Origin of the sequence: Notoacmeibacter marinus, assembly GCF_002238045.1 — a bacterium.
GTDB classification, from domain to species: domain Bacteria; phylum Pseudomonadota; class Alphaproteobacteria; order Rhizobiales; family Rhizobiaceae; genus Notoacmeibacter; species Notoacmeibacter marinus.
The window spans coordinates 115,344-171,978 of the sequence record NZ_NBYO01000003.1; the positions used below are offsets into that span (position 1 = coordinate 115,344).

Here is a 56,635-nt window from a genome sequence, read left to right on the forward strand (position 1 = left end):
CAAGCACGAGACACCGCGCGGTGTTGGTCAGTGCTGTCATGTTTTATCCCTCTGAAATCGAAACCGACGCTTCACTCGCTGCCTCATGCGCGACAAATCGGTACAGTCCCGTGTTTCCCGATCAAATTGGGCGATAGAATGACGTGGCGCCGCCCAATTTGTGCCGTGGCGATAGGCTGATAGTTTGGCGATACGCGAATCCCCGTGCCGGCAAGGTTTCCATGATCAACATCCGTAGAATACGCAAGCATTTTCGTTTTTCGACCATCGGTCCTTGGGGTTTGGCGGCCGCCATGGGTCTATGCTCCATGCTACTTGCCACGACGGTCCGGGCCGAACCCTCCCATGCCATCGCCATGCATGGCGAGCCTGCCCTGCCCTCGGATTTTACGCACTTCCCCTATGCCAATCCCGATGCGCCGAAGGGTGGCCGTATCACCTACGGCCTGCCGGGCACGTTCAATTCCGTCAATCCCTTCATTATTCAGGGCGATGGCGTACGCGGGCTTAACGATCTCGAAGTCGGTATGAACGTGTTCGAACCGCTCATGGCGCGTTCCTTCGACGAGCCGTTCACGCTTTATCCACTGGTCGCCGAATCGGTGGAGACCGATGCGGAACGGACATTCGTGGAGTTTCAACTCGATCCGCGTGCCGCCTTCTCCGATGGCAGGCCGGTGCGGCCCGAAGACGTGATCTTCACCTTCGACCTTCTCGCCGAAAAGGCCAATCCGCGCTACAAGCGCCTGCGCGACAAGATCGAAAAGATCGAGAAGACCGGCGAGCGGGGCGTCCGCTTCACGCTCGACCCGGAACTGGGCGACCGTGAACTGCCCCTCATCATCGCTATGGTACCGGTTCTGCCGGAACATGCGATCGACCGCGAAAGCTTCGACAAATCGACGCTCGAGCCGATCATCGGCACTGGCCCCTATACGCTGAGCGACGTGCGACCGGGCGAGCGAATCACGCTGATCAAAAACCCCAATTACTGGGGAGCTGACGTTCCGTCCAAAAAGGGTTTCGATAATTTTGACGAGATCCGCATCGTCTATTTCCGCGATCAGACGGCGCGCTTCGAATCGTTCAAGAAGGGGGAGATCGATGTCCAGATCGAGGCAAGCCCGTTCGCCAACGCCGATCCGGCGCGCTGGACCAAGCGCTACGACTTTCCCCGTGTCCAGTCCGGCGAGGTGAAGAAATCGACATTCCAGTCTGCCCTGCCCTCCGGTATGCGCGGTGTTGTCCTCAATACGCGGCGGCCGCCTTTCGACGACCCGAAGGTGCGGCGGGCGATTACCAATCTGTTCGACTTCGACTGGATCAATCGCAACATTTTCGATAACGCCTATACGCGGATCGGAAGCTATTTCGACAATTCCGTGCTGAACTCGCAGACAGCGCCGCCGACCGACGCCGAGCGCGCCCTGCTCGGCTCCTATGCCGATCAAATCCTCCCAGACATTCTGGCCGGCCAGTGGACGCCGCCCACCTCGGACGGAACGGGCCGCGATCGCAATTTCGTCCGCAACGCGCTGACACTGTTTCAGGAGGCCGGCTACAAGTTGGAAGGGCGGCAACTGACCGGGCCGGACGGCAATCCCCTCTCGTTCGAGCTGATGATCGACGGCAGCGATGGCGAAATGATCGCGCTATCCTGGCAGAAGACGCTTGCGCTACTCGGTATACGACTCGATCTGCGCAAGGTGGATACAGCCCAATATTTCGAGCGGCGCAAGCGCTTCGACTATGACGCTATTATTCACTTCTACTCCTCATCGCTTTCGCCTGGCGCTGAGCAGATTGGCCGCTGGTCTTCGCTGGCAGCGGACGCGGAAGGCTCGTTCAATTTTGCCGGAGCCAAGGATCCAGCGGTCGATGCCATGATCGATGCGATGCTGGCGGCCAGCACGCGAGACGAATTCGAAGCGGCGGTGCGGGCCTATGACCGGGTCCTGCTCTCTGGATTCTATGTCGTTCCGTTCTATTTCATGGGCGAACAGCGCGTCGCGCACGATGCCGATCTCGCCTATCCGGAGCAGACCGCTCTTTACGGATTTCAACTGCCGACATGGTGGCGGCAAACTGCGGCGGACCAGTAAATTCGCAAGGAACCCGATCTTGGATCAGAGCCCACCCAGCTCCATCAATCCACTCATTCTCGACATCGTCTCGGATGTGGTCTGTCCATGGTGCTACATTCACTTCCGCTATCTGGAAAAAGCACGGCAGTCGCTGCCCGATCTGCCGCTGGCCATACGCTGGCGGCCGTTTCAGCTTGATTCGACGATCCCCAGCGGAGGCATTGCCCGTTCGGACTATCTCATCAACAAGTTCGGCAGCCAGGAGCGGATCGAGCAACTCTACGATACTGTTGCCAAGGAGGGTGAAAGCGCCGGTATCGATTTCGCGTTCGACAAGATCGAAATCTCGCCGAATACGCTGGACGCGCACCGTGTGTTGCATTGGGCCGGCACCGAGAATCTCGACATTCAGCACCGGTTGGTCGAACGGCTCTTCGTGATTTTCTTCGAGGAAGGCGGCAATTTGGCCGATCATCAAACGCTCGCCGCAGCGGCCGAAGAGGCCGGGATGCAAAAGGATGTCGTGCTGACGCTTCTGGCTGGCGATGCCGATCGGGATCTCGTTCTGGAAGAGATCGTGCAGGCCAATGAAATGGGTGTGCAGGGGGTTCCGTTCACGCTGATCGAACAACGTTACGGTCTGTCTGGCGCGCAACCGCCCGAAACGCTGACGGCAGCCCTTCGAAACGTCGCGGCGTCCCTTAAGAATAACAGCCCGAGCCTGAATTAGCCGGAGCGCGAGCTGCCATTGGCAAGAGTTTGAGCGCTCATTACGCTGCCTCGGCGTCGCCATCCGCCATCTTGGCCAGTTGCGCCATGATGACGGCGCTCCCGGACAAACGCTTATCCGGCGTCGGCAGATCGCGAACGAAGACGATCGACTGGTCGGGGCGCAGTTTGGCCATCGCGCCCTGCCGACCAATATGCTGGACCAGCGCCGCCGGGTTGGCGAATTCCTGGTTGCGGAACGCGATGACCACGCCTTTCGGCCCCGCCTCAAGTTTCTCGACATTGGCCTTGCGGCAAAGCGCCTTGATGTAGACGACCTTTAGCAGATGCTGAACTTCTTCGGGCAGCGGTCCGAAACGGTCGATCAGCTCGGCGCCGAACCCATCAATCTCGTGAGGCTCGGTCAGGTCCGCCAGACGGCGATAGAGGCTGAGGCGCAGATTGAGATCGGGAACGTAGCTTTCGGGAATCAGCACTGCCGTGCCGATGGTAATCTGCGGCGACCAGCTGCCGGAATCGGCGTCATCCTCGCCCTTGATCTCCGCAACCGCCTCTTCCAGCATCTGCTGGTAGAGCTCATAGCCGACCTCGCGAATATGGCCGGACTGCTCTTCGCCGAGCAGATTGCCAGCACCGCGTAGATCGAGATCGTGGCTTGCCAGTTGGAATCCCGCGCCAAGCGTGTCGAGGCTCTGCAGCACTTTCAGCCGCCGCTCGGCCTGCACTGTCAGCTTCTTGCGCACCGGCAAAGTGAGCAGCGCATAGGCCCGCTGCTTGGAGCGGCCGACACGGCCGCGTATCTGGTAGAGCTGCGCAAGGCCGAACATATCCGCCCGATGGACCACAAGCGTGTTGGCCGTCGGCACGTCGAGACCACTTTCGACGATGGTGGTCGACAGCAGAACGTCATACTGGCCGTCATAGAAGGCGTTCATGACGTCATCGAGTTCGGTCGGCGGCATCTGTCCATGCGCCACGGCAACTTTAAGTTCCGGCACATGCTCGTCGAGAAACTGCTTGACCTCGTCAAGGTCAGAGATGCGCGGCACGACGTAAAAGCTCTGGCCGCCGCGGTAACGCTCGCGCAGCAACGTCTCGCGTACCACCATCGCGTCGAAGGGCGAAATGAAGGTGCGAACGGCCATGCGGTCCACCGGCGCCGTGGTGATCAGCGACAATTCGCGAACGCCCGACAGCGCCAGTTGCAGCGTGCGCGGAATCGGCGTCGCCGAAAGCGTCAGAACATGGACGTCCGAGCGCAGCTCCTTCAGACGCTCCTTGTGCTTGACGCCGAAATGTTGCTCCTCGTCGATGATCAGCAGGCCCAGACGCTTGAACGTCACGCTCGAGCCGAGCAGCGCGTGCGTGCCGACGACAATGTCGACACTGCCGTCGGTAAGACTCTTCTTCGTGGCCGCCAGTTCCTTGCCGCCAACCAGACGGCTCGCCTGGCGGACCGTGACGGGCAGGCCGGCAAAACGCTGACTGAAGGTGCGGAAATGCTGCCGCGCGAGCAATGTCGTCGGTACAACCACCGCGACCTGAAACCCTTCCAGAACGGCCGCGAACGCGCCGCGCAGAGCGACTTCCGTCTTGCCGAATCCGACATCGCCGCAGATCAACCGATCCATGGCCCGGCCGGAGGACAGATCGTCCAACACGGCGTCGATGGCCATCTGCTGGTCCTCAGTCTCCTCGTAGGGAAAGCGGGCGGCGAATTCGCCGTAGAGACCTTCGGGAGGCGTCAGGCGAGGCGCCGCCTTCATCTCGCGTTCGGCAGCAATTCGGATCAGCTTGTGGGCCATGTCCAGAAGGCGTTTTTTCAGCTTGGCTTTGCGCGCCTGCCACGCGCCGCCGCCCAGCCGGTCGAGAGCCGCATCGGTCCCCTCCCCGCCATAACGCGACAGAAGCTCGATATTCTCGACCGGCAGGAACAGCCGGCCATCGCCGGCGTAATGCAGCTCCAGGCAGTCGTGCGGAGCGCCAGCCGCCTCGATGGTCTTCAGCCCGATGAAGCGGCCGATGCCGTGCTCGGAATGGACGACCAAGTCGCCGGTCGAAAGCGAAGACAGTTCCGATATGAAATCGGCCGCCTTGCCTTTGCGCCGGCTTTTGCGAACCAGCCGATCGCCCAAAAGATCCTGCTCGGCGACGATTGAAAGATCGTCGCTTTCGAAGCCGTTCTCGATCGGCAAAACAGTCAAACCGATCGTCTGACCGTCCAGCCCCATAGCACGGTCGAGAGCATCGACCGGTTTCGTGCCGCCAAGCCCGTGCTCTGTCAGAATGCCCGACAGGCGATCGAGCGACCCATCCGTCCATGCGGCGACGAGAACGCGCTTCGACTGACCGCGGAGCGACGCCAGGTGCCTGACCGCGGCATCGAACACGTTCGCGTCCGGTTGAGCTCGCTCTTCAGCGAAGTTGCGACCGCGTTTCACACCGGCATGAGCGACTCGCCGTCCTTCCGTGAAGGGTTGATCGAAGGGTGTCAGGTCGATCCGTTCGCGCGCCGAACATCGTTCCTCGATTTCGGCCAAGGTCATGTAAAGACGCTCCGGCGGGAGCGGGTGATAGGGCGTCGACTGGCCGGAGGTTTCCATGCCTCCCGACTTGCGACTCTCGAAATGATCCGCCACCTGCTTTTCGCGCTCTTCCAAGGCTTCGACAGCCAGATGATCGAAGACGACCATCGCCTCCGCCAACAGATCGAACACTGTTTCCAGCTCGTCGTAGAAGAGCGGCAGCCAATGCTCCATGCCGGCGAACCGACGACCTTCCGAGATCGACTGATAAAGCGCATCGTCGCGCCGCGGCGCACCGAACGCTTCGATATAGCCGCGCCGGAACCGGGCGATGGAATCGGGCGTCAGGGTCACTTCCGAGACCGGCTGCATGGTGAAGCTGTCGAGCTGTTTCGAGGTTCGCTGCGTCGCGGGGTCGAAACTGCGCACCGTTTCCAGTTCATCGCCGAAGAAGTCGAGCCGGACCGGCTCTTCCGCGCCCGGTACGAAGAGATCGAGAATGCCGCCGCGCACAGCGTATTCGCCCACTTCGCGCACTGTGACCACCCGCTCGAAACCATCCGATTCGAGGCGGCGGATCAGACTGTTCATGTCGAGCGTCGAGCCCGGCCGGGCTTGAAAAATCTGCTCGGCCAGAACCTTGCTAGGCGGTATCCGTTGAAGAATTGCGTTGGCGGAGGCAAGAACGATCGCAGGACTGCCATCGTTTGCGATGTTGGTGATAGCGCCCAGTGCGTCCAGCCGCCGCGCTGCAGCATCGGCGCCCGGCGATACTCGATCGTAAGGCAGACAGTCCCAGGCCGGCAACGTGACGATCCGCGCCTCCGGCGCGGCGAACCGCAACGTGTTCTCCAGATCCGGCAGACGGTTGCCGTCCCGCGCGACAAATAGGATCGGGCGCGTACCCGCCGCAGCGACCAGTCGAGCCAGCGCAAAGGGTTCGTAACCGTCTGGAACACCGTCCAGAATAACGCGCGCGGTGCCGGCAGGCAGGGCTATATCGGAAAGAAAGGCCATGCGCTCAGCCAATTCTCTGGCGGCGGTGGGCGATGATGGAAGCGAGAAGCGGTCCGCCCCATTGCGGCGGGATGGCGCGCTCTCCCATCACCCAGCGGTAGAGATCCTGGTCGTTTTCGCTCATGAGCGCCTCGAACTGATCGAGCCTCTCGTCGTCGAGATCGGCTATCCGCTCATCGGCGAACGGCCCCAAAATGAGATCCATTTCGCGCATACCGCGGTGCCACGCACGGAACAGGAGCTTCTTGCGGCGCGGATCGTCGATCGACGCACTGCTGATCTTTGTGCCACTCATTGTCCGTACCCTCTGGAAATCGAAGTCTGCCATATAGGCCCCGCAACGGGCTCTGTCAGCCACCGCGATCGTCTCTGGCAATGTCCCCAAAGAAAAATCCTTCGGCGCTTTTTCAGTTGGACGCGACGGTTATATTGCCGTCATGCGCCCTTCCCTGCTCGATCCTCTTTTTGCGCCTGCCACGAGCCTACCCGGTGTCGGTCCGAAAGTGGCCGAAGGCATTGCCAGGATCGTACCATCGACCGGCTTGGACGACGAAGCGCGGATCGTCGATCTGCTGTTCTGTCTTCCGAGCCGCGTGATCGACCGGCGCGATGTCACCACCATTGCCGACGCCATTCCCGGCACCATCGCGACGCTGCGCCTTCGCGTCGATCGCCACCAACCAGCGCCCCGGGCTGCAAAGAACGCGCCTTACCGGGTGTTCTGCCAGGACGAAACGGGTGAGATCGCTCTGACCTTCTTCCGTGCCCATGGCGACTGGCTGGTGAAACAGTTGCCGGAGGGCGAGATGGTGATGGTGTCAGGCAAGCTCGACTGGTTCAATGGACGCGCCTCCATGGTTCATCCCGACGCCATGGCGCGGGAGGATGCCGGCGGCCTTCCGCCCATCGAAACAGTCTATCCGGGAACGGCAGGGCTCGCTCCCAAAACGTTACGCAAGGCCATCGGCGCGGCGCTGGAGCGGCTGCCGGATTTGCCCGAATGGCGCGACCGGTCCGTCAATCGGGACGACCTTTCCGAAGCGCCGCCTACCTTTCGGAATGTGCTGGAACGGCTCCACGACCCCGAAGAGCCCGACGATATTCTGCCAGAAAGCCGCGCTTGGCGTCGTCTGGCACGCGATGAGTTTCTGGCGGGACAATTGGCCATTGCGCTGGTCCGGGCCCGTCTCAAGCGGCATGGCGGGCGATCCTTCATCAGCAAAGGCGCTGGCCCCGACGCCATCGAATCGGTTCTACCCTTCAGGTTGACCGAAGGCCAGAAGACCTCGATTTCCGAAATTTCGACCGATCTGGCCAAGCCGGAAAAGATGTTGCGGCTTTTGCAGGGCGACGTCGGTAGCGGCAAGACCGTGGTCGCGCTGATGGCGATGGCCCATGTGGCCGAGGCAGGCGCGCAATCGGTTCTCATGGCGCCGACGGAAATTCTGGCGCGCCAGCATCACGCGACCATCGCCCCCATCGCCGAGGCAGCCGGACTGACCGTCGCCATCCTGACCGGACGCGACAGCGCCAGCGCGCGGCAACCGGTTCTCGACGGGCTTGCCAGCGGTTCCATCGACATTTGCGTCGGAACGCATGCGCTCTTCCAGCAGGGCGTGACGTTCCACGATCTGGGCCTTGCCGTCGTCGACGAACAGCACCGGTTCGGCGTTCACCAGCGGCTGGCGTTGTCGGCAAAGGGTCTCAATCCGGACCTGCTGGTGATGACCGCGACACCCATCCCCCGAACGCTGGTTCTGACTGCTTTCGGCGACATGGATGTCTCGCGGCTTACGGAAAAGCCGGCAGGCCGCCAACCCATCCAGACCGCCAGCCTGCCCGTGGAACGGCTGTCGGAGCTGGCGGGACGATTGGAAAAGGCCGTCGCAGACGGTCGGAAGATCTACTGGATCTGTCCGCTGGTGGAAGAATCGGAGCAAAGCGATCTCGTCAGCGCAACCGAGCGGCATGAGTGGTTGAGCGAACGGATGGGCAGCGCCAATGTGGGTCTCATTCACGGGCGAATGAGCGGCCCGGAGAAGGACGCGGCGATGGCGGCGTTCAAATCCGGACAGACGCGCCTTCTCGTCGGAACGACCGTCATCGAGGTCGGCGTCGATGTGCCCGACGCTTCCATCATCGTCATCGAGCATGCCGAACGGTTCGGATTGTCGCAGCTCCATCAGCTGCGGGGACGGGTCGGCCGCGGCGCCGAGGCATCGTCCTGCGTGCTTCTGTTTCGTGGACCGCTCAACGAAGTGGCGGAGGCCCGCCTGAAGGTCATGCGCGAGACCGAAGACGGCTTTCGCATCGCCGAAGAGGATCTACGGCTGCGCGGCGAAGGCGACCTTCTCGGCACCAAGCAATCCGGCACGCCCGGATTCCGCGTGGCGCGACTGGACGCTCACGCCGATCTTCTTGCCGAGGCGCGCGAGGAAGCCCGGCTGATCCTGGCTACCGACCCGGAACTGTCGGGACCACGAGGCGAAGCCCTGCGTATTCTGCTTTACCTCTTCGGTCGGGACGAAGCGGTGCGGCTGCTCCGTTCGGGTTGAAATATCAGGCTGCGTCCGCATCGGAGCGCGGCTTTTCGGACAATTCGGCCAGCGCCTCGAGCGCCGGCGTCGTCTCCATCTCATCGGGCGAAACGAGGCCCCCTGAAATAATCAGTTTGGCAGCGTCTTCCACTGACATGTTGAGGATGTGGACATCCTCATGCGGCACCAGAAGCAGAAAGCCGGATGTCGGATTGGGCGTCGTCGGTACGAAGACTGCAAGTGACCCCTCGGGACCGCCCGTCACCTCCCTCACTTCACCGCGCGATTCGGTCGAGACGAAGCAGAGCGCCCACATGCCCGGACGGGGATATTCGATCAGCGCCGCCTGCTGAAACGAATTGGTCTTGTCGCTCAGCACGGTCTCGAGAATCTGCTTCAACGCCTTGTAGATGTTGCGGACGAGGGGCATTCGATTGACGAAGTGCTCGCCGAAGCGAAGGATCGCCTTGCCGATGAAGTTCGCAGTGAGAAACCCGATCAACGTAATGCCGACAAGCGCCAGTATCAGCCCAATTCCAGGAACGGGAAACGGCAGATAGGTGTCCGGGTTGTAAACGCTGGGAATGAGCGGTTTGATCAGCCCGTCGACCCATTCGACGAAGCTAAGCGCAATCCAGGCGGTGATCGCAATCGGCGCCAGAACGACGAAGCCTGTCAGGAAGTAGGTACGGAGCCGGCTCATGGGGACTGACGACAGGCCTTTTGTTCAGGGTGCAGCGCAGAATTTAGGATGGTTCGGCCATCCGTTCCAGTGCTGTGGCTATTCCACGGTGACGCTTTTTGCCAGATTTCGAGGCTGATCGACATCTGTGCCCATAAAAACGGCCGTGTGATAGGCCAGGAGCTGGATCGGCAGAGCGTAGATGATCGGCGCGATGAAGTTCGGCACATCCGGCATGACGATCGTCTTGAGCGTATCGACGCTGGAAGCAGCCGCGCCCCTGACATCGGTTATCAGAATAATCTTTCCACCTCGCGCCGCGACCTCCTGCATGTTCGAGACCGTCTTTTCGTATACTGCATCGAACGGCGCGATCACGATCACCGGCAGATCCTCGTCGATCAGGGCGATGGGACCGTGTTTGAGTTCGCCGGCGGCATAGCCTTCCGCGTGGATATAGCTGATTTCCTTCAGCTTGAGGGCGCCCTCCATCGCCAAGGGAAAGGCAGTATCGCGACCGAGATAAAGGACGTCCGAAGCATGGGCGAGATCGCGAGACAGGCCGACGATCTCCTGCTCGACCTTCAGCGCCTCGGTCATCAGACGCGGCAGCTCCATCAGATCGTGGACCATTTCGGCGATGGCCTCATCCGACAGGGTGGCCCGGGCCTTTGCGGCATGAACGGTCAGTGAGGCGAGCGACGCCAGCTGACAGGTGAAGGCCTTCGTCGAAGCTACGCCGATTTCCGGGCCTGCGAGAATAGGAAAGATCGTGTCGGCCTCGCGGGCGATGGTCGACTCGCGAACATTGACAACCGCGCCGATCGTCAGCCCCTCGCCCTTGCAGTAACGGAGCGACGCCAGCGTGTCGGCTGTTTCGCCGGACTGCGAAATGAAGAGCGCGGCGTCGCCCTTGTCGAGCGGCATCTCCCGATAGCGAAACTCCGAAGCAATATCGATATCGACCGGCAGGCGCGCATAGCGCTCGAACCAGTATTTCCCGATCAATCCCGCGTAATAGGCGGTGCCGCAGGCGCTGATGGACAGGCGGCTTATCGAAGCGAAATCGATGGCCGAGTCGATCTGTTTTGGCGCGCCATTCGCCAGATCGAGATAATAAGCGAGCGTATGAGCCACGACTTCCGGTTGCTCGATAATCTCTTTCTGCATGAAATGGCGATAATTGCCCCGGTCGACGACGACGGCGCCGGTCGTGCTCTTCTGCGCCTGTCGCGCGACGGTCTGGCCGTTCCCGTCGAAGATCTCGGCCCCGGATGAACGGATCACGGCCCAGTCGCCATCTTCGAGATAAGTAATGGAATCGGTGAAAGGCGAAAGCGCGATGGCGTCGGAGCCAATATACATCTCGCCCTCGCCATGGCCGATCGCCAGGGGCGGGCCGTTGCGCGCCGCGATCAGAAGATCGTCCTCATCCTCGAACAGCATCGCGATGGCGAAGGCACCGCGTAACCGGCCGATCGCTTCGTGGGCGGCTTCGGTCGGGGTTCTACCCGCCGCAACCAGGGACGAGACGAGATGGGCGACGACTTCCGTGTCTGTCTGCGAGGCGAATGCGTAGCCGGCACCCTTCAGCTCGTCGCGGAGTTCGGCGAAGTTCTCGATGATACCATTGTGCACAATGGCGATCTTTGCCGAGAAATGGGGGTGGGCGTTGGTCTCGTTCGGCACGCCATGCGTCGCCCAGCGCGTATGGCCAATGCCGATATGGCCCGCAAGGGGCTCTTCGTTCAGTTTCGCTTCGAGGTTTGCCAGTTTTCCTTCGGCGCGGCGGCGGTCCAGCCTCCCCTCTTCCAAGGTGGCGACCCCGGCAGAATCATAGCCCCGATATTCCAGGCGCTTCAGCGCATCGACAAGAAGCGGCGCAACGGGCCGCTTACCGATAATTCCAACAATGCCGCACATGGCGCCTCTCAAACTGCTTGTCCACGTCGCCTATCAGGCCGATCGCGAAGGGCGAAATAAATTTGCGTATCGGTTTGGTAATGCACTGCAATATCGACCTTGCCCAGAGGGCGGGCGACCGTACTACGATTTCTGCTGTTTCTGCGCCTGAAGTCGCTCGCGCAAAATCTTGCCGCGACCATCCTTGTTCACCTGCCGGCCTCTCGCAATCGCCAAAGCATCGCCCGGCACGTCCTCGGTCAGGACGGACCCCGTCGCCACATAAGCGCCCGGTCCAATAGTCACGGGGGCGACAAGCGACGTATGGGTGCCGACGAAGACGTCCTCGCCGATCGTCGTCCGGTGCTTGGCGTAGCCATCGTAGTTGCACGTCACCGTGCCGGCACCGATATTGCTCCGCGCACCGATCTCGGCATCGCCGATATAGGTCAGGTGGTTGACCTTCGCGCCCTCGCCGATCCGCGATTTCTTCACCTCGCAGAAATTTCCCACCTTGGCCTTGTCGGCCAGTTCCGCGCCCGGACGCAACCGCGCGAAAGGACCGATTTCCGCACTGTCGGCAACCGTCGCGCCCTCGATATGACTGAATGCCCGGATCGTGACACTCCGACCGATCGACACCGCAGGACCGAATACGACATTGGGTTCCACGAGCGTATCCTGGCCAATGGCGGTGTCCCACGAAAAATGAACGCTTGCCGGCTGCATGAGCGTCACGCCATCGACCATCATGCGATGGCGAGTCCGGCGTTGCCAAATGGCTTCCGCTTCGGCCAGTTCGACGCGATTGTTGATACCGAGAACGGATTCGAAGGCGATCTCGCGGGCAACGACCTTATGTCCTTCCGCGCGCGCCAAGGCGACGATATCGGTCAGGTAATATTCGCCCTTGGCGTTGTCGTTACCGATGCCGCGCAGCAGTTCCAGCGCATGTTCGCCAGCAATCGCCATCAGCCCGCCATTGCAAAACTGGATCTGCTTTTCGAGAAAGGAGGCGTCCTTCTCCTCGCGAATATCGACCAGTTGCCCATCTTCTTCGATCAGCCGCCCGTAGCCGAAGGGGTTTTCCGTATAGAACCCCATGACGGCGACGGCCGCGCCCTCGGAAAGCGCCATTCGCGCCGCCGCCAGGTCGTCGGGCCGGACCAACGGCGTGTCGCCGAACAGGACGAGAATGTCGTCAGCCGGCTCTTCGATGGCCTCCTGCGCCGCCAGCACGGCGTGAGCCGTGCCGAGCCGTTCCTTCTGCAGATAGGTTGTGACATTTGCCGTGTGCGGCGTGGCGACGGCCTCGACGGTCTCGGCGTCCCGGCCGACAACAAGCGCCACGCGGTCACTGCCCGCCGCAGCAGCCGCACGCACCACATGCGCCACCATCGGCAGGCCCGCAACTTCGTGAAGGACCTTCGACCGGTCGCTCTTCATGCGGGTGCCCTCGCCGGCGGCGAGGACGATCGAAAGACAGCTACGTTCGGTCATGAAGGGCTCTTCTAGCGTGAGGGATCGACGCGGCACCGTGTGACCGCGTGAAAGGCCGGTCTATCAAAAGGCCCACGCCACGCCAAGCGAACCGGTAGGATCAACCGATCGTGGCGAAGCCCGGAAAGGTCTCCAAAAGCCAGTTCGCGGTGAACTGGATACCGCCGGTAAGAAAAGCGATGCCGGCAAGAACGAGTAAGCCGCCCATTACTTTTTCGACGCGGCCCATCTGAAGGCGGAAGCGCTGAAGAAACCGCATGAAAGCGCCGGAGAAGAAGGCGGCGATCAGAAACGGGATGCCAAGGCCCGCGGAATAGACAGCCAGCATGAGCGCGCCTTCACCGACCGTGCCGCGCCCTGCCGCCATGGTCAGGATCGATCCGAGTACAGGGCCGATGCACGGTGTCCAACCGAAAGCGAAGGCAAGTCCCATCAGGTAAGCGGCAAGGGAGCTGGCGGGGCGACCGGAATGGTTCAGCCGCGCCTCACGGGACAGAAAGGGAATACGGATGACGCCCAGAAAGTTCAGCCCCATCAGAATAATGAGCAGACCTGCGACGATGGCGAGCGGTTCCTGCCATGTCCGCAGAAAGCGGCCGATGGTCGATGCGCCGACGCCAAGTAGAATGAAGACGGTGGAAAAGCCCAGAACGAAGGCGAGCGCGGCAAGAAACAGCGCGCGACGCGGCGCAACCCGGTGCGCCGTCTCGCCATTTGCATTCGCTGCCGCTGGATTACCGCGGAACTCCTCCACCGAAACGCCGGCCATATAACACAGATAGGGCGGCACGAGCGGCAGGACGCATGGCGACAGAAAGGAGAGAGCCCCTGCGCCGAGAGCTGTCGCATATCCGACATCGATTGCCATCTGCGCCGTCCATTTCGATATGTTTACCGGCTACCGTCCGTGTCAGAAGATCGGCACGCACCCGGCAGACGTTACAATGGTGAGCGCGCAGGGGGTCGAACCCTGGACCTACTGATTAAAAGTTCTCTTTTGCATGAACAAATAGAGAAATACTTTCAACAGTTTGATCCCCGCAACGCTCTGGTATTGCTACGGAAAATCCGTATCATAATGTACATACTGTTTCAGGGTGTTTCAGCTTTCTGGAACCCCCTGAGAACCCCGCCCTACTCAACATGGAATGATCAGTAGGTCGAATCGATGGCAAAAAAATCACTGACGGCTCGCTTTGTCGAGTCCGTTTCGGTCGAAAAAAGAACGGATTTTTGGGACGAGACGATACGCGGCTTGGTCCTACGAGTGTCACCGGCCGGCGCGAAGAGCTGGACGGTCGTCTATACAAATGGGAATGGCGAAAAGCGCCGGCTCACTCTTGGACAGTTTCCTGCGATCGGCCTCGAGAAGGCGCGCCAAATTGCTCTCAAGGCCCTTGCGGCCGTCGCTGAAGGAGCCGACCCTGCGGGTGATAAAAAAGCCAGACGCGAAGCCGTGACGCTTTCCGAGCTGGCTGATCTCTATGTTGAGAGCTACGCCAAGCGTCACAAAAAAACCTGGGCGGAAGACGAACGCATTCTTCGCGTCGACGTACTTCCGGCGATTGGACAGATCAAGGCGAAGGAGCTTCGGAAGCGCGACGTCCTCGATGTCGTCAACGCAAAGATAGATGCCGGCAAGGGCCAGACGTCTCGCAGTGTATTCGCTGTCGTCAGGAAGATGCTGAATTGGGCGGCCGATGAAGACCATATCGACACTTCGCCGATCGCTGGTCTCCGGCCTCGCGTCAAACAGACGCGGCGCGAACGAGTACTGACGCATTCGGAGATTCAAGCGCTTTGGGCGGCACTACCATCGGCCAAAATCTCTCCGGTCACCGCCGACGTGATCCGGCTACTGATCCTCACCGGACAGAGGTCGGGCGAGGTCTGCGGCATGAATCGTGCAGAGATCGATCTCCAGAACGGCCTATGGGCGATTCCAGCCATCCGCACGAAAAACGGCCTCGCCCACACCGTGCCACTCTCTACCGCGGCGCTAGAGATTGTCAGTCGTCGACTCGAGCTTACCAAAGAACAGGCGTCGGACTGCCCGCTCTTTGCGCGGATCGGCAAGCCGATTGAATCGAACGCGATCGCTCAGGCAACCAGGAAATCCCTCCAGATTTTCGAAGAGCAATGGCGCCCGCACGATTTGCGCCGGACAGCTGCTACCGGAATGGCCGACGTTGGGGTTTTGCCTCATGTGGTCGAGGCAGTACTCAATCACGTGAGCGGTTTCAGGGCCGGGGTAGCGGGCGTGTACAACCGCGCGGCATATGATCGAGAAAAGCGCACAGCGCTGGAATTATGGGCCGAACATGTGATCCGCCCACCGGGCGAACGACGGATTGTTTCTCTGCATTCAGTCCAAAATTGACATTATGTCCGCTATGAGCCTAATTTTCGCTAGGCACGGTGACGAGTTCCGGGCCTGACTTCAGTCGAAGCACCTGCCGCTCATGGCACTCGTCGCGACATCTCCTGACATGACAACGCATGGAGAATGCTGTGAGCGAAGCTGTGCCTACTGAAACCGTCTCGTTCTGCTCGATAGCCGAGACCTGCGAAATAACCTCTCTTTCGAGACCTACAATCTGGCGCCTCGTTCGTGATGGGACGTTTCCTCGTCCTGTCGCACTGACAGATCGCCGAAACGCATTTGTCCGTTCGGAGGTTAACGCATGGCTTCGAGAGCGCATCGAAAGCCGATCCGCGCCTGTGGACGCATGACATGGTCGGCTCAAAAAAGAGAGCCCCACCGGCTGGCGGGCCGGAGGGGCTTGTCGGCGAAAAGTTCTGGTGGCTCTCTCAAGTAGCGTCGGACCATACGCTACCGCCGCGCTGCTCGCAATTGGCCGTCATGGTTTGCGAGCACTACGGATCGGCGGGATGTGTGAATTTGAGCATGGGCTCGATGGCTACCATGCTCGGTTGTTCCGCCGCGAATGTGCGCGCTCTGCTTTTAAAGATGGAGAGCGCTGGACATGTCCTCGTCGATTGGAAGGACGGCGGTGGTCGAGGGGTCACTCACAGAATTCATCCGCATCTGCTCGAGGGAAAGCCTCCGATGCTGCGCGGATATCTCAGGAGAAAACCCCTAGAAAAATCCGGGACTTTTCGGGGATCAAAACTCCCAAATATTTCTGGCGGTTTAGACGATAAAAACTCCCAAATTTTTGAACGCAAAAGTCCCAAGAATTTTGACGGTAAAGTCCCAAAGAAACTTGGGAGGAAGACCGTAGATGAAGACCGTGAAGAAGACCTACCACCCGACAGCCCTCCAGGCTGTCAGGGTGGAGGAGATCATGTTCAACAAGGAGAAACAGAGGAAGAGTTTTTTCCAAGCGATTGGGCTGATGAGGAAGGTGAAGAGGAATTCTACGATGAAATCCCATTCTGAGCCGTTCTCTCGGACAGGCTTTGCGGCCTGTCCAGAGAACTGAAGGTCGGCGAACATGATCTGCAAAGTTCCAACCTCGATCGAAGAACTCAGACGGGACTGGGAAAAGCTGTCGTACACACCTGCTGGCGAAGAGCCTGCATGCTGGCTGTATCGATTGAGACGCACAGAGAGTTGTCATCTCTGGATCAGGTTCGAACTCGACCGTTCTTTTCGCGTCGAGGTTACAGGATGCGGGCCAGACTGGCACGACGATGCAAAGATGCTCGAGGAAATCATTGTCGACGCTATTGATAAGGTTGAATGGGCGGAAGCGGTAGCGTGGGCACTTCGGGGGGCGACCAATTAGGTTCTTCTACCCCCTAGGGGGGTGGCCCGCGGGTGCGGCGCAGCGCAGAATATCGGCGATATTTCGCCGCCCAAATCGCCATGTCGCAGTCGCATCGGGCTCTTCGGTCTTGCCCGGATGCTCGCGCCAAAGCCTAGAATGAATGCGACACAGGGGAATCGGAATGCTTCAATCCCGCCTTATCGGCCGACAGCATTTGAAATCGATGATCCGAACCACTGCGAAGATGGCGGATGGCCGATCGAAGAAAGATGCGCAGCGGGGATTGATCGACGCGGCGCGGAGGACACGGACAGCCAGTGCCCGGGCCGTGAAGAAGCAGGCGGGTTTCAAGCGATACGGTGACGTTCGCGAAGCGATCTTCACTCGGAACGTCAGCCCGCTTGTTGTCGAAATCGGATCTGTGCAAGGCGGGCAGCCCGTCGAAGAATACAAGGGGCTGCGGTCGATGAAAGCGGGCGGTGCCGCTGCCCGCCGGATCGGCGGCGACGACACCGGCAATGTCCGATCAGGTGTCTGGAACAACCCCAGGGTATTCAAGCGATCCTTCGCAGCCAACGGCGGGTTCTTTGCGGTCCTGCCTGGACAGAGCAAGCGCGCCCCCCGCGTTCTGTGGACTTATGGGAGCAAGCCCGACCAGCCGCGCGATAGCGGTGGTCGGTTCGCTTCATCCGGTCGGACCTATGGCCCGGTCCGCCGACTACTCGGTCCCGCTGTGAACAAGGAACTGGTCAAAGATGACTCGTTGCGGACCTTTCGGAAGACCACCGGGCGCGAGCTCAAGTTACAGGTCGGCAAGCGCATGTCGAAGCTGATGCGCTTCTGATCGAGATCATCAAGCGTGAAGGTCGGCACATGGAAGCGGAACGGTCCGAGACCTACCAGCATGCCGACCTCCGTTTTTGTTCAGACCATTGGACGGCCTTGCATTGAGATTTGACGCGAGCGCGTCAGTTTCCGGCCCAACCGGTCGAAGGCGTTCTCCAGCTCGCGGCGTGCCGCTACCGCGGCGGCTTGTGGGTCGGAGACGCCGTGGATTGTAATCGGTGCATTGAGGCTGATGCCTATGCCCGAGACACCACCAGCGCTGCGCTGCTGTCCCCTGAGCCTGTGATTGGGCAGAACGTAACTGTTCCGACCGAAGACCGCGATCTCCGGACCCTTCTCACCGACCAGATAAGGCAGGCCGGCGCGCACTGGCCCCCCTGATGCACGCCGGCCCTCGACGCCACCCTGCCCCGTCGTGGCCGAGCCACTTCCGTTGAGGTAGCGCCATAGCTGTGCTGCCTTGGATAGGGCAGCATCGATGGAGGATGTGTTCACCTGGGGTGTCGCCTCAACCGAAAGCGAAGACTGCATCTTCGCGCCGGCGGAGACGGCTTCGGACTCGACGCGCTTTAGATCGCTCGTGTCGACTTCAGCTTTCGTCTTGTACTGCTCCCGCCATTCGGCTGCCGCCCGCTTGGCCCACGAATCGCCAGTGCTGGCATGACTTCCGCCATGCCGACGCTGATCGTCGCTCATGGAATAGCGAGCCGCGGATGCCTGCGCTGGCTGGTTGCCGGGGATCGCCGCGTGGATCCTTGCCAGCGATTCGTTCGACCTCTGAATCATCGCCACGAAATCGCTCATTGCCTCGTCTGCCGGCTTGACAGCTTTGGCAATCGGACTTGGTTCACGGGATTTTGCGGGAGCGACTATGCGAGCAATGTCCTTGACCGCCTTCGGATTGCGGGCCGGCAAGGGGATATTCACGATCGGGCCGGACGGTGCTGCCTGCCTGGCGCGGGGTCCGCCGTCGAGTGAGGCGGGATGTCCTTTCGCGATGCTGCGGCCTTCGATGGCTCTCGCTGAACGCATCTGCCCGCCATCCGGATCGCCGAAGACGAGCCGGCCGACCGGCGAGTTCCGCACCGTTTTCACGGCTGGCGCGTTCCAGAGCGTGTCGCCAGCCTGTCTGCCGGCTTCTTCAACGGCTACCCTGGCCTCAGAAAGAGTTCCTTCGCCGGTGGCGAAATCCTTGATTGCATCGATGGCGCCGATCGTCTTGGCCCAAGTATTCATGACATCCGCCAGTGTCCGGCCAACGTTTTCGAGGTCCGCGATTCCGCCCTTCCCGCCGGCCTCACCGATCAGATTTTTGATCTGTGCGCTGATCTCGCCGATCGCACTTCGCGCTTCTTCGAAGGCCGTCAGATCGATCTCCGCCTTGAAGGTAGACAGACCGCCATCAATCATGTCGACTAGGTTTTGCGCTTCACGCAAGCCGGCGTTGAGGGCTGGCAAACCCATCGAACCGACATCGATGACAAGGGCCGCCAACTGGCGTTTCAGGATGTCGAGTTGCGCTTGGGTCGATCGCAGCTTGAGCGCGGCCGTACGGTCCAGATTGCCGAGCCACGCGCCTTCGTTCTTTGCCAGGCGAAGCCGCTCGCGAACCTTGTCGAGACCTTCGACCAGGCGCTGAGCGATGTCGGCATGCTCGAGCCCGAAGAGATCGGAGGCCACGCCGGATCGGGTGGCCTTGTCCAGCTTGCCGAGCCTGTCGAGAAGATCGACCAGCGCTTCGTCCGCATCCTCAGAAACGAGCTTCTGCCATTCATCCGTCGATTTGTAGAGTTTGCTGAATGCATCCTGTGCCCTTTCGGAAAGACCGTCCGGGTTGGCGAGCTTCGTTAAGATCGCGTTCATCGCCGTGCCGGCTTCGGCCGATTTGACGCCGATATCCACGAGCGCGGTTCCGATCGCTGCGCTCTCTTCAGCGGCGAGCCCGAAGATTTTCCCCTGAGCGCCGGCGCGGAGCATGAAGTCGAGAATGTCGCGGGCAGAACTTGTGCCCGCATCCTCAAGAGCGTTGGTCAGATCTAGGAACCGCTCGGCATTCTTGAGAGCGACGAGGCCAGCGCCGTCGAGCTTGGACATGGTGTCGCCGAGTGCTTCGCCGGTCATGTCGAGCGCCGGCGCACCCTTCGACACAACGCGAACGAAAGCGGCCATCTCGTCGAGCGGAATGCCAGCGGCAGCGGCGCGCTCGAATCCACCGAGAATATCGCCCATGGACGAGCCGACCGTCCGGTCTTTCGCGATCGACATGATGCTGGCACGGACGGATTTCATCTGCTCGTCCGTCGCGCCTGCCTTCTGTTGAACCCCTGTCAATGCGGTTTCGAAATCTATCGCGGCGTTGGCGACCTTCACCACGCTGTAGCCGGTACCGAGTGCGCCCAGGGCCGGCCCGCTGATGCCGGTGATTGCCGCGGGCGAGGCAGAGCGCCAGGCGTTGCGCATCGAGGTCGCCCTGCGAGCGTCAGCCGCGACAATCTTTCTGGACGACGTTTCATAGGATCGGCTGAATCTGGCGACAGAGCGGGAGGCGTCGTGCGTGGGTCCTGTCACCATCCCGGCCGATCGCGCCACCCCGGCAAGTCCTCTCTGCGCTTTGCCCGCAGGTCCACGCCTGCCGCCGATATGACCAAGCTGTCGGTCGAGCCCTGTGAGGGACGCTTTCGTTTTGCCGGCTGGGCCGGAGACCAGGTCGACAAGCCGGAGGATCAATTTCATTTCCTGGGAGTTCACGGCCATGCGCTTGCCTTCCAATTTGAAGTGTGTATTTTCATGACCTACATTATATGCCTGTAGGTCATGAAATGCAGCAACAGTTTTCAGCACGCGAAGTCGAGTTGATCCTCCCTACCAACCGTGAATCTCTCAGGGAGCGGGCGAAGCAACTGCCGGTTACGAGAGCTTCCGCGAAGGGCAAGCGTACGACCTACACGCTCAAAGATTTGGCCGTGTTCTGGATCGCTCAGAAGCTCAGTGAACGTGGCCTCACGACGCCTGTCGCGATCGACATGGCAGTTTCTGCTGAGAAGCACTTCATCCAAGTTATGGTGGACGACGAGTCCGGCACACGCTGGTGGATGACGTGCGCGCTCCAGCCCGACAAGATGGGCAGATACGATGTTGCGATCACCAGCAACACTGTCGAAGCTCTCACCGTGGTCGAGCACCACCCCGGCGCGGCGGTGATCTCGCTTACCGATCTGCTGAAAGAGCTCTTCGCTCGAATCCTTGCCCACGAGGAGGCGAAGAATGCAAAGCGATAACAGCAACAGCAATCTCTTCTTGCTCGCGGACGGGACAATGGTCATCGTGGTCGATGGCGAAACAGCCAGCTGCGACATGGACGCCGATGGCATGCGCCGGCTTGCCGGCGCTCTCGCCTTCGGTGCCGACTTCATCGAACGCGGCGAGAAAATCCCCGGCCTACCCGATATCCCGAAAATCGGAGGAGCCGGCGATGGCTGACCCTCAAGGCCTCATCATCTGCGCCGACGGCGAACTCGTCGCCCAAGGTCCGGACGGATCGATCGTGATGGAGTTCACGACCGATGAATTGCGCAGGCTTGCCGATGAGTTGCGCAAAGCGGCCGATTATCTCGAGGAAGGATTTCAAACCGGCGGACCGGTCATCGATATCCTTTCGATCCGAGCAGGACACTGCTGATGCCTGAAGCTGAGACCTTCCATCGCGATCTTCCGAGGCCGCGCATATCCAGCTTCGACCCCGACAAGCGGACGGTGGAAGTGTGCTGGGCCGCTGCCGAGAAAGTGAAGAGGCACGACTACCGCGCCGGCGGCGCCTACCTCGAGGAACTGGTCGTCTCCGCCGACGCCGTTGAGTCGGGTCGGCTGGATACCGGAGCCGTCAGTCTGGTCGACACGCATTCGACTTATTCAATGGCTGACCGCGCCGGCGTCGTGGTGGCCGGCTCGGTTCGCTACGCCAATGGCAAGGCGTATGCCACCGTAAAGCTGTCCAGGCATGGCTTGGGCCAACGCCTTGCCGATGACCTCGCCGACGACATGCCTTTCCCCGTATCCGTCGGATACCGCATCCTCGCCTATGAGGAAGTGGATGCCGTCGATGACGGCCAATTGCCAACGCGGCGGATCACCCGTTGGGAGCCCCTCGAACTGACGGCATGCCCTGTGCAGGCCGATCCGCAAGCGCACTCGCGCTCGTTCAACGACAAGGAGGGCCAAATGGCCGATCAGCAAGACGCGGCCGCACGATCGGCCGTCGAAAACTCGCCGCCGCGACCGACGGTCGCGCGTCAAAACCGCACTGCCGAGATCATCGCGACATGCCGGCAGTTCAACATCCAGGATGAAACTTTCATCGCTCAACACATCACCGCGCAGTCAAGCGATAGCGCCCTGCGAAACGCTATCCTAGACAGCGTGGTGGACCGGCAGGAAGCATCTCCGACCTTCCCGATCGTGGAGACTCGCGAGATGCAAACTGACCTGAGCGATCGCGGGGGCGTTTTTCAAGCACGTCAGGAAGCGATTGCGTGCCGAATGACTGGCGAGCGTCCTTCGGATGTAGCTCGCCAGTTTATGGAAACACCGCTCATCGATCATGCTCGAGCGATGGTCGAAAGTGACGGTCGTCGTGTTTCGATTTGGTCTCGCGACGAAGTTCTGCAGCGCGCCATGCACACAACCAGCGACTTCCCGCTACTGCTACAGAGCAGCGCCGAACGGGTCCTTCTCCAGGAATATGAGCGCGCGCGATCGCCGATCCGCGATGTTCTGACGCGACAGATGACACGTCCCGATTTTCGTCCGCAGCAGCGCGTGCGGATTACGGACATGGGCGAGCTGAAAAAAGTGAATGAGCACGGCGAGATTAAATCCACGACCCGAGGCGAAGTCGGATCGACGCTCTATCCGCTCGACGAATATGGCCGCATCTTCAGTCTGACACGAAAAGCCATCATTAACGACGATCTTGGAGCGCTCTCTGACTTCTCGAGACATGCTGGCCGGGCCACGGCGGACACTGAAAACCAAATCATGTTCGATCTCTTCACCGCCAACGACGGTGCCGGACCGATCAATCCGGAGACCGGGCAGACCCTCTTCCATGCCGAGCACGGCAATTTGGGATCGGCCGTGGCGCTTTCGACCGAAGCAATCGGCGGCGCACGAGCGACAATGCGTCAGCAGAGAGGCAACCCCAACGGCGATGGACGGCGATCATTCATCAACGTCCAACCCAAATATCTTGTTGTCGGGCCGCTGCTGGAGACACTGGCCGAACAGATCCTCGCGACAATCTACCCACCGACCGTCAATGACGCGAACGTCTTCTCGAAACGACTAGAGCTTCTGGTCGAGCCGCGAATCGAGGACCACCGCTGGTATCTCTTCGCCGATCCTGCCATCAACCGGGTGCTCGAATGCAGCTACCTTGCTGGGTCTGAGGGTCCAAAGGTTGCGACACAAGATGGCTTTGAAGTAACCGGAGTACGCTTCCGCGTCCTCCTGGACTTTGGCGCTGGAGCTGTCGACTACCACGGGGCATATCGCAACCCGGGCCTGGCGCCTTCCTAATCGCCTGAGCGTCCCCTCACGCTCAGACGTTCGAGCGCGTTTTTCACGCTTGTTCACGCGCTCGACCGGCGGCGACGGGTTTCAGCTCCGTCGCCGCCCCCCCCTTTCCCGGAGGCGCTTATGGCCCTGACTGAAATCCGTAAATCGACACTGATCAGCGAATTACCAGAAGAAGACAAGCTCGAAGCAGAGTGCATCGCCTGCGGCCGCAAGAAGCGGACGCCAGTAAAGAAGCTACCCCCGCGCTTTCGGCACCGCTCAATCGCATACCTCGAGAGCAAGATTACCTGCCGAGAGTGTCGTGCGCCCATGATCATCATCACTGACGAGGGCTAATCAAATGAACCCGTTCGAACGTGCAGAACGCCTCGCCTCGAGACAGATCGACCGCGCATTCGCCGAGCCCTTCACCTTGACGCCAATGGCGGGCGCCCCTGGCGGCCGTCGGGACGAAGACCCAGAACGGCCGACCGTGACCGGCAAAGGCATCTTCTCAAATCGCACCGCTGAAGCGCCGCTAGAGCTCGGCAATCGAGATCGTCGTGGAAACGATTTCCGGACGCTGGTTCGCGGCCAGCGGATCACGCTCAGCGTCTATCGGGACGTATTCGAAGACGCCCTGCCGCAGCAGGGCGATCTCGTCGAGATGACCAATCGATCAAGAACCTATGCCGTCCAGTCGGTCAGCGAGGACGGCGCCAGCCGGATCGTTCTCAGCCTCAGCGAGCACTGAGCACCGGCGATTCCACCTCAGTCAAAGCGACCAAGACTTCTCGGGCCAAACGAACGTCGCTGGTCTCTTCATCGCCAGCCCAATCGTCGTCGGTGGCCCAGCGCCAGAATGTGGCTTTCAGCTTCAGGATTTCGAGTCGCTCCTCAAAAGGCCCCACAATGGGGCATGTTTCGACCAGCTTTGCGAGCGCGGCCGCTTCCTGAAAAACGGCCTCACTGGCCGATTCGTCGCCCGTTTCCTCCGCGCGATGAGCCTCCCGATCCAGCATTTCAAGGCGGTTCACGATGGTTTGAATCTCGGATGGTGTCATGGTGATCTCCTATATTGTGCAGGAGAATCATCTCACAGCGCAAAGGCGCGCGTCTTGCCCCAAATGGGGGCAGGACAAGAGATGCCTACCGGCCAACATCCGGCTGTCGAAGCAGTTTTCCCCGCAAATCCCAGAGATATCTTCTGTGAATAACGGGTGTGGCGCGAATTTACACTGATTTTACTACCCAAAGCAGCGCGAATAACCCTACCGTAAGGAAGCCAAGGGGCCTGCAGGTGTCCTGACAAGACAATTGATCTGCAGACCCCAAGGCTGGCGCTATGCCCGCGGGTGGGGGAGTGTTTGCGCACTCCCCCATTCCCGTATCCAACAATGGATAGAAATCGTGTTCACATCAAGCGTGACAGCGAATGTTGTCCACTTTAGCGTGATTTTCTTTGGCGGTCGGCTAAGCTGGATCAGGCCGCTTTTTGAAAGTAAGGGGTTCTTGATCGAAAAAGACATCACAGCCCAATTGATCGGCGAACTCGCAGATCCTTTGCCTGGCATCTAAATCTTCGGAACCTGGCGGAAAAGCGTCGTTTACGATCTCGTAGGCGAAAGAAACTTCCCCACCTGGCAGCAACTTAAAGAGCGTCTCCTTCATCATCTGCCTGTCGTTCATCTGATCCTCCGTAGTCATTTCACAAATCCGTTGTGCTGCACATCATTGTCGCGCAACCATCAGCCGACAGGCTAGCTCGCGTCCCCTCCAGCGGCAGGCGAACGTGTCGGTGACTTCGAACCAACTGCCGTCGTTTCCGGCCCCATGGTTGGCGCCCATGCACGCACACTGGCATTCGTGGCCAGTCGCGTTCAGGCAAGCAGGAGCGCACTTTTCCTGCTCCCGATACGGCTGGATCACGTAGACGGCGCCGAATCGCTGCAACGACCGGTCGACGAAATCGTTGAACCACGCTTTCGGGATTTCCCAACAAGAGAGATCATCGGACCACTTCGGTCTGCGTATGCGACCATTCCTGAGCCATTGGCGATTGTCTTCTGCGTATGGCAGTCTGAGCCGAAGAAGCTCGCCCTTCCCGTCACGTCGAAGGATCACAGGTAGCCCGCCCTGATTCCATACCTGCCGTCGCTTGGCAGAATTCGAATCGCTAATTGTTTCCATTTCGCGCGTCCCTCTCGATCAGCGCATCTTACCGCTAACGATCGACGATTTGGAAAGGTTAGCGTCACATCAGAACCCCTACAGAACCCTGAGGTGAAATTGCGCTGGAGCGCGATCCGATCGGAAATCACAACTATATAATTTTGTTGATATTATTGGTGAGCGCGCAGGGGTTCGAACCCTGGACCTACTGATTAAAAGTCAGTTGCTCTACCAGCTGAGCTACGCGCTCGCTCACGGCCCGGCGAGATCGCCTTGGCAAGCCGCGCGGAACATAGTTTTGGCGGCTAATGCGGTCAACCGTCCTTATCGGGTTTTTCGCAGTGGGAGAAATGGGAGGTTTCTAGCGCAGCGATGCGATGATCTGGCGCACGCGTTCGTCGCGTTCCCTGGCGCTGTCGCCGCCCATGACCGTGATGACATAGCGCCGCGGCCCCTTTTTCACCGATGTAACCACGTTGAAGCCGGAGGCTCGAATGTAACCCGTCTTGATGCCGTCGACGCCCGGCTCCTTCAGAAGATGGTTGTGTCCGCGAATCGTCCGCCCCCGGAAGGTGAATTCGCGCTGGTTGAAGTAAGGATAATAGCGGCGGTGATTCGTCATCAAGAGCATGCCGAGCCGCGTCATGTCTTCAGCGGTCGTGACCTGACCGGCGTCGGGAAGGCCCGACGCGTTGGTGAAACGGGTGGAGCGCAGTCCCAATTGGCGCGACCTGGCAGTCATCGCGCCGGCGAAAGCGGCTTCGCTGCCGCTGAGAAACTCGGCGACGGCGACGGCAACATCATTGCTGCTCTTGACCGCCAGGGCGCGGATGGCCGTATCGACGCTAATCTGATCGCCGGCTTTCAGCCCGAGCTTGCTGGGTGGACGGGATGCCGCATAAGCGCTCACGGGAATCGATGCGCCCATTCCGATTCGGCCGGTTTCGACAGCATCGAACAGCATATAGAGCGTCATCATCTTGGTCAGCGAAGCGGGATGACGAATGGCGCTTGCATTCTGGCTGAGAACCACACGCCTGCTACCCACATCGACCACATGGGCCGCATAACGATCCGAAAGCGGCGCCTGCGCGGCCGCGGGCATCGTTTCCAAAACGGACTGGGTGGAACAGGCGGACAGCCCGAATGCGAGCGCCATGACAATGGCCATAGCGCCTGTGCGCAACATCGTTCTCGGCTTCATGGCCATCCGTTCGGTCGAAGTTCTGTCCCCGACACCATCATAGCCCGCCAAATTTGCCAGCCGAAAGAAAAGATGGCGGCAATGTGGCGATTTCCCCGATGCTGCGTCCCGAACGCAACAGGGGCGGCGCCATACGACACCGCCCCAACTGTTCACTCAGGTTTCGGCGAAAGGCCGATCAGCTGTCGGCTGCGACCTTCATCGACACGATGGAATCCGGATCGCTGACCGGTTCGCCTCGTTTCAGGCGGTCCACATGGTCCATGCCATCGATCACTTGTCCCCAGACCGTATACTGCCGATCGAGAAAGCCGGCTTCATCGAACACGATGAAAAACTGACTGTTGGCAGAATCGGGGCTTTGAGCGCGGGCCATCGAGCAAGCGCCGCGACCGTGATGGGCGTCGTTGAACTCGGCTTTCAAGTCCGGCTTGTCGGACGCGCCGCGTCCCGCCATCCGCTCGTCGAATTTCGGTCCGCCCTTCTTGCCGAACTGCACGTCGCCGGTCTGGGCCATGAAACCGTCGATCACGCGATGAAAGACAACGCCATCATAAGCGCCTTCCCGCGCCAGTTCCTTTATGCGCGCCACATGATTTGGAGCAAGGTCCGGCTTCAACTCGATGACGACGGCCCCCTGCGTCGTTTCCAGAAGAAGCGTGTTTTCCGGATCCTTGATTTCAACATCTGTCATTCGGTTATTCCCTGTTGAGTTTGTTTCGAAAGAAGTGATCGTCAGCAGCCGCCGGCAAGCGTCGCCGTTCGAATTCTGTCAGGCGCGGACACCGCGCCGTTCGGCCCATCGCCCTTGGCAAGAGCGTCCACTGCCTCCATGCCGCTCTCAACCTGTCCAACGACCGTATAGTCGCCGTTCAGGAAAGCGCCTTCCTGAAACATGATGAAGAACTGGCTGTTGGCGGAATCGGGGCTGCCGGCGCGCGCCATGCCCACCGTGCCGCGCTCGAACGGCGTGTCGGAGAACTCAGCCGGCAGGTCCGGCAGATCGGAGCCGCCTGTCCCTGCCCGTCCCGGCTGGTAACCATCCTCCATGTCGGCAAACTGTACGTCGCCCGTTTGCGCCATGAAGCCGTCGATCACGCGGTGAAAGGCGACGTTGTCATATTCGCCGCCGCAGGCGAGCTTTTTGATGCGCTCGGCATGTTTCGGAGCCAGGTCGGAGCTGAGCGCGATGGCGACGTCACCCTGTGGCAAAGTCAGCACAAGCGTATCGTTCGGCTCGGCCGCCTGGACGGTCGTTGTAAGCATCAGGGCGGAAAGACCTGTCATCAGGCCGGTTGCGAAGTGTTTCATGAAAAATCCTCGTCGGTCAGAACTTGCTGCGCAGCGCGACCGCGATCTCCGGCGGCACGAATGGCGTGACATCGCCCCCCATGGCTGCGATCTGTCTGACCAATGTAGCGGTGATGAAGCCGACGTCAGGGGATGACGGCAGAAAAACCGTTTGCACATCCGGCGCCATGGCACCGTTCATTCCGGCCATCGGCATCTCATAGTCGAGATCCGAGCCATGCCGCAGCCCCCGGATGAGAATCGTTGCGCTAGCTAGCCTAGCTGCCTCGATCACGAGGTTTTCGAAAGCGACGATCTCCACGCGCTCGGTTCCCAAGCGTTTTGCCACGATCTCATCGATCAGGTCGCGACGTTCCTCGAAGGTGAAGAGCGGCTTCTTCGACGGGTGGACTCCAATCGCCACAACAAGCCGATCGCAGAGCGACAAGGCGCGTTCGATCAGATCGATATGGCCGTTGGTGATCGGATCGAAACTGCCGGGAAAAATAGCGGTGCGCTGGGTCATGAGGGTCTTTTAGAAGTGGCGCCGCGCATGAGCAAGCGCCACCCTTTATCGCATTGATGAATGCGCCGTTCAAAAGCGGTTCATCAGAAAAATGCAACTTTTCTCCAGCTGCCCCGTTTCAAAAGCGCAAGGAGAACCGACCATGTTCATTTTGATGCTCGCTCTGACAATGATGATCGCCATGATGATTGCGACCTTGGTGACAGCCCATCAGGAGTCGGAGAAGCGTCGAAGTGTGGAGTTACGCATTCGATCCACGCCGTTCGGCAAGGTTCAGCGTTTCTGATCCTTCAGTAAAGCATTTCAATTACCGAATGATATTTTAATCGGGTCTATTACGATCTCGAACTTCAAGGTCAGCCCCTTGCCGTGGCGGACCTTTTTTTCGATCGTTCTTCAGATATTACTGCGATGCGTCGTCCGAACCGGACTGTTCCGGCAGATCGGACGTTTCTGCCGGCGCGACTTCGTCGACGGTCGAAGAAATGATCGTATCGTCGACCACATCGTCCTCTTCCGGCTCAGGAATACGCTCGACCGACACGACCTTCTCCTCATCCGACGTACGGAAGATGGTCACGCCCTTGGTGGCGCGCCCGGCCAGTCGGATGCCGCTGACCGGCACGCGGATCACCTGCCCGCCATTGGTAACGAGCATGATCTGGTCGGCTGTCTCGATCGGGAAACAGGCAACCAGCTTGCCGATTTCCTTTTGCCGACCGGCGACCGTGGCGCGAATGCCCTTGCCGCCGCGACCCGTTACGCGGAAGTCATGCGAGGACGACAATTTACCGAAACCGCGGCTGGAAACCGTCAAAACCCATTGCTCGCGATCCGCCATCTCCAGGTAGCGGTCGGGATCGAGCACGAAATCATCGGACACAGCCTCCTCATCCGTCACCGTTTCCACCTCGTCGGCTTCGCCCTGACGCCGTTCCGCCATGGACTGGCGTAGATAGGCGGCGCGCTCTTCGCCGGATGCATCGGTGCCGGAAAGAATGGCCATCGAGATGACCGTATCGTCAGCTGCCAGATTGATGCCTCGCACGCCCTGGCTGGAACGTCCTCCGAAGACGCGGACGTCACCGACTCGGAAACGGATGCACTGCCCGCCTGCCGTCGTCATCAGCACGTCATCGGTATCGGTACAGGTCTCAACCGCCAGAATTTCCGTCTCGTCGCCCTCGTCAAACTTCATGGCGATCTTGCCATTGCGGTTGACCTGGACGAAATCGGACAGCTTGTTGCGGCGTACCGTGCCGCGCGTGGTGGCGAACATGACATCCAGTTCGCCCCAGCTCTCCTCGTCCTCGGGCAACGGCATGATCGAGGTGATCCGCTCATTGTCCTGAAGGGGCAGCATGTTGCGCAGGAACTTGCCGCGCGATTGCGGCGTGCCCACCGGCAACCGCCAGACCTTTTCCTTGTAGACGATACCGCGCGACGAAAAGAACAGGACCGGCGTATGCGTGTTGGCGACGAACAGGCGGGTGACGAAATCCTCGTCCTTCGTCGACATGCCCGAGCGACCTTTGCCGCCGCGGCGCTGCGCCCGATAGATCGATAGCGGCACGCGCTTGATGTAGCCGGAATGGCTGACCGTCACGACCATATCTTCGCGGGCGATCAGGTCCTCGTCATCCATGTCGGCGACATAATCGCAGATTTCCGTCCGACGCGGCGTGCCGAACTCGGTCTTCACGGCATTCAGCTCATCCTTGATGATCTGCTGAACGCGCGCCCGCGACGACAGGATGTCGAGGTAATTGCGAATTTCCGTGGCGATCGTTTCCAGTTCGTCGGCAATCTCGTCGCGACCGAGCGCTGTCAGGCGCTGCAGTCGCAGTTCGAGGATCGCGCGCGCCTGCTCTTCTGAAAGGTTATAGGTGCCATCATCGTTCAGCTTGTGTCGCGGATCGTCGATCAGCTCGATCAGCGGCGCCACATCGCGCGCCGGCCAGTTTCGATCCATCAGCTGTTCGCGCGCCACCTGCGGGTTCGGCGCGTTGCGGATAAGCGCGATCACCTCGTCGATATTGGCGACGGCGATGGCCAGACCAACCAGGACGTGGGCCCGGTCGCGCGCCTTGTTGAGAAGGAACTTGGTGCGGCGGGTAACCACCTCCTCGCGGAAGGCGACAAAGGCGCGCAACATATCGAGCAGGTTCATCTGCTCCGGCTTGCCGCCATTCAACGCTACCATATTGGCGCCGAACGAGGTCTGAAGCGGCGTGAAGCGGTAGAGCTGATTCAGAACGACATCTGCCGACGCATCGCGCTTCAGTTCGACCACCACGCGGTAGCCGGACCGGTCGCTCTCGTCGCGAATATCGGAGATGCCTTCGATGCGCTTGTCGCGTACCAGCTCGGCCATCTTCTCGATCATGCCCGCCTTGTTCACCTGATAGGGCATTTCGGTGATGGCGATGGCTTCGCGCTCTCCGCGCAACTGCTCGATCGTGGCGCGACCGCGCATCGGAATGGAGCCGCGCCCGGTCTCGTAGGCCGAACGGATACCGGCGCGGCCGAGGATCAGACCGCCGGTCGGAAAGTCCGGACCGGGAATGATCTCCGTCAGCCGTTCGATGTCGATCGCCGGATCGTCGATCAACGCCACGCAGCCATCGACGAGTTCAACCAGATTGTGCGGGGGAATATTGGTCGCCATGCCGACGGCGATACCGCCGGAGCCATTGACCAGAAGGTTGGGGAAGCGCGCCGGAAGAACCTTGGGCTCGCTTTCCGAACCATCGTAATTGTCCTGGAAATCGACCGTATCCTTGTCGATATCTTCCAACAATTCGTGCGCAAGCTTGGCGAGCCGGCTTTCGGTATAGCGCATCGCCGCCGGCGGATCGTTGTCGATCGAGCCGAAATTGCCCTGCCCATCGATGAGAGGGTCGCGCAGACTCCAATCCTGCGCCATGCGCACCATGGAATCGTAAATGGCCGAGTCGCCATGGGGGTGATATTTACCCATGACGTCACCGACGATGCGCGACGATTTCACATATTTGCGGTTCCAGTGATAACCGCTTTCGTTCATCGCATAGAGGATGCGCCGGTGAACCGGCTTCAGGCCGTCCCGTACATCCGGCAGGGCGCGGCTGACGATCACGCTCATGGCGTAATCGAGATAGGAGCGCTGCATCTCCTCGATGATCGATATGGGCTCGAAGCCTTCGCCGTCAGAGCCGCCCGGCGGTATGGTCTGGTCAGTCACGCGTGTGTACGTTTCCTGCTGAGAATCACTTCTCTTCTATATAGGGGTTCTCGCTACCGATTGCGCGTGTCATGGACAGGCCCGAGACCACTATCCAGAGCTTTTAAAGGATTTCGCGCGTGGAACCCGATCGCCTGCTTGAACCCTTTGCCACGCTGTTTGTCACGATCGACCCGATCGGGCTGGCGCCACTCTTTCTCGCCCTCACTGCCGGGATGGACCGAAGCGAGCGCAACCATGTGGCCATGCGCGGCGCGGTCACCGGGCTCGGCATCCTCCTGCTCTTCACCATTGCCGGGCCGGTCATTCTCAATCTTTTCGGGATCACGTTACCGGCCTTCCGGGTAGCCGGCGGGCTGCTTCTGTTCTGGATCGCCTTCGAAATGATCTTCGGCAAGCGGGAAGAACGCAAATCCAAAAATGTTAAAACGGCGCGGAGCCGCACGGAACTGGCTAATCTGGCAGTCTTTCCACTCGCCATTCCGCTCATTGCCGGCCCTGGTGCGATCTCGGCCACCATCCTTCTGTCGGAGCGCTTCCCCAGCTTCGTCGAGCGCCTCGTCCTGATCGGTATCGTCGTCTTCGTCGTGGCTCTCTGCTACATCTTTTTCCGCGTGGCGGACCGGATCGATGTCTATCTCGGCGAGACCGGACGATCCGTTCTGACCCGCCTCCTCGGCGTCATCCTGTCGGCGCTCGCGGTGCAATTCACGGCAGACGGCATCCGGGGATTGATCGCCGGCTGAACGCAGCCACGCATTCTCTCGCCGATCGCTAATCGTCCGGCATCGCAATGCGCACCCGTTTCTCATCCGGGCTCCAGCCATGCACCGTGTCATGGGCACGGACGACGACTTCGCTCGTTCCTTCCGGAATGGCTATACCGGACTGGCTGCGGGTGAAGGGCTGCTCGTTCACATGCGGATGCAGAAGGACTCGCTCACCGAACACCTTCCCGTCCGGGTTGAGAACCTGCCATTTGTCGGCATAATGATCCCAGCCCTCATCCTCATGGCGAAGCGTTATCTGGAATGTGTAGAGACCTTCGCCGGTCCGTTCGTAGCGCGCATCGACAATCTCCACGTCGCCCGCATGGCAGAGGGACGCGCTCCCCAGCAGAACGAAGACGATGCCAGAAACAAGTCGGATCATAACGTCCTATCCTTCACCGGGGAGCTTTCGATCACTTTAGAACGGAATATCGTCATCCATGTCGGAATAGTTACCGCCGCCTGAGCTCGCGCCGGAACCGCCACCGCGATTGCCGCCGCCTCCGCCGCCATAGTCGTCACCGGCGCGGCTCGAGCCAAAATCGGAACCACCGCCACGGCTCATCTCACGACCACCACCACCGCCTTCGCCGCGGCTGTCGAGCATCTGCAACTCACCGCGGAAGTTCTGAAGTACGATTTCCGTGGAATAGCGATCATTGCCGTTCTGGTCCTGCCATTTGCGGGTCTGAAGCTGACCCTCGATGTAAACCTTGGCGCCCTTCTTCAGATATTGCTCGGCGACCTTTGCCAGGTTCTCATTGAAGATCACGACACTGTGCCATTCGGTCCGTTCACGCCGTTCGCCGCTATTGCGGTCGCGCCAGCTTTCCGACGTCGCGATACGCATATTGACCACGCGACCGCCATTGTTCAGCGAACGGATCTCCGGATCGGCGCCCAGATTACCGACCAGAATGACCTTATTGACGCTGCCTGCCATTGTTTTTCCTTCCGCATGATAAAGAGCGCCAACGAGCGCTGCGATTTTTGCGCGACCCTATACCCTTCACGCCATCGCCGACCAGTCCTTACAGGCGGTTGACAGGACGTCATCAACAGTTCTATGTTCCTATTATGTTCTTGTCTTTGTCGAGTGACGTCAACGGTCCCCGACAGGCGGGTCACTGTTGAAGGCCAGTATTTTAAGAGACGAGCGATGGGTCGGTGGTCTTTCACTTTTGCTGAACCGGTCGTGAACGTGGCCGTCAAACGCTGTTCAGTCGGCCTAACCTAGGGTTAGATCGTTGAACGGATGTCAGCGCGGAGGAGCCCGCAACAGACTGTTCGGGCGTTTCCTTACGAAGCGGCGCGTGGCGTCCAAAGCGAAAGGAGCCTGTCATGTCCCCCAATCCAATAAGCCTCAGTGTAGCGGCATTCGCTGCGCTTTCCATTCCGATGGTCTTGATCGCGGATGCTTCGGCGCAGAATACGGTCGAGCCGCTCAAACAGGTCATCAAGCCGAATGTGCAGTTGAATAAGCCCGCCATGCAGATGGAGCGGAATGCCGCAAGTCGGCCGAAATGCGCGCCGGAGGCCTACGAAGCCTATGGACGATCGGCAGCCGTCCGGCGCTCGACCCGCGAGAGCCGGGCCAAGCAGAGGGCTATCCGCCGGTGGACTCGCGCGATCGAAGGGCGCGACATCCTTCCGCGCAATCGCGGCAAACCGGTTTATGGCACCGACTATTCCGATTTCAACAAGGCCAAAATCGTATCTTTCAATTGTTCGGGCCGTCCGCTGACCTGCAAGTTGATTGCCCGGCCCTGCCGGTAGAAGAACACCGGCGACGTCGCCGAAAGGCTGCGCCGCCGGCATCCTGCCAACGATATGTCAGGATGGCCGCCGAAACCGCTCGACATCGCTGACGGGACACCTAGTTTCAGCGAAGTCCGAAATCCCGAAACCGTTGATTTGTCGAATGGCTGAAAGCAAGTTCATTTCCGTGCGCGGCGCGCGCGAACACAATCTGAAAAATGTCGATCTGGACCTGCCTCGCGACAGTCTGATCGTGATGACGGGCCTGTCTGGATCGGGCAAGAGTTCGCTGGCTTTCGACACCATCTATGCGGAGGGCCAGCGGCGCTATGTGGAGTCGCTCTCCGCCTATGCGCGGCAGTTTCTCGAAATGATGCAAAAGCCGGATGTCGACCAGATCGACGGACTCTCGCCGGCCATTTCGATCGAGCAGAAGACGACCAGCAAGAACCCGCGCTCCACGGTCGGCACCGTCACGGAAATCTACGATTATATGCGGCTGCTCTTCGCGCGGGTCGGTGTGCCCTATTCGCCGGCGACAGGTCTGCCCATCGAGAGCCAGACCGTCAGTCAGATGGTCGACCGCGTCCTGGCGCTGGATGAGGGCACCCGGCTCTATCTGCTGGCGCCAATCGTGCGCGGCCGCAAGGGCGAATACCGCAAGGAACTGGCCGATCTGCAGCGCAAGGGTTTCCAGCGTGTCAAGATCAATGGCGCGTATTACGAGATCGCCGAGGCGCCCGCGCTCGATAAGAAATACAAGCACGATATCGATGTCGTGGTGGATCGCCTCGTGGTGCGGGACGATATCGGGGCGCGTCTGGCCGACTCGATCGAAACCGCGCTGCGTCTGGCAGACGGCCTGGCTATCGCCGAATTCGCCGATAAGCCGCTGCCGGACGATAAGCTGGCCGCCGCCGGCGCCAACCGCAACAAGAACGAGACCCATGAACGGGTCATGTTCTCGGAGAATTTCGCCTGCCCGGTCTCCGGTTTCACGATCAGCGAGATCGAGCCACGGCTCTTCTCGTTCAACAACCCCGCCGGCGCTTGTCCCGGCTGCGACGGGATCGGTCATCAGCAGGCGATCGATGAAGATCTGGTCATTCCCGACAAGGATGTTGTGGTCCGCGAGGGGGCTATCGCCCCCTGGTCGCGCTCGTCCTCGCCCTATTATCTGCAGACGCTGATCGGCCTCGGCAAAGCCTTTGACTTCGATGTCTCGGACCGTTGGCGCGACCTGTCGCCGGAGGCCAGGAAGGCGATTCTCTACGGCACCGGCCGGAGCAAGGTGGCGTTCACCTATGATGACGGCATGCGCTCTTACAAGACGTCGAAGACGTTCGAAGGCGTCATTCCGAACCTTCAGCGCCGCTGGAAAGAGACCGAGAGCGCTTGGTCACGCGAGGAGATCGAACGCTATATGGCGGCGACCCCCTGCCCCAGTTGCGGCGGGTATCGGCTGAAACAGGAGGCGCTGGCGGTGAAGGTGGACGGACTGCATATCGGCGAAGTCACCGAGCAGTCGATCAAATCCGCCGATGCCTGGTTCTCCGATCTCGACGCGCGGCTGAACGAGAAGGACCGCGAGATCGCCTACCGCATCCTGAAGGAGATCCGCGAGCGGCTTCGCTTCCTCAACGATGTCGGGCTCGACTATCTGACGCTCTCGCGCAATTCCGGCACGCTGTCGGGCGGCGAAAGCCAGCGTATCCGCCTTGCCAGTCAGATCGGCTCGGGGCTGACCGGCGTGCTTTACGTCCTCGACGAGCCGTCCATTGGCCTGCACCAGCGCGACAATGATCGCCTGCTCGATACGCTCAAGCATCTGCGCGATCTCGGCAATACCGTGATCGTTGTAGAGCATGACGAAGATGCGATCCGGACTGCCGATTATGTTGTCGATATAGGGCCGCATGCCGGCGTTCATGGAGGGCAGATCGTTGCGCAGGGCACGCCCGCGGAAGTGATGGCCAACCCCCATTCGCTGACCGGCCGCTATCTGTCTGGCACAGAAGAAATCGCCGTGCCGAAAAAGCGTCGGAAAGGCCAAAAGGGTCGAAAGATCAAGGTTGTCGGCGCCAAGGGCAACAATCTGCAGGATGTGACCGCCGAATTGCCGCTCGGCACGTTTTCGTGCGTGACCGGCGTATCCGGCGGTGGAAAGTCGACCCTTCTCATCGAGACGCTCTTCAAGGCCGCCAGCCGCAAAGTGATGGGGAGCCGCGACCACCCTGCCCCGCATGATCGGATCGAAGGTCTGGAGTTCATCGACAAGGTAATCGACATCGACCAGTCGCCGATCGGACGAACGCCGCGTTCGAACCCGGCAACTTATACCGGCGCCTTCACCCCGATCCGCGATTGGTTCGCGGCGTTGCCGGAGTCCAAGGCCCGCGGCTACCAGCCGGGCCGCTTCTCGTTCAACGTGAAGGGCGGTCGCTGCGAAGCCTGCCAGGGCGATGGCGTCATCAAGATCGAGATGCACTTTCTGCCGGACGTTTACGTTACCTGCGACGTCTGTGACGGCAAGCGCTACAATCGCGAGACGCTCGACGTCACTTTCAAGGGCAAATCGATCGCCGACGTTCTGGACATGACAGTCGAGGAAGGGGTGGACTTCTTTTCCGCGGTGCCTGCCGTCCGCGACAAGCTGGTAACGTTGGAAAAGGTCGGGCTCGGCTATGTGAAGATCGGCCAGCAGGCGACCACGCTCTCCGGCGGCGAGGCGCAACGCATCAAGCTGTCAAAGGAACTGTCGCGGCGCGCCACGGGCCGGACGCTTTACATTCTGGACGAGCCAACGACCGGTCTTCATTTCGCCGATGTCGCCAAACTTCTCGACGTGCTGCATGAACTGGTCGAACAGGGTAATACGGTCGTCGTCATCGAGCACAATCTGGAGGTCATCAAGACCGCCGATTACATTCTCGATCTCGGGCCGGAGGGCGGCACGGGCGGCGGCGAGCTCGTTGCGTTCGGCACGCCTGAAGCAGTCGCGAAGAACGAACGGTCCTATACCGGCTATTATCTACGACCGCTGCTTGGCAAACCGGCTCAGAAGGCCTCGGTCGAGGCGGCGGAGTGAGCAGAAGCGGGACAATCCGCGCCGGCATCGGCGGCTGGGCCTTCAAGCCATGGGATGAGACGTTCTACCCGAGCGATCTAACCAAAAAGCGCCAACTCGAATATGCCAGCCGGCAACTTCGCGCGATCGAGGTCAACGGCACCTATTATGGCAGCCAGAAGCCGGCGACCTTTGCCAAATGGCGCGCCGAAACGCCGGACGGGTTCATTTTCTCGCTCAAGGCCAGCCGTTACTGCACCAACCGCAAAATACTGGCCGAAGCCGGTCCATCCATCGAGAAATTTTTAACGCAGGGCCTGACGGAACTTGGCGACCGCCTCGGACCCATCCTTTGGCAGTTCGCACCGACCAAGGTCTTCGATCCCGAGGATTTCAGCGCGTTTCTGAAACTGTTGCCAAAAGAGCAGGACGGCATCGCACTGAGGCATGCCGTTGAGCCGAGACATGATAGTTTCTGTACGCCGGAATTCATTGAAATGCTTGCCGAATATGGCGCGGCAGCTGTTGTCGCCGATCATGCCAGCTATCCGATGTTTGCGGACGTCACGGCTGACTTCGTCTATGCGCGCTTGCAAACAGGGTCCGACGATATCACCACATGCTATCCGCTGGACGAGATCGAGCGATGGGCCGAACGGTTCCAGATTTACGCCGATGGCGGCATGCCGGACGATCTGGGCGTCATCGCGCGGGACCGCAAGATCGAGCAGAAGCCGCGAGATGTGTTCGCCTTCTTCATATCGGGCGGCAAGGTCAACGCTCCGGCCGGGGCGCGGACGCTGCAAAGCGCTATCGCGCGCTGATCGCGGAATCCAATTGCGCTTTCCGAATGCGGCATCTGGTCGACTATCGGCAACGGACGGTTAGGTCGGCAAAGAAGACGACACTTGTGTCGCTGCGAATTGGGAACGCTGCATCTTGTCTGCCGTCAGATCGGGATCGTGGCCGTTCGTTTCGTCTTCGTGGAGAAGAAACCCGCCTGCCTCTTCGACGCGCGCGCGCTCCCAGTCATATTGTAATGCATCCTTTGCATAGGCGAATGCGATCTTCGCCTGCCGCCGGAGCGGATCATTATATTCCACCGGTAGGATATAGTAGAGAGCGCGCAGGCTTCGCTGTAGTTCCTCAGCGACCTCGACGGAACCCGCACCGTCGCGCCCGATGGTTAGGAAGACTGTCGAGAGGAGATCGTCCGGCGCAATCGGTCGAACGCGTATGCGTTCATCCGTTTTCGATTTACCGATATCCTGCGCGTCGACCAAAGCATTGTTGAAGACGGAGACGGCCGTATCGATGATATCGATGGCAGTGCCGGGATCATTGATGCCGGGCGACAATGCGCGTTCGGCGATCTCGCCCAATATGCGCATCCCCATGACCGGGTCCTCGCTCAGGGTGCGGACCGGCGCCACATCGAAACATTCGCGTAATGCAGCTTCCATATTGCTGTCGACGCGGACGCCGCGCACCCAAAGAAGCGGGTCGCGCGGCGAAACGGTGGTGCCGGGTATGGCGTCTACAAAAACACCCCAGGAATTGTCGCCAAGGGCAGCACGTATGTCCTCACAGCTATAGCCGATCACGATGCCCGCCTTGCGCGGATAGACCGGGCGACCGTCCTGTGGCGGCTTTTCGCCGCTCTCTGCCAGAACACCCATGCGAGCCGGATTGGCGAGATATTTGGCGAGCAGCACAGTCACATGGGTCGCCACGCGCTCGATGGTGTGACGCAACTGACCCATCCGAGTCACGTGATCGATCCAGTAGACGAAGGTGCCGACCACCCAGAGGAAGACGGCCAGCGTCATCATGAACAGAACGACCCGGCCAGGAGAGCCGAAATAACTGAAGTTCACGCCGATCAGACCGATCATGGCGAAGATGAAAGCGCCAATGAAGCTGGAGATGGCCTGCCGCGTCGACGTGTCGGATACGACGATCTCGAAGGCGCGCGGCGTGGTTCTGCCAAGTGCGGCATTGTAGGTGGAAACCATTACCGACACCGCGAAGGTCGCCACGGCCAGCATGGATGATGCGATGATCGTCAGCAAACTCTCGATGGTCTCCACCGAGACGTCCAGAAAGGCGATTTCGGGTATGAATGTGTCGGTGGTCGTGGCGATGGTGACGGTCGCGATGGCGACCAGGCAGTAGATTGCGGGCCGCACCCATAACCGACCCTTCAACCATCGCCAAAAGCGCTTCAGCCGAATTCTCATTCCTTATCACCTTCCCGCTGGTGTAGTCGGCGCAACACATCTGGTAGCTGCTCTGGCAGATCATCGGCGATCAAACCTGGCCCGAAGCTCGAACCGGCCTCGGCATGACACCAGGCCGCCGCGCAGCATGCCTCGAAAACCGGCATCGATTGTGCGCAAAGTCCGGCGATCATACCGGCAAGCACGTCGCCGGAACCTGCGGTCGCCAGAAGCGGCGTGCCGTTGGGGTTGATCGCGATGCGCCCTTTCGGCTCCGCAATGACCGTATCGGCGCCCTTCAGAAGGACCACCGCGCCGGAGCGATCGGCTGCGTCGGCTACCCTGACTGTCTTTGGGCGATCGTTCGAGCTCAGATCAGGAAACAGGCGCGCAAACTCGCCGTCATGCGGCGTCAGAACGACCCGGTGATCCGAGTTTCGGATCGCAGCGAACAGAACATCCGGCTCGTCGCGAAAACTCGTCAGCACATCGGCGTCGAGAACCGTCGTTCGATGACCGCATGTTCGCCTATCCAGGGCAAGGAGTCCCAGCACCATGTCACATAACGGCGCGCCGACGCCATAACCCGGCCCGGCGACTACCGCGCGCTCTCTGCCATCGCTCAAACGCTCGATCACCTCATCGGCTTCTTCCGCCTGATGAACCATGATCGCGGTAAGGTGAGCAGCATGGATGGATGCAGCCTCTTTCGGCGCGATGATCGTCACTGCGCCGGCGCCCATTCTGGCGGCCGCACGAGCCGACAGGCGCGACGCCCCCGTCGACAGTCGATTGCCCGATAGCACCGCGACGGCGCCCCGCTCATATTTATGCGTCTCTTCCTTTGGCTTCGGCCATTCACTGTTCCAGAGCAACGGGCCGTTCAGCCGAAACCGCGAACCGATCCCGTTCAAAACGCTGTCATCGATGCCGATGTCCTTCAGATGCAGTTCGCCGCGATGCGCACGTCCCGGATAGAGCCAGTGACCCGGCTTGCCGCGAAAGAACGTCACCGTGTGATCTGCCCTTACCGCGGCGCCATGAATTCGGCCGTCATCGCCGCCAATGCCGCTTGGTACATCGATAGCGACGACACACGCGCCGGAGCTGTTGACGCGTTCGACAACCGCAGCGGCCTGTCCATCGAGCGGCCGTGACAACCCTGCCCCGAAAAGGGCATCGACGATCAAGTCAGAGTGGGCCGGCCTATAATCGGAGAGGTCGCCGACCGGGCAATTCCATTTGGAGAGCGCCCAGCTCGCATCGCTGCCCGGCGCCGGTTCGCCAAGAGCAAAGATTGTCACGTCGCGCCATTCGGAAGCGAGGATCGCGCCAAGCGCATAGCCGTCACCGCCATTATTGCCGGGACCGCAGAGAATCCGGATCGGCCGATCCGGCCCGGCGACCTTCCGAACCGTATCCGCCACCGCTTCAGCGGCGTTCCACATCAGCTTCGCCCCTGCGACGCCGTTTTCGATTGTCAGCCGGTCGGCGCGCGCCATATCCTGCGTCGACAAAAGATGCATGCTAGCTCCCATTCTTCGCAGGAAGTAGATGCGAGGGATTTTGAATCAATCAACTCCGGGCGCTGAAATGGTTTTACCGTATCGTGCTTAACTTGAATGCAAACTGCTCATCCTTTAGGCAATGGCCGCAATAACAGTCATGCAATTGCGTGGCCGATGGTGGAGCGCGCGACGTTTCACGAGCCGGCCACGGACTGGCACGGTTCATGCTTAATCCTTACCGGGCGGGCAATTTAGCACCCGGTCACTTCATCAGGGGAGGCCTCCAGAATTCATGAAAAAGATCGAAGCGATCATCAAACCCTTCAAACTGGACGAGGTGAAAGAAGCGCTGCAGGACGTTGGACTGCAGGGTATCACCGTGACGGAAGCCAAGGGATTTGGACGGCAGAAAGGCCATACCGAACTGTATCGGGGCGCCGAATATGTCGTGGACTTTCTGCCCAAGGTGAAGGTCGAGATCGTCCTGCCCGACGAAAGCCTGGAAGCGGCTGTCGAGGCCATTCGCAACGCCGCCCAGACCGGGCGGATCGGCGATGGCAAGATCTTCGTTTCCGCCATCGAAGAAGTGATCCGCATCCGCACCGGTGAAACCGGGGCCGATGCTGTCTGACCGGCAAGTCAGGCTTGCCATCTACTGACTGGCGTTTCGCCAGTGAGAAACCCAAAGCGTCACGAACCCAAGGGGAACGCATAGAATGACTTCGGCTAGCGATATCGCAAAGCAGATCAAAGACAACGATGTGAAATTCGTCGACCTGCGCTTTACCGACCCGCGCGGCAAGATGCAGCACGTCACCATGGACGCCGGCCTCTGCGACGAAGAACTCTTCGCCGAAGGCGTCATGTTCGACGGTTCCTCGATCGCGGGCTGGAAGGCCATCAACGAATCCGACATGCTGCTGATGCCGGATACGGAAACGACGCATGTCGATCCGTTCTTCGCCCAGTCCACCATGTCGATCTTCTGCGACATTCTCGATCCGGTGTCCGGCGAATCCTACAATCGCGATCCGCGCGGCACCGCCAAGAAGGCCGAAGCGTATATGAAAGGCGAAGGCATCGGCGACACGATCTATTTCGGACCGGAAGCCGAGTTCTTCGTGTTCGACGACGTCAAGTTCAGCACCGATCCGTACGATACGCGCTTCCAGCTCGACAATATCGAACTGCCGACCAATATGGGCGCCGAATACGAGACCGGAAACCTCGGCCACCGCGTGCGCACCAAGGGCGGGTACTTCCCGGTTCCGCCGGTCGACAGCGCCCAGGATATGCGCTCCGAAATGCTGACCGTTCTGACCGAGATGGGCGTGAAGGTCGAAAAGCATCACCACGAAGTGGCGGCGGCCCAGCACGAACTTGGCATCATGTTCGACGAGATGGTTCGCAACGCCGACAAGATGCAGATCTACAAATATGTGGTCCATCAGGTAGCGAACGCCTATGGCAAGACGGCGACCTTCATGCCGAAGCCGGTCTATGGCGACAATGGCACCGGGATGCATTGCCACCAGTCGATCTGGAAGGGCGGCGAGCCGACCTTCGCGGGCGACCAGTATGCCGGCCTGTCGGAAAGCTGCCTCTACTACATTGGCGGCATCATCAAGCACGCCAAATCGCTGAACGCCTTCACCAACCCGTCGACCAACTCCTATAAGCGTCTGGTTCCGGGCTTCGAAGCGCCGGTGCTGCTGGCCTATTCGGCACGCAACCGCTCGGCGTCCTGCCGCATTCCGTTCGGCTCCTCGCCGAAGAGCAAGCGCGTGGAAGTACGGTTCCCCGATCCGATGGCGAACCCCTATCTCTGCTTCGCCTCCATGCTGATGGCCGGTTTGGACGGGATCAAGAACAAGATCCATCCAGGCGATGCGATGGACAAGGACCTCTACGATCTTCCGGCAGAAGAGCTGAAGGACATTCCGACCGTCTGCGCATCGCTGCGCGAAGCGCTCGACAGTCTCGATGCCGACCGCTCTTATCTCACCGCCGGCGGCGTTTTCGACGACGATCAGATCGATGCCTATATCGACCTGAAGATGGAAGAAGTCATCCGCTTCGAGCACACGCCGCATCCGGTCGAGTTCGACATGTACTATTCCGTCTGATCGCTCCGATCAGACCGAACAAGGAAAAGGCCCCGGCAAGACCGGGGCCTTTTTCGTATGATCCTTTTTCGTATGATCGCCCGATCAATGCGAGCGGATATCTCAGCGCCGGGCGGCGTGGAAAAGATCCGAAGCGGCCTTCATCTCGATCCAGCGCGTATCGCGCCGCTTGCGCGCCTCGTAATCCTCGCCCCATTGCGCGACATTCCAGTCCTCGTCGACATGCGCGGCCCGCCATGCCGCTTCGGCGTCGATGCGGCCGGCAGCGACGGCAAGCGCCAGCATGACCGATCCCGTCAGCGTCGTCATCGAATGGATGGCCGCCAGTTGGAAAGGGTTGTCGTAGGCGCCAATATGCCGGGAGATCGCACCCAGAGCCTCGCCCGGCTGTTCGGCAAAGACGATCCCGCTGACTGTCACGAATGGCGCGCCGACCTCTTCGCGCAACCAGTCCAGAACAGGATCCCATTGTCGCTGCTGGTTTTCGACAAGGCCTTCGGGACCTTCGGCCCGGTAGCAAAGAAGATCGGAGCCCGCGAAGCGGACGAGGTCCTCCGCCACAGCTGGCATGTTTTCCGCAACACCTTCCGCTGCACTGTTAGCCAGCCGAAAGACCGGCATTTTCGCGGGATCAAGAACCTCCACCTGATCGGCAAATTCCCGCGCAACCAGTTCCGCCATCGCCCTCGCTGGAAAGGTCAGCGTCTTGCGGCCCGGCGTTTTGACCACGCGTCCGTCCAGCAGGACGGCAAAGGCCTGTCCGCCCTCGGCATTGCCGACGCTCGCCTCACTGTAGAACCGCTTTGGCAGCGGCCTGCGCATTTGTTCACGCGCCTTCTGCGTCGGATCGGTGACGGTCTGGCGGCCGCCTTCTTCTATCGATTCAAGCTGATCGCGCATCGATCCGCTCCTTTTGCCTTCATTCATACGGTTTTTGGCAGGTGCGCCAGCAACTGGTCGGGATGCGATAGCACCGCCCCGGCTCCTGCACGCCGCAATGCGTCGACGGCGCCGTAACCCCAATCGACACCGATAGCGTGCGCTCCCGCTGAAACCGCCATCTCCATGTCGTAGACCGTATCGCCGATTACCAGAGTATCGGCGACCTCCATGCCCGTTTCCGCGCAACACTCCCGCACCATGGCGGGATGAGGCTTGCTCGGGCAATCGTCCGCGGTTCGCACCGTTACGAAATGATCGCCGAACCCGTGCGTGGCAAAAACGTTTGCGACACCCCGCCGGCTCTTGCCAGTGACGATGCCCAGAAGAAGATCGTCTCGCGCGGCAAGCTGGGCGACCAGTTCCGCGATCCCTTCATAAAGCGGATCGGTGTACTGGCCGGTCTGTCTGATCCGCTGGTAGTTTTCCTTATATTCACGGACCAGATGCGGCACGTCCGCCGCGGCGCCTTGCGGCAACAGTTCCGCAATCGCTAGATCGAGGCTGCGGCCAATGACATTGCGGGTCGCCCGCGTCGATGGCAGTGGCAGCCCATGCTCGGCAAATGTTGCGTCCATCGTGGCGCAGATCAAACCGGCACCATCCACCAGCGTGCCATCGCAATCGAAGAGGACAAGCTTCATTCGTCTTGCTCGGCCTGCTGGGCTGCGGCTTCGTCGAGGCCGAGCAGGTTCCAGCTTTGTACCATATGCGGCGGCAAGGGCGCGGTCACATCCAGAACGCCACCGTCGGGATGCGGAATACGAATCCGACGGGCATGAAGATGCAGTTTTTTCTGGATACCGCCCGGAAAATCCCAATTGTGATCGGCTTCGAAATATTTCGGATCGCCGATGATCGGGTGGCCGATATGCAGGGCATGAACGCGTAGCTGGTGCGTTCGACCGGTTTCCGGCTCCATCTTCAACCACGCCAGATCCTGACCGGCCCGTTCGATGACGTCATAGGTGGAAATGGCGTGGTCCGCGCCGTCCCGCCCGTGCCGGACATTTCGCATCCGATCGCCATCCGGCGTCGTTTCCTTGACCAGCCAAGTCGAAATGCGTCCCGTTGGCGGTTTCGGTACGCCCTTCACCAGCGCCCAATAGGTTTTCTGCGTGGAACGGACGCGAAAGGCTTCGGTCAGTTTCTGCGCGGCGCCGCGCGTTCGCGCCACCACCAGCACGCCAGACGTATCTCGATCCAGGCGATGAACGAGGCGGGGTTTCTCGCCCTTCTTGCTGCGCCATGCCTCCAGCATGGAATCGACGGAGCGCATGATGCCGGAGCCGCCCTGAACGGCCAGGCTTGCCGGCTTATTGAAGACGAGCACTTTCTTGTCTTCGTGCAACAGCATGGAAGACAGCAGATCGCCGTCGGCCCGGTCGCGCATCGTCCGATGTGTCAACGGCCCGTCTGCCTTGCGGTCGGTCGCCATAGGCGGGATGCGGACCGTCTGTCCGGCCTGCAGACGCGTATCCGACTTCACGCGACCGCCATCGACGCGAACCTGGCCGCTGCGTAGCAGCTTCTGCAGGGCGCCGAAGCCAAGACCGGGATAGTGCGATTTGAACCAGCGGTCGACACGCATGCCTGCCTCGTCCGCATCCACGGTGATCTGTTTCACTCCGACCATGGTGGGCCTGCTCAATGAAATGGTCTGACTGGCGGAGATGGCAGAAGCCTTTCCAGCCGTCAGACGGATTGCTGCTTTGTCTGGAGAGCTGTCCTAACCGGCCATGCGGCCCAAGGCCAGCCCTGCAAAGAGAGCGAAGATGGCCAGGAGAACGCTAGCCGCAACATAAAGAAGCGATTGAGTGGTCGCGCCACGCTCCCAGAGCGTCACCGCATCCAGACTGAAAGCGGAGAATGTCGTGAAACCGCCCAGTAGCCCCGTTGCCAAGAAAAGCCGCCATTCCACGCCCGGCAGCCGAGGCAGCACCCAACTGATCACCAATCCCATCAGAAATGACCCGAGGACATTCACCACGAACGTTCCGGCTGGAAATCCCGCCCCGAAAAGCCGAAACGTCCCGATGCCAACAAGATGCCGAGCCAGTGCTCCGAGCGCACCACCTGACATGACCGCCAACAAACCCTGCATAGCCAACGTTTCCAAACCCTCATCATCATTTGCAACAGCGGCCTTAACAGTCGCCGGTCGCATGTGCCAGAGCCATGCTCGCAGCGTATGGCAGATGCCTGCTTATTGCATACCAACTTCTTTGATTTGCTGTCTTATTAGCAGTCAGAAATATATGCCGATCCATTCTTTTCATCTGTGACTCAAGCGCTTACGGCAGTCTGTAAAAGCTGGAGGTGATTTTGCGGCGCAGCAGGGTCGCCATAGAGTGATCACATTCAGTCAAGAGCCTGTGATCTTTAAGCGAAACCCATTTGTTGCCAAGACATTACTCTACCTCGGGCCATGGGAATCACTGCGGTCAATTCCGTTGGCAAACGAAGCGTCAGGTGCCAGCTGTCCCTCTTTTTCGGCGGCGCACCAAACAAATGCGGGCACATTTCTTTTGGCTGGTTCTGGTTCGGTTTCCCCCTCCATGCCGTCGCTTTACTTACGGGCGATCGGTTATCTTTTACCGGAAAAGAAGCGTGTCGGCGTTATCTGCGCGGCCAATATCGCATTGGCTGCGGTTGCCGTTTATGAGCCGGTTCTTCTCGGCAAGGTCTTCGATGCCATCGCCGGTGACGGAGCGATCGCGCCGAGCCTCACACTATGGCTGGCCGTTGGCGCATTCAGCATCGTGGCTTTCATTCTTGTGGCGTTGGCTGGCGACAGACTCGCCAACAAACACAAGATGCGCGTGCTGCTGGAAAGCTACGAACACGTGATGCATCTACCCCTCGCCTATCATCAACGGACCGGCGGATCGCGTGTTCTTCACACCTTGCTCCGCGGCATCGACACCCTGTTCAGTCTATGGCTGGACTTCATGCGGGTGCATTTGGCAACGGTCGTCGCGCTCGTCTTTCTCGTGCCCACCGCACTCGCCATGGACTGGCGGCTTAGCGTGGTGCTGTTCGCCCTTGCCGCCGCCTACGCGGCGACGAGCCGCTTTGTCATGCGAAAGACGGAAGACGGGCAACGCGCGCTCGAACAGTCCAACCATCGCGTTTTCGGCCACGTGACGGATACGGTCGGCAATGTCGGACTTCTGCAGAGTTACAACCGGATCGCCACAGAAACGAATACGCTGCGCATCTTCGTCCATCGCCTGCTGGCCGAACAGTATCCGGTCCTGAACTGGTGGGCGATCGCGGCTACGTTGAACCGCCTGGCGTCGACCCTTTCCATGGCGGTGGTCCTGCTGATCGGCAGCCTGCTCGTAAGCAGAGGCGAATTGGCCATCGGCGAAGTGGTCGCCTTTACCGGCTTTGCCGGTCTGCTGATTTCGCGGCTTGATCAGATTACCGGTTTCCTGACCCAGTTGCATGACAGTCGCGCTCGGCTCCAGGCGTTCTACGATCTGGACGACCAACGCAGTCATAGCGTCACCGAAACTGGCAAGCGATCACTAGACCGAGTGTCGGGCGCCGTCCGGTTCGATAACGTTTCGTTCCGCTATCCGTCCTCGCATTGCGGCGTCACGAATGTCGATTTCGAAGTGTTCCCGGGTCAGACCGTTGCGCTGGTCGGGCCTACGGGTTCGGGCAAGAGCACAATCATCAACCTTCTCCAGGCCGTCCAAGCGCCATCCGAGGGTCGGATTACCATTGATGGAATCGATATCGGCGACGTTTCGCAGCATTCCCTGCGCAAGACCATTGCGACTGTCTTTCAGGATCCGTCGATCCTCAATCGAACCATTGAGGAGAATATCCGGGTCGGCCGCGAACCTGCCAGCCATGACGAGATCGTTCGAGCCGCCACAGCGGCGTCCGCCGATGGCTTTATCGAATGCAAGGACGAGCGGTACGATGCGCCGGCAGGCGACCGCGGCAGCTGCCTTTCCGGCGGAGAGCGTCAGCGGATCGCTATTGCCCGCGCGGTTTTGAAGAATGCGCCCATTCTCGTTCTCGACGAAGCGACCAGCGCACTCGACGTCGAGACCGAAAGCAAGGTCCAGGCGGCACTCGACCAATTGCGCAAGGGCCGGACTACATTCGTTGTCGCGCACCGCCTATCCACCATTCGCGATGCCGATCTCATTCTCGTCATCGAAGATGGCCGGATTGTAGAAAGAGGTTCCTACGACGAGCTGGCGATTACAGGTGGGCGTTTCGCCGATCTTCTGGCAGCCGGCGGTTTTCAGACCGAACCGGCAGAATCGGCTTTCATCGAGCAGGCTGGCAGCAATGTTCAGCCTTTCCCGCGTTCTCGCCGCAGCTTGCTCCAATATTCCAACCGCTTGCCGATTTCTCGTTCGAAGCCCCGATCGACAGGTCGGTAATAGTACTGCCGGTCCATCGCTTCGGGAAAGTAGTTCTGGCCTGAAAAGGCGTCGGGCTGATCGTGATCGTAGCGATAACCCTCGCCATAACCTTCTTCTTTCATCAGCTTCGTCGGCGCGTTCAGAATATGGCGCGGCGGCAGGAGCGATCCGTTCTCTCTAGCGCTGCGCATCGCCGCCTTGAAGGCGGTATAGACCGCGTTCGATTTCGGTGCAGTAGCCAGGTAAACGGCCGCCTGCGCCAGGGCCAGTTCTCCCTCCGGACTGCCGAGATAGTCATAGGTGTCCTTGGCAGCGTTTGCGATCACCAAAGCTTGCGGATCGGCCAGACCGATATCCTCGCTTGCCATTCGCACCAGTCGGCGACCGAGAAAGAGCGGGTCTTCGCCCGCATCCAGCATTCGGCACAGGTAATAAAGCGCAGCATCGGGATCCGAACCGCGCACCGCCTTATGAAGCGCGGAAATCAGATTGTAATGGCCGTCCTGACCCTTGTCATAGATCGGTGCGCGACGTTGGAGGATCGACTGCAACCTGTCCGCATCGAGGGTTTCGCCGTGCTTGACGGAACGCCAGACTTCTTCGGCCAGTGTCAGCGCGGCCCGGCCATCGCCGTCCGCCATGCGGATAAGGACGTCGCGCGCTTCCTTGTCGAGTGGCAGGGAACGTGCATCGGCCGTTTCGGCTCTGACAAGCAGGGCTTCGATGTCTTCGGATTCCAGCGACCGAAACGTCAGAACCCGCGCACGAGACAGAAGGGCAGCGTTCAGCTCGAAACTCGGATTCTCGGTGGTCGCGCCGACCAGAATGACGGTGCCGTCTTCCATGACAGGCAGAAAGCTGTCCTGCTGGGCGCGGTTGAAGCGATGGATTTCGTCGACGAAGAGAAGAGTCTGGCGGCCCTGCGTGCGTCGCAGTCGCGCGCCCTCGAACACTTTCTTCAGATCGGCGACGCCGGAAAAGATCGCCGAGATCTGTTCGAAGGACAGGTCGGTTTGTCCGGCCAGAAGACGCGCTACGGTGGTTTTGCCGGTGCCTGGCGGCCCCCAGAAGATCATAGAACCCAGTGTGCCAGACGCCAGCATGCGGGTCAGCGCGCCTTCCTCTCCCGTTAAATGATCCTGGCCGACGACCTCCGACAGGCGAGCAGGCCGAAGGCGATCGGCAAGCGGGCGATTTGTCGAGCTCGAACCTTCCGCGCTACCGTCGTCGCTCTGGGATTGTTGAAAGAGATCGGCCATGGTCTGCGCGGTTAGTAGCTGAACATCTGGCGATAGGTGCGGCCCTCACGAACCAGCGCGACCCGCCAGAAGCGGGCGCCCCTTTCGACAACACGCTGCAATGTCGCAGCGCTGTCGATCATATTGCCGTTCAGTTCGACAATGGCGTCGCCGGGCTTGAAGCCGTAGGTCGCCGCAATCGATCCCTGTTCCACCTCCACAAGAACAGCGCCGCTTGCCGGTGTTCCCTTCAGCCGCATTCGCTGCGACAAAGCCGTCGTCAGATCGGCCACGAGAGCACCTGCCAGCGGTTGTTCACCCTCCAGCAGAACGGCATTCGCTGAAAGGTCCGGCGCCCGGGCCGGCATCGTCACGATCTCCAACCTCTTGCTGTCGCGCAACACCGTAAACCGCGCTTCGGTTCCGATCGGATGGGTCGCCAGTCGGTAGCCGAGCGCATCGGGATGTTCGATGAGGCGACCTTCCATCGCCAGAATAGCGTCGCCGACCTCGATTCCACCCTTATCGGCGGGGCTGTCCTCCACGACATCGGCCACGATGACACCTGTCGGACGATCGAGACCGAGCGCTTCGGCGATGTCCGGCGTCACCGGCGAGAAAGCCGCGCCGAGCCAAGGACGTTCAAAGCGGCTTTCGCCAGCCCTGGCGGCTGCCACAAAGGCCCGCACCATATTGGCCGGGATGGAAAACCCGATACCGTTCGATCCGCCGGAGCGCGAATAGATCGCCGTGTTGATACCGGCCAGATTGCCATCCATGTCGACAAGCGCGCCACCTGAATTGCCGGGGTTGATCGCCGCATCTGTCTGGATGAAGAAGTTGAAATCAGATACGCCGACGTGATTGCGTGCAAGCGCCGATACGATGCCGCTCGTCACTGTCTGGCCAACGCCGAACGGATTGCCGATTGCCAGCACCAGATCCCCGACTTCCATGGAATCGCTGTCGGCAAAATCGAGCGCCGGCAACGTATCCCCGCCATCGACCCGAAGGATCGCCAGATCGACGTTCTCGTCACGCAGAACGATCTGTGCCTTGAGTTCGCGGCCATTGTTCAGCGCGATGCGGACATCGTCTGCGCCCTGAATCACATGATTGTTCGTCACGACAAGACCGGACGGATCGACGATCACGCCCGAACCAAGCGATGAAGGACGACGCAAGGATCGCCCCGGGCTGCGCCGGAAGAACTGGTCGAAGAAAGGGTCGCCTTCGAAAGGCGAGCGTTGCGCGCGAGCCATCTGCGTGGCGTAAACGTTCACCACGGCAGGCGCCGTCTGGCGAACCAGCGGGGCGAATGACTGTTTTATCCGGGTCGCGCTCTGCGGCACTTTGCGCACGGGCGCCGGCGTTTGCGCGGTCACCTCTTCGCCAGTCAATCTGTTCAGAAGACCCTTGAGCGTTCCTTCTTCGGCCGATGCACCGTTTGCTCCGGCAAATGACAGACATATCGCCAGAGCGACATGGACATGGCGAATCATTGGTATCGTCTCCCGTGTTCGAACCAGTTTCCAACATGCACCGGTCGTGGTGAAGGGATGACCGCCCAAACAAACGAAAAAGGGCCGGCGCACGGCCAGCCCTCTTCATTCCATCGACCGATGAAGCTTACGCCTCTTCGGTTTCCGTTTCAGCTTCCGCTTCCATCCGTTCGCGATCGGCCCTGCCTTTGGCGTCTTCGTCGCGATCGACAAACTCGATCACGGCCATCGGCGCATTGTCGCCATAGCGAAAGCCAGCCTTCATGATGCGAAGGTAGCCGCCATTGCGCTCCGAATAGCGCGGTGCGACCTCATCGAAGAGACGCTTGGCCGCTGCTTCATCCTGAATCTGCGATGCCACCATCCGGCGGGCATGCTGATCGCCGCGCTTGCCAAGCGTGACCAGCTTTTCGACGATCGGCCGAAGATCCTTGGCCTTTGGCAGGGTCGTGACGATCTGCTCGTGGGTGATGAGCGCAGCCGCCATATTGGCGAACATCGCCTTGCGATGCTCGTGTGTGCGGTTGAATTTCCGGCCCCGGTTACCGTGACGCATGAGCCTGTTCCTTTCGTTTCAATCGAGAGGACGCAGCGCGCCTCTCTCCATCTGTTTCGTCCGCTGTGCGGCTCAATACTGGTCTTCGTAACGCTTGGCCAGCTCGTCGATGTTCTCCGGCGGCCAGTCCGGCACTTCCATGCCGAGGTGAAGGCCCATGGAGGCGAGAACTTCCTTGATCTCATTCAGCGACTTGCGGCCGAAATTCGGCGTACGGAGCATCTCCGCTTCGGTCTTCTGAATGAGATCACCAATGTAGACGATGTTGTCGTTTTTCAGGCAGTTGGCCGAACGGACCGAGAGTTCCAGCTCGTCGACCTTCTTCAGAAGCGCCGGGTTGAACGCCAGTTCGCTGGCCTGCTCGGTCGCACTCTCGCGCTGCGGCTCTTCGAAGTTGACGAAGATGGACAACTGGTCCTGCAGGATACGCGCCGCATAGGCCACGCTGTCCTCACCGGAGATCGAACCGTCGGTCTCGATCGTCAAGGTCAGCTTATCATAGTCGAGCACCTGACCTTCGCGCGTGTTCTCCACCTTGTAGGAGACCTTGCGCACCGGCGAAAACAGCGCATCGACGAGGATCAACCCGATGGGGCTGTCCTCGGAACGGTTGCGGTCCGCCGGCTCGTAGCCCTTGCCATTGTCCACGGTGAATTCCATGCGCACTTCCGCATCGCGGTCGAGCGTGCAGATCACATGGTCCGGGTTCAGGATCTCGACATCGCCGACCGTCTGGATATCGCCAGCGGTGACAGTGCCCGGACCAGCCTTGCGCACGACCATGCGCTTGGGGCCTTCGCCGTCCATCTTGATGGCGATTTCCTTGATGTTCAGAATAATGTCGGTGACATCTTCGCGCACGCCTGGAACGGACGAGAATTCATGCAGAACGCCGTCGATCTGGACGGCGGTGACGGCTGCGCCCCGCAGCGAGGACAGCAGCACGCGGCGCAGCGCATTGCCAAGCGTCAGACCGAAACCGCGCTCGAGAGGCTCGGCGACCAGAGTCGTCACGTTGCCCTTCTTGGAGGCGACCTCGATCTTGTTCGGCTTGATCAGTTCCTGCCAGTTTTTCTGGATCATTCGGTTGTCTTCCTTCAGTGGGCCGGCCACCATCCATTCGTGGCAGGCTGGGAGGAAACGGTTGTCGGCCGCAAGCCAATTGCAGGCGGCCAATGGCGGGATTGGATCAGACGCGGCGCTTCTTCTTGGCGCGAACACCGTTATGCGGGATCGGCGTGACATCGCGGATCGAAGTGATCGTGAAGCCTGCAGCCTGCAGTGCGCGAAGCGCCGATTCACGGCCGGAACCCGGACCACGCACTTCAACTTCCAGCGTGCTCATGCCATGATCCATGGCCTTCTTGGCGCAATCCTCGGCCGCGATCTGCGCGGCGAACGGCGTGGATTTACGCGACCCCTTGAATCCCTGAGCCCCGGCGCTCGACCAGGCAATCGTGTTGCCCTGTGCGTCGGTGATGGTGATCATGGTATTGTTGAAGGTCGAGTTCACGTGGGCCACGCCCGACGAGATATTCTTGCGTTCGCGACGGCGCACGCGAGCGGCTTCTTTCGCCATTTCATTTCCTTTCAGTCGATATCAGCGCCGCCGTAGTACCGGCGGCTACACCAAGGCGCCGATCGTCATTCGCGGCCGTTCAATCATGGTTCGCGTTCCACGAACCACGGACCGACCAAAGACGACCGACGAGATTACTTCTTCTTGCCTGCGATCGCCTTTGCCGGCCCCTTACGGGTGCGGGCATTGGTATGGGTGCGCTGGCCGCGAACAGGCAGATTGCGCCGATGACGCAAACCACGATACGCACCGAGATCCATCAGGCGCTTGATGTTCATCGCGGTCTCGCGACGCAGGTCGCCCTCGACCTGATAGTCGCGGTCGATGGTTTCGCGGATCTGCAGCACTTCGGCATCGGTCAGCTCAGCCACGCGCCGCTCGGCAGGAATACCCGCCTTCTCGACGATGTCCTGGGCGAACTTCGCGCCAATGCCATGAATATACTGAAGCGCGATCACGACGCGCTTGTTCGTTGGGATATTGACGCCGGCAATACGGGCCATCTTCATTTCTCCATTTGGGCCGGCATGCAACCGGCGCATTGTTTCGACCCGCGTCCGGTGGAGCCCGGCCCTTGCAGGTTCCCCGACCGGAAATGACGAAAGGCCCCGAAATGGGGCGCATCCAGTTCCTTTTCCGGGAGGACGATGGGGCGGTAGCGGAGATGACAACCAGAGTCAACCCCGCTCCCATTTTCTCATGATCATATGAGACGTCTTCGTCGCCGGCTTCGGCTTACGAACCGTCCAGCGCAGACTGAATAGCCATGGTGACCTCGTCGATATCCGCCATGCCATCCACAGGCTGCAGCATGCCCTTGGCATGATAATAACCGATCAGCGGCGCCGTCTCCTTGTAGTAGGCGCGAAGCCGCGTGCGCATTGTCTCGGCGTTGTCGTCGGCCCGTCGCTTGAATTCGGTCGAACCACAGGCATCACAGACGCCTTCCGTCTGCGGCTGTTTTTGCGTGTCGTGATAGACCGCGCCGCAATTGGCGCAGGTGAACCGGCCCGAAACACGCTCAACGAGCGCATCGTCTTCCACACGCAATTCGACGACGGCGTCGAGCGGCTTGTCCTTTTCCTGCAGCATCGCGTCCACGCGATCCGCCTGGGCCAACGTGCGCGGATAACCATCAAGGATAAATCCGTTCTGGCAGTCGGCCTCATCGAGGCGGTCGGACACGATCTGATTGACGATATCATCGGACACCAATTCGCCGGCGTCCATCACGGCCTTGGCGCGGCGGCCGACTTCCGTTCCCTGCTGAACGGCTGCGCGAAGCATGTCGCCCGTGGACAGTTGTGGAATGTCGTAGAGCTTGACCAGGCGCTGCGCCTGCGTGCCCTTGCCGGCGCCCGGCGGTCCTAGCAGAATTAATCTCATCGGCCCCTCTTGCCTCCCCGGAGCTTCGATTTCTTGATCAGGCCCTCATACTGATGCGCGATGAGATGCCCCTGAACCTGCGCCACGGTATCGAGCGTCACCGACACAACGATCAGAAGCGAAGTGCCGCCGAGATAGAACGGAACGCCGGTCGCCGATATGAGAAATTCGGGTAATAGACAGATCACCACAAGGTAGACCGCACCGATGAAGGTGATGCGGGTCAGGACATAATCGATGTAGTCGGCGGTGCGTTCGCCCGGACGGTAGCCGGGAATGAACCCGGAATGCTTCTTCAGCTGGTCGGCCGTATCCTTCGGATTGAAGACGATGGCGGTGTAGAAGAAGGCGAAGAAGGCGATCATGAAGGCATAGAGCGCCATGTAGATCGGCTGGCCGTGGCCGAGCGCCGCCAGGATCGGCGCCGCCCAAGAGGGCATGTTCTCCGTATTGGAGAAGCCTGCAAGAGTGGCCGGAAGCAGCAGAAGCGAAGACGCGAAGATCGGCGGAATAACGCCTGCCGTGTTCAGCTTCAGCGGCAAATGCGACGTATCGCCCTGGAACATACGGTTGCCGACCTGACGCTTCGGATACTGGATCAGAAGCCGCCGCTGGGCACGCTCGAAGAAGACGATTACGGCGATTACGACAATCGCAAGCACGATGATGGCCAGGATGATGCCCGTCGACAGCGCCCCGGTGCGGCCCAGCTCCAACGTGCCGCCGATGGCACTCGGTAGGCCGGCAACGATGCCGGAGAAGATGATGAGCGAAATGCCGTTGCCGATACCGCGCGCGGTGATCTGTTCGCCGAGCCACATCAGGAACATGGTGCCACCAACGAGAGTGACGACCGTCGACAGGCGGAAGAACCAGCCCGGATCGATAACAATGTTGTTGCCGCCCTCAAGGCCAATAGCGATTCCGTAGGCCTGGATCGTACCCAGCAGAACCGTGCCGTAACGCGTATACTGGTTGATGATCTTGCGGCCCTGCTCGCCTTCCTTCTTCAGCGCCTCGAGCGATGGGATGACGCTCGTCATCAACTGCACGATAATGGACGCCGAGATGTAAGGCATGATGCCGAGCGCGAAGATCGCCATGCGCTCCACCGCACCGCCGGCGAACATGTTGAACATGCCGAGGACACCGCCGGACTGCTGCTGGAACGCCTGCGCGAAGGCATCCGGATTGATGCCCGGCATCGGCACGAAGGTGCCGAAGCGATAGACCAGCAGAGCGCCCAGCGTGAACCAGAGGCGCTTCTTCAGATCTTCAGCCTTGGCGAAGGCGGAAAAGTTGAGATTGGATGCGAGCTGTTCTGCTGCAGATGCCATGGAAGTCCTCGGATCGTAACCGGTCGGGGCAATTCGCCTCGCCAATCGAAAATCGGCGCGCCGGGTGACGGAGATGATTGCGGGGTCCGAGATAAGCTGAGTGGCGCGATAGCGCAAGCGTCAGGACCGAGCCGTCCGCAAAAAGCGAAAGGGCCGCTCCCTTCTAGGAAGCGGCCCCACCGAACGCTTATTCGGCGATCTTTTCCCTGGGTTCCAGGAGCTTGACCGAACCGCCGGCCTTTTCGACCTTTTCAGCGGCGCTCTTCGTGGCGTAATTCACTTCGAGTGTCACGCCATCCTTGATTTCACCATTGCCGAGAAGGCGAACGCCATCCCGTTTGCGGCGAACAATGCCAGCCTTGACGAGCGTATCGATATCGACCGTAGCGCCCTTGTCCAGTTTGCCGGCATCGATAGCCTTCTGGATCCGCTCGACCGAGACTTCATTGAACGTCTTGGCGAAGATGTTGTTGAAGCCGCGCTTCGGCAGACGCCGGTAGATCGGCATCTGGCCGCCCTCGAAGCCCGCAACGGACACGCCCGAACGCGACTTCTGGCCCTTGACCCCGCGGCCGCCGGTCTTGCCGGTGCCCGAACCGATACCGCGCCCGACGCGCTTACGGTCCTTCACGGAGCCTTCCTTCGGAGAAAGATCGTTAAGTTTCATATTCTTACCCTCACTCGTCGTCCACGACACGCACAAGGTGGGAAACCTTGGCAATCATGCCCTGGACG

Annotated in this window: 55 protein-coding genes and 1 tRNA gene (2 of these 56 only partly in view); 22 read left to right on the forward strand and 34 right to left on the reverse strand. The window is 60.1% G+C overall.

Annotation, left to right across the window (positions count from 1 at the left end):
- Positions 1-40, reverse strand: the start of a protein-coding gene (locus B7H23_RS12845) for an invasion associated locus B family protein (RefSeq protein WP_094077874.1). The gene continues 596 nt to the left of window position 1, outside the view; the window shows 40 of its 636 coding nt (coding positions 1-40); the start codon lies at positions 38-40; its stop codon lies beyond the left edge, outside the window.
- A gap of 268 nt (positions 41-308) precedes the next feature.
- Between B7H23_RS12845 and B7H23_RS12850 the strand changes: the two genes are divergently transcribed.
- Positions 309-2,102: an extracellular solute-binding protein gene (locus B7H23_RS12850; RefSeq protein WP_240535105.1), complete on the forward strand. Its 1,794-nt coding sequence runs from the start codon at positions 309-311 to the stop codon at positions 2,100-2,102.
- 19 nt (positions 2,103-2,121) lie between these two features.
- Entirely contained in the window at positions 2,122-2,814 is a 693-nt protein-coding gene (locus B7H23_RS12855; protein ID WP_240535106.1) for a DsbA family oxidoreductase, read from the forward strand.
- A 40-nt stretch (positions 2,815-2,854) separates the two neighbouring features.
- On the opposite strand, the gene mfd is transcribed toward B7H23_RS12855, so the two are convergent.
- Together mfd and B7H23_RS12865 are read right to left on the reverse strand one after the other, a co-directional pair.
- Positions 2,855-6,355, reverse strand: coding sequence for a transcription-repair coupling factor (gene mfd, locus B7H23_RS12860; RefSeq protein ID WP_094077876.1), 3,501 nt, complete (start codon positions 6,353-6,355; stop codon positions 2,855-2,857).
- 4 nt (positions 6,356-6,359) lie between these two features.
- Positions 6,360-6,650: an FAD assembly factor SdhE gene (locus tag B7H23_RS12865; protein WP_094077877.1), complete on the reverse strand. Its 291-nt coding sequence runs from the start codon at positions 6,648-6,650 to the stop codon at positions 6,360-6,362.
- A gap of 142 nt (positions 6,651-6,792) precedes the next feature.
- On the opposite strand from B7H23_RS12865, the gene recG reads away from it, so the two are divergent.
- A complete protein-coding gene (recG, locus tag B7H23_RS12870; RefSeq protein ID WP_094077878.1) occupies positions 6,793-8,910 on the forward strand; it encodes an ATP-dependent DNA helicase RecG in 2,118 nt (705 codons plus the stop codon).
- 4 nt (positions 8,911-8,914) lie between these two features.
- Here recG and B7H23_RS12875 read toward each other — a convergent pair whose 3' ends face one another.
- From B7H23_RS12875 to B7H23_RS12890, 4 genes are all read right to left on the reverse strand, one after another.
- A complete protein-coding gene (locus B7H23_RS12875; protein WP_114391148.1) occupies positions 8,915-9,595 on the reverse strand; it encodes a DUF502 domain-containing protein in 681 nt (226 codons plus the stop codon).
- 78 nt (positions 9,596-9,673) lie between these two features.
- Complete coding sequence (gene glmS / locus B7H23_RS12880; protein WP_094077879.1) at positions 9,674-11,497, reverse strand: glutamine--fructose-6-phosphate transaminase (isomerizing); 1,824 nt, start codon at positions 11,495-11,497, stop codon at positions 9,674-9,676.
- 123 nt (positions 11,498-11,620) lie between these two features.
- A complete protein-coding gene (gene glmU, locus B7H23_RS12885) occupies positions 11,621-12,976 on the reverse strand; it encodes a bifunctional UDP-N-acetylglucosamine diphosphorylase/glucosamine-1-phosphate N-acetyltransferase GlmU (protein WP_094077880.1) in 1,356 nt (451 codons plus the stop codon).
- Between the two features lie 100 nt (positions 12,977-13,076).
- The gene (locus B7H23_RS12890) at positions 13,077-13,844 is read right to left on the reverse strand and encodes a cytochrome c biogenesis CcdA family protein (RefSeq protein WP_094077881.1); all 768 of its coding nucleotides are present in this window, start codon (positions 13,842-13,844) and stop codon (positions 13,077-13,079) included.
- Between the two features lie 300 nt (positions 13,845-14,144).
- On the opposite strand from B7H23_RS12890, the gene B7H23_RS12895 reads away from it, so the two are divergent.
- From B7H23_RS12895 to B7H23_RS12915, 5 genes are all read left to right on the forward strand, one after another.
- Positions 14,145-15,356 (forward strand): tyrosine-type recombinase/integrase, encoded by a 1,212-nt coding sequence (locus B7H23_RS12895; protein ID WP_094077882.1) that lies wholly within the window; start codon positions 14,145-14,147, stop codon positions 15,354-15,356.
- Between the two features lie 119 nt (positions 15,357-15,475).
- Complete coding sequence (locus B7H23_RS12900; RefSeq protein ID WP_094077883.1) at positions 15,476-15,709, forward strand: helix-turn-helix transcriptional regulator; 234 nt, start codon at positions 15,476-15,478, stop codon at positions 15,707-15,709.
- A 1-nt stretch (position 15,710) separates the two neighbouring features.
- Complete coding sequence (locus B7H23_RS15955; RefSeq protein ID WP_143534772.1) at positions 15,711-16,379, forward strand: SgrR family transcriptional regulator; 669 nt, start codon at positions 15,711-15,713, stop codon at positions 16,377-16,379.
- Between the two features lie 55 nt (positions 16,380-16,434).
- Positions 16,435-16,728: a hypothetical protein gene (locus B7H23_RS12910; protein ID WP_094077885.1), complete on the forward strand. Its 294-nt coding sequence runs from the start codon at positions 16,435-16,437 to the stop codon at positions 16,726-16,728.
- Positions 16,729-16,891: 163 nt separating this feature from the next.
- Positions 16,892-17,554 carry a hypothetical protein gene (locus B7H23_RS12915; RefSeq protein ID WP_094077886.1) on the forward strand — a complete coding sequence of 221 codons (663 nt, stop codon included), beginning with the start codon at positions 16,892-16,894 and terminating at the stop codon, positions 17,552-17,554.
- Between the two features lie 80 nt (positions 17,555-17,634).
- On the opposite strand, the gene B7H23_RS12920 is transcribed toward B7H23_RS12915, so the two are convergent.
- A complete protein-coding gene (locus B7H23_RS12920) occupies positions 17,635-20,016 on the reverse strand; it encodes a phage tail tape measure protein (protein ID WP_158215839.1) in 2,382 nt (793 codons plus the stop codon).
- 359 nt (positions 20,017-20,375) lie between these two features.
- Between B7H23_RS12920 and B7H23_RS12925 the strand changes: the two genes are divergently transcribed.
- From B7H23_RS12925 to B7H23_RS12950, 6 genes are all read left to right on the forward strand, one after another.
- Positions 20,376-20,834, forward strand: coding sequence for a hypothetical protein (locus B7H23_RS12925; RefSeq protein ID WP_094077888.1), 459 nt, complete (start codon positions 20,376-20,378; stop codon positions 20,832-20,834).
- Positions 20,821-21,036, forward strand: coding sequence for a hypothetical protein (locus B7H23_RS12930; protein WP_094077889.1), 216 nt, complete (start codon positions 20,821-20,823; stop codon positions 21,034-21,036). Before B7H23_RS12925 ends, B7H23_RS12930 begins: the two co-directional genes overlap by 14 nt.
- Positions 21,029-21,235 carry a hypothetical protein gene (locus B7H23_RS12935; protein WP_094077890.1) on the forward strand — a complete coding sequence of 69 codons (207 nt, stop codon included), beginning with the start codon at positions 21,029-21,031 and terminating at the stop codon, positions 21,233-21,235. Before B7H23_RS12930 ends, B7H23_RS12935 begins: the two co-directional genes overlap by 8 nt.
- Positions 21,235-23,130: a prohead protease/major capsid protein fusion protein gene (locus tag B7H23_RS12940; RefSeq protein ID WP_094077891.1), complete on the forward strand. Its 1,896-nt coding sequence runs from the start codon at positions 21,235-21,237 to the stop codon at positions 23,128-23,130. Before B7H23_RS12935 ends, B7H23_RS12940 begins: the two co-directional genes overlap by 1 nt.
- A gap of 120 nt (positions 23,131-23,250) precedes the next feature.
- Positions 23,251-23,466, forward strand: a complete 216-nt coding sequence (locus B7H23_RS12945; RefSeq protein ID WP_094077892.1) for a hypothetical protein — start codon at positions 23,251-23,253, stop codon at positions 23,464-23,466.
- A 4-nt stretch (positions 23,467-23,470) separates the two neighbouring features.
- Positions 23,471-23,863 (forward strand): hypothetical protein, encoded by a 393-nt coding sequence (locus tag B7H23_RS12950; RefSeq protein ID WP_094077893.1) that lies wholly within the window; start codon positions 23,471-23,473, stop codon positions 23,861-23,863.
- Here the strand turns inward: B7H23_RS12950 and B7H23_RS12955 are convergent.
- The 7 genes from B7H23_RS12955 to coaD form a co-directional block, all read right to left on the reverse strand.
- A complete protein-coding gene (locus B7H23_RS12955; RefSeq protein ID WP_094077894.1) occupies positions 23,850-24,173 on the reverse strand; it encodes a hypothetical protein in 324 nt (107 codons plus the stop codon). The genes B7H23_RS12950 and B7H23_RS12955 overlap by 14 nt on opposite strands.
- A 409-nt stretch (positions 24,174-24,582) precedes the next feature.
- The gene (locus B7H23_RS12960; RefSeq protein ID WP_143534774.1) at positions 24,583-24,798 is read right to left on the reverse strand and encodes a hypothetical protein; all 216 of its coding nucleotides are present in this window, start codon (positions 24,796-24,798) and stop codon (positions 24,583-24,585) included.
- Between the two features lie 657 nt (positions 24,799-25,455).
- Positions 25,456-25,531, reverse strand: a tRNA-Lys gene (locus tag B7H23_RS12970).
- Between the two features lie 111 nt (positions 25,532-25,642).
- Positions 25,643-26,485, reverse strand: a complete 843-nt coding sequence (locus tag B7H23_RS12975) for a D-alanyl-D-alanine carboxypeptidase family protein (protein ID WP_240535107.1) — start codon at positions 26,483-26,485, stop codon at positions 25,643-25,645.
- A 178-nt stretch (positions 26,486-26,663) separates the two neighbouring features.
- Complete coding sequence (locus B7H23_RS12980) at positions 26,664-27,179, reverse strand: peptidylprolyl isomerase (RefSeq protein WP_094077897.1); 516 nt, start codon at positions 27,177-27,179, stop codon at positions 26,664-26,666.
- 41 nt (positions 27,180-27,220) lie between these two features.
- Positions 27,221-27,796 (reverse strand): peptidylprolyl isomerase, encoded by a 576-nt coding sequence (locus tag B7H23_RS12985; RefSeq protein ID WP_173861915.1) that lies wholly within the window; start codon positions 27,794-27,796, stop codon positions 27,221-27,223.
- Positions 27,797-27,812: 16 nt separating this feature from the next.
- Positions 27,813-28,301 (reverse strand): pantetheine-phosphate adenylyltransferase, encoded by a 489-nt coding sequence (coaD, locus tag B7H23_RS12990; RefSeq protein ID WP_094077898.1) that lies wholly within the window; start codon positions 28,299-28,301, stop codon positions 27,813-27,815.
- 142 nt (positions 28,302-28,443) lie between these two features.
- On the opposite strand from coaD, the gene B7H23_RS16110 reads away from it, so the two are divergent.
- Positions 28,444-28,587: a hypothetical protein gene (locus B7H23_RS16110; RefSeq protein ID WP_173861916.1), complete on the forward strand. Its 144-nt coding sequence runs from the start codon at positions 28,444-28,446 to the stop codon at positions 28,585-28,587.
- 117 nt (positions 28,588-28,704) lie between these two features.
- Here the strand turns inward: B7H23_RS16110 and gyrA are convergent, their stop codons facing one another.
- On the reverse strand, positions 28,705-31,524 hold the full coding sequence (gene gyrA, locus B7H23_RS12995) for a DNA gyrase subunit A (RefSeq protein ID WP_094077899.1): 2,820 nt from the start codon (positions 31,522-31,524) through the stop codon (positions 28,705-28,707).
- A gap of 119 nt (positions 31,525-31,643) precedes the next feature.
- Here gyrA and B7H23_RS13000 point away from each other — a divergent pair, with 119 nt between their 5' ends.
- On the forward strand, positions 31,644-32,270 hold the full coding sequence (locus B7H23_RS13000) for a MarC family protein (protein ID WP_094077900.1): 627 nt from the start codon (positions 31,644-31,646) through the stop codon (positions 32,268-32,270).
- 28 nt (positions 32,271-32,298) lie between these two features.
- Here the strand turns inward: B7H23_RS13000 and B7H23_RS13005 are convergent, their stop codons facing one another.
- Together B7H23_RS13005 and B7H23_RS13010 are read right to left on the reverse strand one after the other, a co-directional pair.
- On the reverse strand, positions 32,299-32,676 hold the full coding sequence (locus B7H23_RS13005) for a hypothetical protein (protein WP_094077901.1): 378 nt from the start codon (positions 32,674-32,676) through the stop codon (positions 32,299-32,301).
- A gap of 36 nt (positions 32,677-32,712) precedes the next feature.
- On the reverse strand, positions 32,713-33,237 hold the full coding sequence (locus tag B7H23_RS13010; RefSeq protein ID WP_094077902.1) for a single-stranded DNA-binding protein: 525 nt from the start codon (positions 33,235-33,237) through the stop codon (positions 32,713-32,715).
- Positions 33,238-33,635: 398 nt separating this feature from the next.
- On the opposite strand from B7H23_RS13010, the gene B7H23_RS13015 reads away from it, so the two are divergent.
- From B7H23_RS13015 to B7H23_RS13025, 3 genes are all read left to right on the forward strand, one after another.
- A complete protein-coding gene (locus B7H23_RS13015) occupies positions 33,636-34,070 on the forward strand; it encodes a hypothetical protein (protein WP_094077903.1) in 435 nt (144 codons plus the stop codon).
- Positions 34,071-34,215: 145 nt separating this feature from the next.
- Positions 34,216-37,140, forward strand: a complete 2,925-nt coding sequence (uvrA, locus tag B7H23_RS13020; RefSeq protein ID WP_094077904.1) for an excinuclease ABC subunit UvrA — start codon at positions 34,216-34,218, stop codon at positions 37,138-37,140.
- Positions 37,137-37,943: a DUF72 domain-containing protein gene (locus B7H23_RS13025; RefSeq protein ID WP_094077905.1), complete on the forward strand. Its 807-nt coding sequence runs from the start codon at positions 37,137-37,139 to the stop codon at positions 37,941-37,943. Before uvrA ends, B7H23_RS13025 begins: the two co-directional genes overlap by 4 nt.
- A 60-nt stretch (positions 37,944-38,003) precedes the next feature.
- Here B7H23_RS13025 and B7H23_RS13030 read toward each other — a convergent pair whose 3' ends face one another.
- Together B7H23_RS13030 and B7H23_RS13035 are read right to left on the reverse strand one after the other, a co-directional pair.
- A complete protein-coding gene (locus B7H23_RS13030) occupies positions 38,004-39,359 on the reverse strand; it encodes a DUF2254 domain-containing protein (protein WP_094077906.1) in 1,356 nt (451 codons plus the stop codon).
- Positions 39,356-40,864, reverse strand: a complete 1,509-nt coding sequence (locus B7H23_RS13035; protein WP_094077907.1) for an NAD(P)H-hydrate dehydratase — start codon at positions 40,862-40,864, stop codon at positions 39,356-39,358. The genes B7H23_RS13030 and B7H23_RS13035 overlap by 4 nt, the downstream gene beginning before the upstream one ends.
- A gap of 274 nt (positions 40,865-41,138) precedes the next feature.
- Here B7H23_RS13035 and B7H23_RS13040 point away from each other — a divergent pair, with 274 nt between their 5' ends.
- Positions 41,139-41,477, forward strand: coding sequence for a P-II family nitrogen regulator (locus tag B7H23_RS13040; protein WP_094077908.1), 339 nt, complete (start codon positions 41,139-41,141; stop codon positions 41,475-41,477).
- An 85-nt stretch (positions 41,478-41,562) separates the two neighbouring features.
- Positions 41,563-42,972, forward strand: a complete 1,410-nt coding sequence (gene glnA / locus B7H23_RS13045) for a type I glutamate--ammonia ligase (RefSeq protein ID WP_094077909.1) — start codon at positions 41,563-41,565, stop codon at positions 42,970-42,972.
- Positions 42,973-43,074: 102 nt separating this feature from the next.
- On the opposite strand, the gene B7H23_RS13050 is transcribed toward glnA, so the two are convergent.
- The 4 genes from B7H23_RS13050 to crcB all read right to left on the reverse strand — a co-directional run bounded on the left by B7H23_RS13050 (position 43,075) and on the right by crcB (position 46,015).
- Positions 43,075-43,872, reverse strand: coding sequence for an ATP12 family chaperone protein (locus B7H23_RS13050; protein ID WP_094078378.1), 798 nt, complete (start codon positions 43,870-43,872; stop codon positions 43,075-43,077).
- Positions 43,873-43,895: 23 nt separating this feature from the next.
- Complete coding sequence (locus tag B7H23_RS13055; protein WP_094077910.1) at positions 43,896-44,555, reverse strand: HAD-IA family hydrolase; 660 nt, start codon at positions 44,553-44,555, stop codon at positions 43,896-43,898.
- Positions 44,552-45,547: an RluA family pseudouridine synthase gene (locus tag B7H23_RS13060; protein WP_094077911.1), complete on the reverse strand. Its 996-nt coding sequence runs from the start codon at positions 45,545-45,547 to the stop codon at positions 44,552-44,554. The genes B7H23_RS13055 and B7H23_RS13060 overlap by 4 nt, the downstream gene beginning before the upstream one ends.
- 93 nt (positions 45,548-45,640) lie before the next feature.
- Positions 45,641-46,015, reverse strand: a complete 375-nt coding sequence (gene crcB / locus B7H23_RS13065; protein WP_094078379.1) for a fluoride efflux transporter CrcB — start codon at positions 46,013-46,015, stop codon at positions 45,641-45,643.
- 454 nt (positions 46,016-46,469) lie between these two features.
- On the opposite strand from crcB, the gene B7H23_RS13070 reads away from it, so the two are divergent.
- Positions 46,470-48,320, forward strand: coding sequence for a glucan ABC transporter ATP-binding protein/ permease (locus B7H23_RS13070; RefSeq protein WP_094077912.1), 1,851 nt, complete (start codon positions 46,470-46,472; stop codon positions 48,318-48,320).
- Here B7H23_RS13070 and B7H23_RS13075 read toward each other — a convergent pair.
- The 10 genes from B7H23_RS13075 to rpmD form a co-directional block, all read right to left on the reverse strand.
- Positions 48,230-49,561 (reverse strand): replication-associated recombination protein A, encoded by a 1,332-nt coding sequence (locus tag B7H23_RS13075; RefSeq protein WP_094077913.1) that lies wholly within the window; start codon positions 49,559-49,561, stop codon positions 48,230-48,232. The two genes, B7H23_RS13070 and B7H23_RS13075, sit on opposite strands and share 91 nt — an antisense overlap.
- A gap of 11 nt (positions 49,562-49,572) precedes the next feature.
- The gene (locus B7H23_RS13080; protein WP_094077914.1) at positions 49,573-51,042 is read right to left on the reverse strand and encodes a Do family serine endopeptidase; all 1,470 of its coding nucleotides are present in this window, start codon (positions 51,040-51,042) and stop codon (positions 49,573-49,575) included.
- Between the two features lie 127 nt (positions 51,043-51,169).
- Positions 51,170-51,598, reverse strand: coding sequence for a 50S ribosomal protein L17 (gene rplQ / locus B7H23_RS13085; protein ID WP_094077915.1), 429 nt, complete (start codon positions 51,596-51,598; stop codon positions 51,170-51,172).
- A gap of 72 nt (positions 51,599-51,670) precedes the next feature.
- Positions 51,671-52,681: a DNA-directed RNA polymerase subunit alpha gene (locus B7H23_RS13090; RefSeq protein ID WP_094078380.1), complete on the reverse strand. Its 1,011-nt coding sequence runs from the start codon at positions 52,679-52,681 to the stop codon at positions 51,671-51,673.
- A gap of 106 nt (positions 52,682-52,787) precedes the next feature.
- Entirely contained in the window at positions 52,788-53,177 is a 390-nt protein-coding gene (gene rpsK, locus B7H23_RS13095) for a 30S ribosomal protein S11 (RefSeq protein WP_094077916.1), read from the reverse strand.
- A gap of 134 nt (positions 53,178-53,311) precedes the next feature.
- A complete protein-coding gene (gene rpsM, locus B7H23_RS13100) occupies positions 53,312-53,680 on the reverse strand; it encodes a 30S ribosomal protein S13 (protein WP_094078381.1) in 369 nt (122 codons plus the stop codon).
- Positions 53,681-53,912: 232 nt separating this feature from the next.
- Positions 53,913-54,563, reverse strand: coding sequence for an adenylate kinase (locus tag B7H23_RS13105; protein WP_094077917.1), 651 nt, complete (start codon positions 54,561-54,563; stop codon positions 53,913-53,915).
- On the reverse strand, positions 54,560-55,900 hold the full coding sequence (gene secY / locus B7H23_RS13110; RefSeq protein ID WP_094077918.1) for a preprotein translocase subunit SecY: 1,341 nt from the start codon (positions 55,898-55,900) through the stop codon (positions 54,560-54,562). Before secY ends, B7H23_RS13105 begins: the two co-directional genes overlap by 4 nt.
- A 187-nt stretch (positions 55,901-56,087) precedes the next feature.
- Complete coding sequence (gene rplO / locus B7H23_RS13115) at positions 56,088-56,567, reverse strand: 50S ribosomal protein L15 (RefSeq protein ID WP_094077919.1); 480 nt, start codon at positions 56,565-56,567, stop codon at positions 56,088-56,090.
- Positions 56,568-56,577: 10 nt separating this feature from the next.
- On the reverse strand, positions 56,578-56,635 hold the end of the coding sequence (gene rpmD / locus B7H23_RS13120; protein WP_094077920.1) for a 50S ribosomal protein L30. The gene runs 128 nt beyond the window's last position; the window shows 58 of its 186 coding nt (coding positions 129-186); its start codon lies off the right edge, out of view — the gene reads right to left on this strand; it ends in the stop codon at positions 56,578-56,580.

Excerpts from the sequence above, each read along its gene's own strand:
- B7H23_RS12900 (WP_094077883.1), top strand. The coding sequence starts at position 15,476 with ATGGAGAATGCTGTGAGCGAAGCTGTGCCTACTGAAACCGTCTCGTTC.
- B7H23_RS12865 (WP_094077877.1), bottom strand. The coding sequence starts at position 6,650 with ATGAGTGGCACAAAGATCAGCAGTGCGTCGATCGACGATCCGCGCCGC.
- B7H23_RS12875 (WP_114391148.1), bottom strand. The coding sequence starts at position 9,595 with ATGAGCCGGCTCCGTACCTACTTCCTGACAGGCTTCGTCGTTCTGGCG.
- B7H23_RS12980 (WP_094077897.1), bottom strand. The coding sequence starts at position 27,179 with ATGACAGATGTTGAAATCAAGGATCCGGAAAACACGCTTCTTCTGGAA.
- B7H23_RS12850 (WP_240535105.1), top strand. The coding sequence starts at position 309 with ATGCTACTTGCCACGACGGTCCGGGCCGAACCCTCCCATGCCATCGCC.
- glmU (WP_094077880.1), bottom strand. The coding sequence starts at position 12,976 with ATGACCGAACGTAGCTGTCTTTCGATCGTCCTCGCCGCCGGCGAGGGC.
- B7H23_RS12940 (WP_094077891.1), top strand. The coding sequence starts at position 21,235 with ATGCCTGAAGCTGAGACCTTCCATCGCGATCTTCCGAGGCCGCGCATA.
- B7H23_RS13060 (WP_094077911.1), bottom strand. The coding sequence starts at position 45,547 with ATGGTCGGAGTGAAACAGATCACCGTGGATGCGGACGAGGCAGGCATG.
- B7H23_RS13075 (WP_094077913.1), bottom strand. The coding sequence starts at position 49,561 with ATGGCCGATCTCTTTCAACAATCCCAGAGCGACGACGGTAGCGCGGAA.
- B7H23_RS12945 (WP_094077892.1), top strand. The coding sequence starts at position 23,251 with ATGGCCCTGACTGAAATCCGTAAATCGACACTGATCAGCGAATTACCA.
- B7H23_RS15955 (WP_143534772.1), top strand. The coding sequence starts at position 15,711 with ATGGTCGGCTCAAAAAAGAGAGCCCCACCGGCTGGCGGGCCGGAGGGG.
- B7H23_RS13005 (WP_094077901.1), bottom strand. The coding sequence starts at position 32,676 with ATGATCCGACTTGTTTCTGGCATCGTCTTCGTTCTGCTGGGGAGCGCG.
- B7H23_RS12895 (WP_094077882.1), top strand. The coding sequence starts at position 14,145 with ATGGCAAAAAAATCACTGACGGCTCGCTTTGTCGAGTCCGTTTCGGTC.
- B7H23_RS12890 (WP_094077881.1), bottom strand. The coding sequence starts at position 13,844 with ATGGCAATCGATGTCGGATATGCGACAGCTCTCGGCGCAGGGGCTCTC.
- B7H23_RS12910 (WP_094077885.1), top strand. The coding sequence starts at position 16,435 with ATGATCTGCAAAGTTCCAACCTCGATCGAAGAACTCAGACGGGACTGG.
- B7H23_RS13030 (WP_094077906.1), bottom strand. The coding sequence starts at position 39,359 with ATGAGAATTCGGCTGAAGCGCTTTTGGCGATGGTTGAAGGGTCGGTTA.
- B7H23_RS13050 (WP_094078378.1), bottom strand. The coding sequence starts at position 43,872 with ATGCGCGATCAGCTTGAATCGATAGAAGAAGGCGGCCGCCAGACCGTC.
- B7H23_RS12925 (WP_094077888.1), top strand. The coding sequence starts at position 20,376 with ATGCAGCAACAGTTTTCAGCACGCGAAGTCGAGTTGATCCTCCCTACC.
- secY (WP_094077918.1), bottom strand. The coding sequence starts at position 55,900 with ATGGCATCTGCAGCAGAACAGCTCGCATCCAATCTCAACTTTTCCGCC.
- B7H23_RS13035 (WP_094077907.1), bottom strand. The coding sequence starts at position 40,864 with ATGCATCTTTTGTCGACGCAGGATATGGCGCGCGCCGACCGGCTGACA.
- B7H23_RS12930 (WP_094077889.1), top strand. The coding sequence starts at position 20,821 with ATGCAAAGCGATAACAGCAACAGCAATCTCTTCTTGCTCGCGGACGGG.
- rplO (WP_094077919.1), bottom strand. The coding sequence starts at position 56,567 with ATGAAACTTAACGATCTTTCTCCGAAGGAAGGCTCCGTGAAGGACCGT.
- B7H23_RS12985 (WP_173861915.1), bottom strand. The coding sequence starts at position 27,796 with ATGAAACACTTCGCAACCGGCCTGATGACAGGTCTTTCCGCCCTGATG.
- B7H23_RS13090 (WP_094078380.1), bottom strand. The coding sequence starts at position 52,681 with ATGATCCAGAAAAACTGGCAGGAACTGATCAAGCCGAACAAGATCGAG.
- B7H23_RS16110 (WP_173861916.1), top strand. The coding sequence starts at position 28,444 with ATGTTCATTTTGATGCTCGCTCTGACAATGATGATCGCCATGATGATT.
- B7H23_RS12915 (WP_094077886.1), top strand. The coding sequence starts at position 16,892 with ATGCTTCAATCCCGCCTTATCGGCCGACAGCATTTGAAATCGATGATC.
- B7H23_RS13040 (WP_094077908.1), top strand. The coding sequence starts at position 41,139 with ATGAAAAAGATCGAAGCGATCATCAAACCCTTCAAACTGGACGAGGTG.
- B7H23_RS13105 (WP_094077917.1), bottom strand. The coding sequence starts at position 54,563 with ATGAGATTAATTCTGCTAGGACCGCCGGGCGCCGGCAAGGGCACGCAG.
- B7H23_RS13070 (WP_094077912.1), top strand. The coding sequence starts at position 46,470 with ATGCCGTCGCTTTACTTACGGGCGATCGGTTATCTTTTACCGGAAAAG.
- coaD (WP_094077898.1), bottom strand. The coding sequence starts at position 28,301 with ATGACCCAGCGCACCGCTATTTTTCCCGGCAGTTTCGATCCGATCACC.
- B7H23_RS13010 (WP_094077902.1), bottom strand. The coding sequence starts at position 33,237 with ATGGCAGGCAGCGTCAATAAGGTCATTCTGGTCGGTAATCTGGGCGCC.
- B7H23_RS12950 (WP_094077893.1), top strand. The coding sequence starts at position 23,471 with ATGAACCCGTTCGAACGTGCAGAACGCCTCGCCTCGAGACAGATCGAC.
- uvrA (WP_094077904.1), top strand. The coding sequence starts at position 34,216 with ATGGCTGAAAGCAAGTTCATTTCCGTGCGCGGCGCGCGCGAACACAAT.
- B7H23_RS12935 (WP_094077890.1), top strand. The coding sequence starts at position 21,029 with ATGGCTGACCCTCAAGGCCTCATCATCTGCGCCGACGGCGAACTCGTC.
- B7H23_RS13055 (WP_094077910.1), bottom strand. The coding sequence starts at position 44,555 with ATGAAGCTTGTCCTCTTCGATTGCGATGGCACGCTGGTGGATGGTGCC.
- B7H23_RS12955 (WP_094077894.1), bottom strand. The coding sequence starts at position 24,173 with ATGACACCATCCGAGATTCAAACCATCGTGAACCGCCTTGAAATGCTG.
- B7H23_RS12960 (WP_143534774.1), bottom strand. The coding sequence starts at position 24,798 with ATGAACGACAGGCAGATGATGAAGGAGACGCTCTTTAAGTTGCTGCCA.
- glmS (WP_094077879.1), bottom strand. The coding sequence starts at position 11,497 with ATGTGCGGCATTGTTGGAATTATCGGTAAGCGGCCCGTTGCGCCGCTT.
- rpsM (WP_094078381.1), bottom strand. The coding sequence starts at position 53,680 with ATGGCCCGTATTGCCGGCGTCAATATCCCAACGAACAAGCGCGTCGTG.
- B7H23_RS13080 (WP_094077914.1), bottom strand. The coding sequence starts at position 51,042 with ATGATTCGCCATGTCCATGTCGCTCTGGCGATATGTCTGTCATTTGCC.
- B7H23_RS13015 (WP_094077903.1), top strand. The coding sequence starts at position 33,636 with ATGTCCCCCAATCCAATAAGCCTCAGTGTAGCGGCATTCGCTGCGCTT.
- glnA (WP_094077909.1), top strand. The coding sequence starts at position 41,563 with ATGACTTCGGCTAGCGATATCGCAAAGCAGATCAAAGACAACGATGTG.
- crcB (WP_094078379.1), bottom strand. The coding sequence starts at position 46,015 with ATGCAGGGTTTGTTGGCGGTCATGTCAGGTGGTGCGCTCGGAGCACTG.
- B7H23_RS12920 (WP_158215839.1), bottom strand. The coding sequence starts at position 20,016 with ATGCGCAACGCCTGGCGCTCTGCCTCGCCCGCGGCAATCACCGGCATC.
- mfd (WP_094077876.1), bottom strand. The coding sequence starts at position 6,355 with ATGGCCTTTCTTTCCGATATAGCCCTGCCTGCCGGCACCGCGCGCGTT.
- rpsK (WP_094077916.1), bottom strand. The coding sequence starts at position 53,177 with ATGGCGAAAGAAGCCGCTCGCGTGCGCCGTCGCGAACGCAAGAATATC.
- B7H23_RS12975 (WP_240535107.1), bottom strand. The coding sequence starts at position 26,485 with ATGAAGCCGAGAACGATGTTGCGCACAGGCGCTATGGCCATTGTCATG.
- rplQ (WP_094077915.1), bottom strand. The coding sequence starts at position 51,598 with ATGCGTCACGGTAACCGGGGCCGGAAATTCAACCGCACACACGAGCAT.
- recG (WP_094077878.1), top strand. The coding sequence starts at position 6,793 with ATGCGCCCTTCCCTGCTCGATCCTCTTTTTGCGCCTGCCACGAGCCTA.